This window comes from Kitasatospora sp. NPDC097643, assembly GCF_040302625.1.
Taxonomy (GTDB): domain Bacteria; phylum Actinomycetota; class Actinomycetes; order Streptomycetales; family Streptomycetaceae; genus Kitasatospora.
In genome coordinates this window covers 1-55,358 of record NZ_JBEOSA010000048.1, presented here as the reverse complement: position 1 = coordinate 55,358, position 55,358 = coordinate 1, and the positions used below count along the sequence as shown (strand labels likewise).

Here is a 55,358-nt window from a genome sequence, read left to right as displayed (position 1 = left end):
CACCCCGATGGCGATGCAGATGCTGATCGACCTGTGCGGCGACGACCAGGCCAAGTGGGACTCCTGCGCCGAGACCGTCCGCACCGCGCTGCGGGCCCGGGTGCAGCTCTGGACCGCCATCGAGCAGGCCTTCTGACGGTTCGTCAGACCGTCATCAGAGGATCTTCGCCAGGGTGGCGGCCGGCGCGGGCAGCTCGTCGGCCGCCACCCGGAAGCGGTGCAGCGCGGCCCGGCCCGCCGCCCCCCGCACCCGGGCGGCGAGCCGGGCCGGCAGCACCACGGTGCTCAGCAGACCGGCACCGTGGAACCCCTCGACGGTCCAGCAGACCCACGGCAGCGGGTAGTTGGCCGCCGGGCCGAACAGCACCGGCGACTGCCCCTGGAACCGGAGCCGGTAGACGCCGAACCGGCTCCAGTTGGAGAAGCTGAACCGGCGGGCCGCCGGGTCGAAGCCCAGCGGCACGCAGTCGCGCAGCCGGGCCGGGCCCAGCGCGGCCAGGAAGTCCAGGTTGGTCCGCAGGTTGAGGTGGGCGGTCGGGAACTCCTCGACCGCCTTCCGCAGCGCGCCCGCGAGCGCCGCCGGCCCGTCCGCCGGCCGGTACGGCAGGTGCACCTCGCTCAGCAGATTGCCCACCAGGTCGGGTGAGAGGCCCAGCCAGCGGCGGGCGTTGACCGGGACGGTCAGCCAACGCTCGGCCCCGTCGCCGTCCAACTCCCGCAGGGTGGCGAGCAGATGGGCGCAGAGCACGTCCCCGGCGGAGAGCCGGCGGCCCGCCGCCGCGCTGAACTCCGTGCGCATCCGCTCGACTTCGGCGTCGGCGAAGTAGATCTGCACGATCCGGTTGGCGCGCGGACCGGCCGCCACCTCCCGGGCCAGCAGCTCGGCCTCCGCCGCCCCGGGCAGCCGGAAGCCGGGCCGGCCGCAGTCCTCGGCGGGCAGCACCCGGCGCAGCAACGTGTCCTGGTCCCGGACCAGTTCGGCGGGCGCCGGGTCCGCTCCCTCGACCGCCGCCGACCAGGCGCGCAGCAATAGCATGAAGCTGTGCAGGTCGCCGATCGCGTGGTGCCAGGAGCAGCCGAGCACGGTGCCGCCGTCGGCGGTGCGGGTGACCCGGACGGTGAGCAGCGGGCGGCCGCCGGTGCGCGCGGCCGGGGCGTCCACCGGGTCGACCAGCCCGGACCCGGCGGCGGTGGCCCGGCCCATCGCCTCGGCGAGCGTGCCGTCCACGGTGTACTCCTCCAACGGCACCCCGGCGTCGTCGCAGACGACCTCGAGGACGTCCCCCTCGGTGCGCAGCCGCCCGGCGAAGACCGGCACCCGGTCGAGCGCGCGGGCGAGTCCGGCGGCGAGGCGGTCCTCGTCCAGGGGCTGCTCGAAGCAGAGGACCACCGAGACGGCGAGGTCGGCGAGCATGGTGTCCATCAGGCCGCAGCGCAGCACGGTGCCGGGCGCACGACCGGCTCTGACGACTCGGGAGCGGCGCAACTGCGGCCAGGTGCTCATGCGTTCCGTCCCCGGGTGGTCGGCGGGTGGCGTGCGGGCACGCCGAACGATAGTGCCGCGCGGATCCAGTGGTCCAGTCCAATCGCGGGATTCGGGAGGCCGCCGGTCCCTGGTCCGGGAGGCCCCGGCGCACCCGTCCGGACGGGCCGCCGCCCGGCACCGGCGATAGACTGCGCAGCATGGGAGAGCGCCCAGGCGCACCCGCGGCGCCGCCCCTCGTCCTGGTCACCGACACCGACTCGCAACTGATCGACCCGAGCCGGTCGTACCACGTCGGCCGCGACCCGACCAGCGAGATCGTCCTGGACGATCCCCGGGTCTCCTGGCACCACGCCGTGCTGCACGCCGTCGAGGGCCACTGGGAGCTGGAGGACGTCGGCAGCACCAACGGCACCTACGACGACGGCCACCGGGTGAGCAGCGAGGACGTCGGGCCCGGCACCCGGCTGCGGTTCGGCGACCCCGCCGACGGCCCGTCCGCGACCTTCGCCGGCCTGCCGCGGCCCGCGCCCGGCGAGCGCCCGTCCCTGGTCGCCCCGCAGAGCTCCGGCACCTTCCGCGCCCCCAGCTCGGTGCTCCAGCTGCCCGGCCACACCGTACGGATCGGCCGCTCGCACGACAACGACCTCGTGCTGGACGACCTGGTGGTCTCCCGGCACCACGCCGAGCTGCGCGAACTGCCCGACGGCGGCCACGAGATCGTCGACCTGGACAGCCACAACGGCACCTACCTCAACGGCCGCCGGATCCGCCAGGCGCCGGTCGGCCCGGCCGACATCGTCGGCATCGGGCACTCCGCGCTCTGCCTCGCCGACGGCCGCCTCGTCGAGTACACCGACACCGGCGAGGTCTCCCTGGACGTCCAGCACCTGGTGGTCCGGGTCGGCCCGGACCACCGGGTCCTGCTGGACGACGTCAGCTTCCCGCTGGCCGAGAAGGCGCTGCTGGCGGTGGCCGGGCCCAGCGGCGCCGGCAAGTCCACCCTGCTCAACGCGCTCACCGGGCTGCGCCCCGCCGACGAGGGCACCGTGCTGTACGACGGCCGCGACCTCTACCGGGACTACGCCGAGCTGCGCCGCCGGATCGGCCTGGTGCCGCAGGACGACATCCTGCACACCCAGCTGAGCGTCCGCCGCGCCCTCTCCTACGCGGCCGAACTGCGCTTCCCCGGCGACACCGCGAAGCACGAGCGGGAGGCCAGGGTCGCCGAGGTGATCCACGAGCTGGGCCTGGACAGCCGGGCCGACCAGGTGATCGCCAGTCTCTCCGGCGGCCAGCGCAAGCGGGTGAGCGTCGCGCTGGAGCTGCTCACCAAGCCCTCGCTGCTCTTCCTCGACGAGCCGACCTCCGGCCTGGACCCGGGCATGGAGCGGTCGGTGATGCAGATGCTGCGCGGGTTGGCGGACGACGGCCGCACGGTGGTCGTGGTGACGCACAGCGTGCTGAGCCTGAACGTCTGCGACCGGCTGCTGGTGCTCGCCCCCGGCGGCCGCACCGCCTACTACGGGCCGCCCGGCGAGGCGCTGGCCTACTTCGGCTTCGAGGAGTGGCCGGAGGCCTTCGAGGCGTTCGAGAACGAGGACCACGAGGCCTGGCAGAGCCGTTTCCGCACCTCCCCGCAGTACCAGCGCTACGTGACGGCCGGGACGGCGGCCCAGGTGCCCGCGCCGGTGCCGGCCGCCGCCCCCGAGCTCGGTCCGTCGATCGGGCGGGAGAAGCCGCAGGGCTGGTTCTCCCAGCTCGGCACCCTGGTGCGCCGGTACGCGGCGGTGCTGGCCGCGGACCGGCTGTTCCTCACCATCATGGTGGTGCTGCCGTTCGTGATCGGCCTGATGTGCCGGGTGATGGCGGGCACGCACCTCACCCAGGAGAACGCCATCAACTGCCTGCTCACGCTCTGCATCGGCGGCCTGCTCACCGGCTCGGCCAACTCGGTGCGCGAGCTGGTCAAGGAGCGGGCGATCTACCGGCGCGAACGGGTGGTCGGGCTGTCCAGATCGGCGTACCTGGTGTCCAAGGTGGTGGTGCTCGGCACGGTCACGGTGGGTCAGGCGGCGGTGCTGACCGTGGTCGGCCTGGCCGGGGTGAAGCTCTCGCCACCGGCGCCGCCCGCGCCCGGGACCGTCCCGCCCGGTGCCGCCGGGACGCCGCCGGCCACCGGAGCCGCGGCCTCGACGACCGGCGTCGTGATGCCGGTGCTGCCCGAACTGATCATCGCGGTCGCGTTGCTGGCCTTCTCGGCGATGATGCTCGGGCTGGTGGTCTCGGCGCTGGTGGACCGCGAGGAGGCCACCATGCCGCTGCTGGTGCTGCTCTCGGTGGCGCAGATCGTCTTCAGCGGCCTGATGCTCAAGCTGCACGGCGTGCCCGGGCTGGAGCAGTTGGCCTGGCTGATCCCCTCGCGCTGGGGCCTGGCGGCGATGGCCCGCACGGTCGACCTGCACAGCCTCAACCCGGTCCTCAAGATCACCTCCGACCCGATGTTCCGGCCCCAGCGGACCGGCTGGCTGATCAGCGTGGTGATGCTGCCCGCGCTCTCCGCGGCGTACGGGCTGATGGTGCTGGCCCTGCTGCGGCGGCACGAGCCCGCGATCATGCGCAGGTAGCGCGGCGCGATCATGCGCGATCATGCGCGAGCAGCGCGGCGGGTCGGCGCGACCCGCCGCCGGTAGAGTGGAAACCGACCTGTGGCGCGAGTGCCGCGCCGATCACCGCGCGCAGCCGCGGCTGGCGCGGCGGAGGAAATGTAGCCGCCCATGGAAGAGTTCGCGTTCCGCCCCACCCACGTCGCCCCACCGGCCGGGATGGCCACCTGGGCGGCGCCGGACCCGGCCCGGCCCTCGGCCCGGCTGGACGCGCTGCTCCCGGTGCGGCTGCTCGCGCAGCAGGGCGACTGGGCACAGGTGCTCTGCTCCAACGGCTGGACCACCTGGGTGGACGGCCGCCTGCTGATCACCCTCCCGGACACCCCGCCGGCCGCCGGCGGCCCGCCCGCCCGCACCGCCGACCCGCGCCCCGCCCTCGCCGAGGCCGAGGCCGCGCTGGCCCGCTACCGCGCCCTGCTGGAGGACCTCGCGGCGGGCACCCTGGACCTGGAGTCCTTCCGCGAGGTGGCCCGGGGTCTGCGGGTCGGCCTGGTCGTGGACGGCGAGGCGCTCTGGGTGTTCGACCCGGTGCACGACCGCTGGTGCTACTGCGACGGCCTCCAGCTCCAGACGTACGCGGCCACCGACCGGCCCTCCCCGGCGCCGGTGCGCCCGGCCGCTCCCCGGCCCTCGACGCCGCCCGGGCCCTCGCCCCGCCCGACCGCCGGTCCCGGTCCTGGTCCTGGTCCCGGCCCGAATGCGCCCACCTGGGTGGTCGGCTCGTGATCCCGCGGGAGCCGGGGGCGTCGAAGCCCCCCGAACCGAAGCCCGGACCCCCCTCCGGGCCGGGGCCCGGGCACCCCTCGGGGCCGCTGCCGGAGGGGCCCCCGGGACCGGCGCCGGAGGGTCCGGCGCCCGAGCAGGCCGCGCGACCGGCGTCCGGGCAGGTGCCCGGAACCCTGTCCTCGCCCAGCCTGCCGTCCGGCATGGTCGGCCGGAAGGTGGCCGGCTACCGGCTGGAGGGCGAGATCGGGCGCGGCGGCATGGCCGTCGTCTACCGCGCCAAGGACCTGCGCCTCGGCCGGACCGTCGCCGTCAAGCTGCTGGCCCCCGAGCTCGCCCGCAACGAGGTGTTCCGGCAGCGGTTCATGCACGAGTCCGAGGCCGCCGCCGCGATCGACCACCCGCACATCATCCCGGTGTTCGAGGCCGGTGAGCACGAGGGCATCCTGTTCATCGCGATGCGCTACGTCGAGGGCGGCGACCTGCGCTCCCTGATCAACCGGGACGGCCCGTTCCCGGCCGAGCGGGCCGCCCGGCTCGCCCTGCAGATCGGCTCCGCGCTGGACGCCGCGCACGACCACGACCTCGTCCACCGGGACGTCAAGCCGGGCAACGTGCTGGTCGCCGCCGGGACGGACAGCGAGCACCCCGAACACCTGTACCTGGCGGACTTCGGGCTCACCAAGAAGTCGCTGTCGCTCAGCGGGCTGACCAGCGTCGGCCAGATCGTCGGCACGCTCGACTACGCCGCGCCCGAGCAGATCTCCGGCCGCCCGCTGGACGGGCGCTCCGACCAGTACAGCCTCGGCTGCGTCGTCTTCGAGATGCTGGCGGGCACCCCGCCGTTCCGCCGGGAGAGCAACCTCGCACTGCTCTGGGCCCAGCTCAACGACCCGCCGCCGACCGTGCGCGAGCACCGCCCCGACCTGCCCGCCACCCTCGACGCCGTGGTCGCCCGGGCGCTCGCCAAGGCCCCCGAGGACCGGTACGGCAGCTGCCTGCAGTTCGTCGCCGAGCTGCGCGCGGCCGTCGCCCTGCTGCCGGGCCGCGGCGACCCGGCCGGGCCGTGGCGCAGCGCCGGGCCGCCCACCCAGGTGGTCCCCTCGGTCGCCGCCCGCAGCACCGTGCCCGAGCCGCCCGCCTGGGCCGGCCCGGTCGTGCACCCGCCGCGGTGGTGAGGCCCGCCGCGCCGCGCGGGCCCGCCACCGCGGGATCCACCGCCGTCCGAGGGACCGTCCGAGGGGCCGTCCGAGGGAGCCGCCGCCCATGAACGCCGTCAGCCAGGTCTTCGCGATGCTCGCCGCCGCGATCCACCTCGTCGTGTGGCCGCTGGAGAGCTTCCTGTACGGGCATCCCCGGGTGCGCTACCTGCTCACCGGCAGCACGGCGGACGCGCCGGAGGTGCGGCTGTGGCGGTTCAACGTCGGTTTCTACAACCTGTTCCTGGCGCTCGGCCTGGTCGCGGGGCTGGTCCTGCTGCACACCGGGCACGCGGGCGACGGGCGGGCGGTGATCACGTACGTCGCGGCGTTCATGCTGGCCGGCGGGGTCACGCTGTTCGCCTCCGAGCCGAAGCTGTGGCGCGGCGCGCTGGGCCAGGCGGTGCCGGCGGCGGTGGTCCTGTTGGCCGAGGTGTTCTGAGCGGTCCGTCGGCCGGCGCTCTCACCCGTTCGGCGGAGGGGACGGCGGCGGAGGCGGGGACGGCGGCGGAACGGGCGGCGGCGGATAAGGCGGCGACGGCGGGGCGGCCGGCCCCCGCGGGGCGGCGGGCGTGACCTCGCCCCGGCGCCCGGCGCGGGTGGCGAGCAGCGCGCCCAGCCACCCGGTCACCAGGCCCCAGCCCGCCGCCAGCGGCACCGCCTTCCACAGCACCGGGCTCAGCGTCAGGCTGCCGTTGCCCAGCCCGGCCAGCGGGTTGGCGCCGCCGAGCACACTGCCGAGCAGGTCGCCCAGGCCGCCCTGGCCGATTCCGACCCCGAGCACCGACAGGCCGTAGTTCGCGTCCACCCGGGTCCAGAGGCCGATCAGCAGCACGGTCACAGCGGTGGCCAGCGCGAACCGGAGGGCGTGCTGCCAGAGCCGGACCGTCCGGGGTGAGCGGTACGCCGCCAGGAACCCGGCCGCGAGCAGCAGCACGGCGGCGATCGGCAGCAGCCACCAGCTGCGCGCGTCCTGCTCGGCGAGGGTGCCGAGGCTGATCGTGGCCTCCTTGCCGTCCGGGGCGCGCAGCACCTCGGCCAGCGGCTTGGGCACCGGCAGGCCGATCGCGCCGGTGAGGTGGCCCTGCCACTCGGCGCCCAGCCCCACCCCGAAGGCCAGCCACACCAGGTTCGGCAGAACGAGCAGCAGCACGGCCATGGTCTGCCGGGCGTTGCCGTGCACCAGCGCGGTCACCACCCCCGCCACCACGCCGATCGCCACGTACGCCAGCAGCACCAGCCAGAGCGCGAACGCGGCCGGGCGGACGGCCGGTTGGTACGGCAGCAGGGCGCGCGGCAGCGGCGCCCGCCGGGACACCGCGAAGGTGCCGGCCAGCACCATCAGCAGCCAGGCCAGCCCGATCCCGATCGTGCTCGGCCCGTCCGCGTGGAAGCCGACCTCCGGCGTCAGGCCGAGCGCGCCGCCGAGCGACTGCACCAGGTCGTTGCCGAGCGGCACGACGAAGGTGTGCCGGGCGCCGAGCACGAGCAGGGCGAGGGCGGCCAGCCAGAGCACCGCCGTCCGGGCGATCCGGCCGAGCAGTTCACCGCCGCCCGTCACGGCGCGGAAGCGCAGCTGACGCAGGAACACCTCGGCCATCGCCACCGCGCCGACCAGCCCGACGGACAGCGGCATCGCGCTGATCCCGGCGTCCACCTCGGCGAAGTGCCCGGCGCCGCCGTCGAGTTGGACGGAGCCGCCGACGGCCAGGGCCACCGTCGCGGCCACCACGGACGGGAAGCCGCCGCCCGGGAGGTCGTCGGCCCCGGCCAGCCAGAGGCCCAGCGCGGCGACCGCCGCCATCGCGGCGAACCCGGCCAGCACCACGGCGAGCGCGTCCAGCCAGCCGCGCACGGCGCCGGGCGGGCCGGTGGCCCCGGTCGTGGCCTGCTGCATGCCGCCTCCTCGGTGGGTCGGGGCCCGGGCGCGACGGGGTCCTCGGGGTTTCGGGGACGGTCCCGGGGGGCCGGGACGGATCCGGGGGATCCGGATCGGCCCGGGAGTCCGGATCGGCCCGGGGGTCCAGGGCGGTCCCGGGGTTCCAGAGTGGCCGACGCCCGGCGGGCACGCTCGGCGACGCCGCCTCCACCTGCTGTTGCGGCACGTGGGCGGCCGGGGGAGAAATGGAACCCAGTGGCAGGAGCTTCCCGTGCCGGCCGTTCCACGCCGGCCGCCTGCGAAACGGAGCCTCGATGAGTTCCCAACCGCCCCCGTCCGGCCCGCCGAGCGAGCCGCCCTACGGCCCCCCGTCCGGCCCGCCGTCCGGCCCGCTGGCCGGCCGCCCCTCCGGCGGCGGCGCGGCCGGACCGCCGTCCGTCCCGCCGCCGCCCTCCGGGCCGCCCGGACCGGGCGGCCCCCCTTCGGGAGGCTCCGGCCGCGAACCGCGCACCCCTTGGTGGCGCTCCGGACGGGGCATCGCGCTGGCCGCCGGCACGCTGGCGGTGGCCGTGGCCGCCACCGTGCTGATCGTCAACAACCAGAGCAGCCACAACAACCAGGCGACGCCCGGCCCCAACGAGGTCGCGCTGGCCGCGGCCTCCGACCCCGGACCGGACGCGTTCACCCCTTCGGTGGAAACCCAGGGCGTCAGCGCGCCGGCCCCCGCGACCACCCAGGCGCAGCAGCCCGCACAGACCAGCAAGGGCGGGGCCACGAGCGCCAGCGCGACCGCCATCCACAGCGTGCAGGGCACCTCCGCCGGGGTGTACGCCGGGACGATGTCCAAGCCCAGCTGTGACACCGAACGGCTGATCACGATGGTCTCCGCCGGGGACAAGGGCCGCGCCTGGGCGTCCGCCGCGGGCATCAGCCAGGGCGACATCCCGTCCTACCTGCGCTCGCTGACCTCGGCCTACCTGCGGGTGGACACCCGGGTGACCAACCACAACTACAAGAGCGGCGCGGTCGTCGAGTACCAGTCCGCACTCCAGGCCGGCACCGCCGTGCTGGTGGACGCCCAGGGCGTGCCCCGGGTGCGCTGCGCCTGCGGCAACCCGCTGAACGCGCCGAAGCTGGAGACCAACGCCAAGTACGTCGGGAAGCCCTGGCCCGGCTTCCACCCGACCACGGTGATCATCGTGGTGGCGGCGCCGCAGCCGGTCTCCGAGCTCATCCTGGTCAACGTCGAGACGGCCGGCTGGTTCGCCCGGCTCACCGGGCAGATCAAGGTGGTCGACAAGGCGACCGAACCGCCCAAGGGGCCGCTGGCGCCCGGCGTTCCGCCGCCGTCGAAGATGCCGCCGTCCACGTCGTCGCCGACGACCACGACCTCGGGCACCACGTCCGGGGCCACCACCTCCGGTGCGACCACGTCCGGTGCGACCACGTCCGGTGCGACGACTTCGGGTTCGACGACCTCCGGGTCCACCACGTCCGGGTCCACGACCTCGGGCTCGACGACGACCTCCGGCTCGCCGTCCGAGACCACGACGAGCTCGGCCCCGTCGTCGACGTCCGCGAGCGCCAGCAAGACGACCATCACCAAGTCGCCGGCCGCCACGACCACCATCCCGAAGACACCCACCGCGACGCCGACCTGCGCCACCGGCTCGCCGCCCAGCCCGACGACCCTGACGCCGTGCCCCACGGCGACCACCTCGGCGACCTGACGGACCCCCGTTCCCGCCGCTCACCCCCGCTGCCACCGGCCCCGACGGCCGGTGGCAGCGGCACGTCCCGTGGGGTCCGTCAGGTCGCTCCCGTGGGCGTCGGCTTGGCGACCTCCAGCCGGTAGTCCACGGCCGTGGCGAAGTCGCCGGACTCGCCGTGGAAGCTCAGCACGTGGCTGCCGGGCGTGAGCGGGTCCAGCCGCACCCAGAGCCCGCAGGACCAGGTGTTGATGCTGTCCTGGCGTCCGGTGAACGGGTTGCCCTCACCCGTGTACATCCGGATCGGGGTCGAGGGCAGCGGCTCGGGGGTCAGCTGCTTGCCGTCCAGCACCGCGCCGCCCTTGGCCGTGTCCATGAAGTCCAGGCACTGGGACGACGTGCCGAACACGTTCACCAGCGGGAACACCACCGGGACCCCGATCGGCACGGTGCAGGAACGCTTGGCCGGACCGCCGGTCGTCCCCGCGAGGAACCAGATCCCGTCCTTCTGCCCCTCCCCGCACAGGTGGCCGTCCTGGTCCAGCACCGGACTGCGGTTCTCCGCGGCCGCCGCGGCCCAGCTCCACCACTGCGACTGGAGCTCCGCCGAGGTCAGGGCGTGCACCGCGACCGTCGGGCTCGGCTCGGGCGACTCGTCGTCCGCCGAGGGCGAGGCGGCCACCGCACCGCGCGCCGCACCGGGGGTGCGCGACGGAGCCGGCCCGGGAGAGCTCGTACAGGCCACCGTCAGGGCGAGGGCGCCGACGCACAGCACGGCCAGTCGTCTCAGCTTCATGATCGGGAGTGTACGGGGAGACGGAACGGGGCCCGACGGAATTTCCGGGCGGCCGAAACCACCCGCGGGCGGGGCGATGAGCAGGCGGTTCACCCCCACCGAAGCCACCCCGCCCGCTGCCGTCCGCGCAGGCGCCAGCGGACCCAACTCCGTTCCCCCTCCGCTCAGTCGACGCAGGGGATGCCGCCCGCCTTCACCGCCGGGCCCTGCATGGGGAGGTCGGGGGTCGGGTCGGCGGTGGGGGGTGGGGCGCCGGGCGTGGGGCTGGGGCCGGGGGTGCGGGTGGGGGCGAGGGTGACGAGGATGTGGCCGGGGGCGACGCCGGCGCCGGGGGTGGCGGTGACGCCGTAGCGGGTGGCGAGTTGTTGGGCGTCGGCCTTGGCGCCGGTGCCGTAGCCGACGGTGGTGGTACGGGGTTTGCCGGGGGCGTCGCCGATCTTGCCGGGTTGGTACCCGAGGTCGGTGAGGGCCTTGGACTCGGCGGCGGCCGCGCCCGCGCCGGCCGTGGCGTTGACGTCCACGACGGCCTTGGCCGCGGTGGGCGAGGCGGTGGGGCCGGGGGTCGGGGTCGCAGCAGGGGCGGCGGAGTCGCCCGGGTCGCCGGTCGCGCCGGGCACCGCGGCCGGGGCCGGGGCCGGTTCGTGGTTGAAGAGCTGCCGGACGATCTTCTTGATCAGCTCCGGGTTGACGGTGTTGACCTCCTGCCCCCCGACGTTCTTGAACCCGCTGATCGGCAGCGTGTTGAACTCCACGTTCCCGCCGGTGAGGTTGGGCGCCTGCTGGGCGAAGTCGAGGATGTTCCACTGGTTGTCGATGACGACGTCCTTCTTCACCACCCCGAAGAGCTTCTGCATCTGGCCGAAGTCGTTGAGGATGCCCTGCTGTTTGAGCTTGTACTCGACGGAGGAGATGAACGCCTGCTGCCGGTGGGTGCGGTCGAGGTCCCCGTTGGTGAGGTGGTGGCGCTGGCGGACGAAGGAGAGCGCCTGGGCGGCGTCGAGGGAGCTGATGCCGGCGGGGAGTTTGAGGCCGGTGCCGCCGCCCTCGTGGGTCGCGGTGCGGGCGGTGATCGGATCGTCGACCGGGTGGTTGAGGCAGACCTGGATCGGCTCGACGGCCTTGGCGATGTCGTAGAAGCCGATCAGGTTGACCTCGGCGAAGTGGTCGATCGGAACGTTCAGCAGGCTCTGCACGGTCTGGATGGTGGCCGAGCGCCCGGCCTCGCGGCTCTGCCGTTCCAGGTCCGCCTTGGAGAGCCCCTTGCCGGCGAGCTTCTGTTCGGCGGCCTCCTTGGCGATCCCGTAGGCCTCCTTGATCTTGTGCATCTTGCCGTCGGCGCCGACGGTCTGCACGTAGTCGTCACGCGGGACGGACAGCGCGCTGACCTTGCCGCCGTTGGCCGGGATGTGCAGGACGATCAGGGCGTTGGTGTTGTACCCGCCGATCTCGCTGGAGCCGGCGTGCAGTTCGTCCTCGACGAACTGCTTGGGCAGGTCGTTGCCGTCCATGTCCTTGCGGCTGTCGAGGCCGATGAGCAGCAGGTTGACCGACTTGTCGAGGTGCGGCGGGGCGTTCCGCCGGGCCTCGTCGAGCGCGTCGGACTTGGTGATGCCGTCGTCGAGGCTGCGGTACTCGTACCAGGTGAAGCCACTGGCCCCGAGGACGGCGACCGACACGACGCAGGCCAGGCCGCGCCCGGCGACGGCGAGCGGGGCGGTGCCGCGCGGGGCCGCGTTCCGGCGCGGGGTGCGGGCCCGGGGGCGGCGGGTGCGTTCAGCCACGACGACTCCTTCGCTCGGGCCGGTCGGCACGGCCGTCCGGCGGCCGGCGCCGGTCGAGCGCGGCCCGGACGCCGACGACCAGCAGTGCGGCCGTCACCGCCGTCGCCATCACCGGGAACGCTCCGACCACCCACCGGATGGCGCCGGTGCCGAGCTGTTTGCCCTGGTACGCGTCGTGGTGCCAGAGGTATTCGATGCCGGAGGCCGCTCCCAGCACCACGACCGGCGCGGCGGTGACGACCCACCAGCGGCCGCGCCGGCTGCACAGCCATGCCGCGAGGCCCGTCCCGAGGACCGCACCGATCGCGAACAGGCCGCCGACGCCGGGGCCGCCGAGTTCGTCCGCGACGCCGCCGAGGACGGGCAGGCCGAGTGCGGCGAGCAGGACGGGCGGGCTGCCACCGTGCCGCCGGGCCTGCGGCCGCCGCCGGGCGGTCCCGGCCCGCTGGGCGGCGCGCGCGGCGGGGCGTCCGACAGCGGCCGTCGTGTCCGCCGCCTCCGCCACCCCGTCCGCCGCCGCCTCCGCCACTCGCGAGCGCTGCGCGGGGACGGCGGCGTCGTCGGTGCGCGGTCCCGCCTCCTGGTACGGCGTTCTCGCCCGCTGCCCGGCCATGCGCACTTCCCTCGGTCGATTCGGCTGCCGCGACGTGATCCCGTCCTGGCGACAGTGCCCAATTTCTACACTTCTGTAGAGAATAGGAAGCATCACCCCATTCCAGCAAAGTCATCGGCTCACCATCAGGAACGCGCCAGAGGAGCGGAGCGTCACCATGTTGGAGAGGCCGAAGAGCCTCACGGACAGGGTCACCGGAAGCCGGCCGAGTAGCCTGCACCGGAGCACGATCATCAGTACGAGGATCGAACGCCGTCACGGGCGGACGGGGAGGGGTCGCAGCGGTGAGCGAGGAGCAGAAGGGGCCGCGTTGGGGGCGCTGGCTGGCGGCCCTGGTCGTGGTCGCGGTCGTCGGGGGTCTGGCGCGCGGCGGCGGTGATTCGGGCGCGGCGCCCTCCGCCGCCTCCCCCACCGCGGCGGCCTCCCCGTCCGCCCCCTCCCCCGCCGGCACCGCCGCGCCGTCGACGGGGTCACCGTCGAGCGCCGCGCCGTCGAACCCGTCCGGGCGGTACGACCCGGCCGACTACGCCGCGCCGGTCCGCCGGTACGCCGCCGAGGCGGGGGTCAACCCGCAGCTGCTGATGGCGATCCTCTACAACGAGTCGTACAAGCCGCACGACCCCGAGCTCGAACGGGCCTGGCAGCGCAGCAAGCCCGACGCCTCCTTCGGCATCGCCAACATGCACCGTGCCGCCTTCGACGACACCAAGCCGGGCCGCCCGTTCGCCGCCCGCCAGTGGGAGGAGCTGCCGGACGACCGCAACCTGGCCGTCCAGGCCGCCGCCTGGCACCTGCACGACCTCGCCGCACAGCTCCCGGCGCACCCCTCGGCGCCGCTGAACCAGGACGAGCTGCTGGCCCTCGGCTACAACGCCGGGGCGGGCAACATGCTGGCGTTCGCCCGCGGGGTCAGGATCGGCCCGCAGGCGCAGTCCTACCTCGACCGGCTGCACGACAACTGGGCCAAGTCCGGCACCGCGGTGCAGTAGTCGCGCGTTCGCCGGTCAGTCGTCAACTGTCGGACGACGCGAGCACGCCGGCCCCGCAGCCGGGTCGGTCACCACCCGAGGAAGTCGGTCACCGCCCCAGGAGTCGGCGGAGCCAGCGGGTGCGGGCGTCCCGGGCGTCCTGGCTGAGGACCGCGCCCGGGGCGAGGGTGTCGAAGCCGTGGCAGGCGCCCGGCCAGACGTGCAGTTCGGCCGCGCCGCCGGCCCGCCAGAGCGCGTCGGCGTAGGCCACCACCTCGTCGCGGAAGGTCTCGGCCGAGCCGACCTCGAGGTAGGCCGGGGGCAGCCTGGCGAGGTCCGTCGCCCGGGCGGGGGCCGCGTAGGGCGGCAGGTCGGCGGCGCCGTACCGGTCGCCCAGCAGGGCCTGCCAGGCGGTGGCGTTGGAGGTCCGGTCCCAGGTGTCGCGGCCGGCCATCTGGTGGCCGGAGAAGGTGTCGTTGCGGTCGTCGAGCATCGGGCTGAGCAGCAGCTGGCCGATCGGCGCCGGCCCGCCGCGGTCGCGGGTCAGCAGGGCGAGGGCCGCGGCGAGGCCGCCCCCGGCGCTCTTCCCGCCGAGCACGATGCGGTCCGCGTCGACGTCCAACTCGGCGGCGTGCCCGGCCGCCCAGGCCAGCCCGGCGTAGCAGTCCTCCAGCGGACCCGGGTACCGGGTGCCCGGCGCCAGCCGGTACTCGACGGAGACCACGGCGAGCTTCAGCGGCAGGGCCCACTCGCGCAGCACCCGGGGCAGGACGGACCAGGCGTTGCCCATGATCATCCCGCCGCCGTGCAGGTAGTACAGCAGCGGCAGCGGCCCGGCGACCCCGGCCGGCCGCGCGCTCACCAGCCGGACGTCCCGCCCGTCGGGGCCCGTCGCCCACAGCTCCGTCACGTCGAACCGGCCGTCGGCCCGCAGCTCGTCGAGCGTGGGCCTCGGCCGGGCCTCGGCGTCCCGCCGTTGCAGGGCCGCCAGGCCCTCCGGCGTGACCGGCTCCCGCGCCGCCGGCCCGAGGGCCGCGAGGGCGGCCCGCAGCTCCGGGTCCAACGCCGGCGCGGGCCGGGCCGCCGCCTCGCGGCCCTCCCCCACCGGCATTCCCTCGGCACTCATCAGCGCCCCCCTCTCGAACGGACGGTCCGCACCGACGCGGCACGGCCGGGGCCCGCGCGCCCCGGACACGCGGGCCCCGGCCGGGACGGTCAGGCGGAGGCGAGGCGGGCGGCCCACTTCTCACGCCAGGCGAGGGCGTCGGCGACGCCCTCGGCGATGCTGCGCTGCGCCTTCCAGTCGAGCAGCTCGCGGGCGGTGTCGCAGACCGCGTAGCAGCCGATCACGTCGCCGGGTCGGGGGCCGGCCTCGCGGACGTCGAGCTTGGCGCCGACGGCCTGCTCGAAGGCGGTGACCAGCTCGCGGACGGTGGTGCCGTCGCCGGTGCCGACGTTGACGACCCGGTAGCGGTCGGCGGCGTCCGGGGCGACCACCTGGTCGAAGCGGACGAGCGCGGCGGCGTGCGCCTCCGCGAGGTCCTGGACGTGGATGTAGTCGCGGATGCCGGAGCCGTCCCGGGTGTCCCAGTCGACGCCGGTGATGGTGAACGGGGTGCCGTCGGTGTAGGCCTCGATCAGCTTGCCCAGGGCGTGCGTGGGGTTGAGGTCCTGAAGGCCCGTGCGCAGCTGCGGGTCGGCGCCGATCGGGTTGAAGTACCGCAGCGAGACGACGCGCAGCCCCTCGGAGCCCTCGCCCCGGGTCCAGTCCTGGAGCACCTGCTCCATCATCTGCTTGGTCCGCGCGTACGGGCTGCCGGCGTCGACCTGGCAGGTCTCGTCGACCCGGGCGTCGGGGGTGGCGGCGTAGATGGAGGCGGAGCTGCTGAACACGACGCGGGTGCAGCCGTTGCGCTGGAGGCTCTCCAGCAGCTCGACGGTCTTGCCGACGTTCTCCCGGTAGTAGTACAGCGGCTTGGCCACCGACTCGGGGACGACGATCTTCGCGGCGCAGTGCAGGGTGGCGTCGATGTCGGGGTGCTCGGCGAAGATCCGGTCGATCAGGGCGCCGTCGACGATGTCGCCCTGGTAGAAGACGCGGCCCTCGACGAACTCGGCCCGGCCCTTCGACAGGTCGTCGAGGATGACCGGGGTGATGCCCTGGTCGAGCAGCGTGGAGGCCACCGTGCTGCCGATGAATCCCGCGCCGCCGGTGATCAGGACCTTCTTCATGCGCGGACACTCCCTCGCGGTCGTCCGGGCGTCCCGTGATGCCCGGTGATCCCTTGGACGGCGGTTCGGGCCCGATGGTTCCCGCCCGGGTGCGACCGGGTGGCCCGGGCCCGGTTCCGTACGGCCGGGCCCGGCGGGTCAGGGGCGGGAGCGGCGGCGGAGCCAGAAGCCGGTGGCCACCAGCAGGACGGCCGCGACGGCGGTGCCGATGGCGGCCCAGGTGGCGGCGTCGGAGGTGGTCTCGTGGGCGACCGGGGCCCCGGTGGCAGCGGCCACCGCCGCGGTCGAAGCCTTCGCGGTCGGCGCGGCGGTCGCGGTGGTGGTGGCAGTCGCCGTGCCCGGAGCGGACGTGGTGGACGTGGTCGGCGCGGTGGGCAGCGCCGGGCCGATCGGCGCCGGGGTGGGGGTGGCGACCGGCAGCGTGGGGTCGTTGATCACCGCCGCGTCCACGTCGAATTCGCCCTCCCCGTGCCCGAGCGAGGGGAACGCGCAGTCGACGACGATCTTCCAGTGCCCGGCCGGCAGGATCTCGACGGTGGTGTACGTCCCCGGCTTGCCCGGGACGGCGACCAGCCGCCAGGGGCCGACCGCCCGCCCGTCCGCCGAGGTCGCGGAGAGCGTGCCGGCGAACCCCTCGGTGACCGGGTCGTGGTCGTTCTCCCAGGTGGCGACGGTGCTGACGTGGCCGTTCTGCTGGCCGGCGAGGTCCAGGTGGACGGTGTCGCCGTGCGCGGCGGCCGGTATGGCGGTCGACAGGACGGCCGCCGTGGCGAGGGCGACGGCGGCGGCGAGGGGACGGGTTCGCATGGCGGGCATACCTCGTGGGGGTGGGGAGCGGGAGCCGGTGGCACCGGGTGCGACCGCCACCGGGTGGTGGCGGCCGCACCCCGGTGCCCCGGGGGTGTCAGGAGGTCTTCAGCAGCGACCAGTTCTGGTACGACTGGCCGTTCGGCTGCTGGAGCTCCAACAGCCAACCACCGTAGTACCAGCGGTTGGAGACCCCGAGCACCAGCGCGCTCCCGTTCGCGGTGAGGGTGTACCCGCCACCGGAGGCGTTGAGCTGCCACTTCTGCGCGGCCGCGTCGGAGCAGGGCTGCTGCGCGACGTACTGACCGGCCACCGGGGTGCCGCCCAGTTGCAGGCACTTGTCGGAGCGCACGGACTTGATCCGCACGGCGCCGTTGCCGGCGTCCTCGAAGACCCACTTCTGGTTGGCGTAACCGGTGCGCTGGTAGGCGATGGCGACGGTGCCGTCGTTCATCGAGCTGCCCCACAGGTCGGCGGCCTGGCCGGTCAGGCCGTTGACCATGGTGTAGTGGGTGCCGGGCTGCGGGCGGCCCGCGTCGGCGACGGTGTGGAAGGTGACGGCGCGGCCGGGCTTGGAGACCGCGCCGGCGGCGTCACGGACGGCGACGGCCACGGTGTACGAGGTGCCCGGCGCCAGCCGGACCAGGCCGACCACGGTCGCCCGGACGGTGCCGATGGCCTGGCCGTTCAGCAGGACGTCGTAACCGGCCGCGGACGGGACGGCGGTCCAGCTCAGCATGGCCGAGTTCTGGGTGATCTGACTGACCGTCATGTCAGGCCCGGTGGTGCCGGACGTCGAGGTCGGCGTCGGGGTCGGGGTCGGCGAGGTGGAGCCGGTCGGCGTGGGGGTGGAGCTGCCGGTCGGCGTCGGGGTCGGCGACGGGGTGTGGGTGGGCGAGGCGGAGCCGGTCGGCGTCGGCGAGGAGGTGGACGTCGGCGTGGACGTCGGGGTCGGCGTGCCGGTGGGGGTGCGCGTCGCGGTCGGCGTGGGGGTCGGGTTCGGGCCGGTGCCGTTGCCCGCGATCAGGAACCGGTTGTTGGCGACGTTCCAGTGCGTGGCGAGGTAACTCCCGGCGGCCGGCGAGGTGTTGTAGTAGTCGTCGTGGTTGCAGTCGAGCCGGTCGTCGTGCGCGCGGTCCGGGCAGACGGTGCGCATCTGCGGGTAGTTCGGGGCGTCCGAGTAGCACATGATGTCCCACTCGTCGACGCAGTGGCCGGCCTTGCTGGAGTTGGGCGCGCTGTTGTTCACCGCGCCGAGGTTGTGGCCCAGTTCGTGCGCGGCGGTGGAGCCGCTCCAGCAGCCGGAGTCGGTACGGCCGTACGAGGGGCCGAAGTTGCTGAGGTTGTCCTGGCTGGGCCGCTCGTCACCGGCGAAGGTGCCGATGCCGCAGTACACCTTGGCGTCGGTGAACATCATGTACTTGCGGTCCTTGCGGTTGAACCCCTGCGCGGCGAGCGCGCGGTTGCTCGCGTTGAAGTCGCCGATCTCGGAGTCGGAGATCTGCACGTTCAGGACCGAGGCGGAGCAGTCGGGTTCGGTGACGAAGCGGACGTGCCGGACGCCGCCGGTCTCCTGGGCGCTGGCGTTGTAGATGACGTCGACGTCCGCCGCCCACTTCTTGAAGGAGGCGAGGTACTGGGCGTACCGGTCGTTGCCCGGGCTGTGCACGTACACCACCTGGACGCGGTTGCCGCTGCTGCCGTCACCCTCGCAGACCAGCGCGGACCCGGCGGGCGCGGCCGCGTTCTGCTGCGGTGCGTCGCCCTGCGGGGCGGCGGCGGTGCCGGAGTCGCTGAGCAGCGCCTTCTGGGTGGCGTCGAGGACGGGCGCGCCGTTCTTCACCAGATCGGCGGCGGCGGGCGGTTGGGCGTTTCCAGTGGGGGTGAGCGGCGGCGCCTGGGCGGCCGGAGCGGCTACCGGTGCGACGTCCTTCTTGATGTCCACGCCCTTCGGCGGCGCGTCCGGACCGTGGCTGCACTGGGTGGCGTCCCCGGCGACCTCCAGGGTGCCGGCGCAGCGGTCGTTGTTGGGCAGGCTCAGTCCTGCGTAGACCAGACCCTTGTCGGGCTGGTCCTTGGGTATCTCCTTCAGCGGGGTGGCCTTCTGATCCCGCTTCGGGGCGGGTGCCTTGGTGGCGCCCTCGGCCGTGCCGGTCTCGCCCGGCCCGCCGCCGTCGTCGTCGGTGATCACACCGGCCGTCACCGCCGCCGCGCGGTCGGCCGATCCACCGGCGACCGTGACGCTGCTGCGGCCGGCCGGCTCCAGCGCGGTCTGGATACCGAGCGTGCCGGCGACCAGTCCGGCCGCCACCGCCACGGCGACCAGGGCGCCCTTGCGGGTGAACCGCCGGCGCCTGCGCCGCCGCAGCTCCGTGCTTCGGTGTCCCATCGCGTTCCTTTCCTCGTGCGACGGCCCGGGCGCCCTGTGGTGAGGGGGGCTCAGGCCTTCCGACACTCCGGAGAGCGGATGGGATGGCTGGGAATAACAGAAACCTCTTGCGAAAATGTTTGAACTCTCGCGGGAGGGTGCGCGGAGGCGCCGCGCGCGCGGACGGGTAGCGGCCGAACGAAATCGACGTCGGGAGCCGGGCGAACGGGACGGCGGCGGACCGGGGGTCGCGGCGGACGGACACACGCCGGACGGAACCCGGGCAGCACGGCGCCGGGGAGCGCATTCGGGGGGTGTGCGCTCCCCGGCAGGGGGTGGTGTCGGCCCACCCGGCCGGAGCGTCCGGGGGCGTGGGCTCCGGCTACCGTGACGGGAATGCTAGACCTGCCGGGCGGCCGTGACCAGAGCTCTGACCAGCCGATTTCCCGCCCCGGACATGCCAGCGGACCAGCACGCCGACCGTCCGTCAGACCGCCGTGTCGCTCCGCCGGGCCACCGTCGCCCGGTCAGGTCGCCGCCGCCCCGTCAGGCGGCGGCCAGCGCCCCCGTCGGCTCCGGCCGGACGCGGCAGTCGCCGTGCAGCCGGGCCAGTGAGGCGGCCAGCCCGGCCGGGTCCCCGGCCAGCCAGAGCCGCAGCGCGGCCGAGAGCGCGACGCTGGCCGGCCCGGTCGACGGCCCGCCGGTGCGCGCGATCCGCTCACCGAGCAGCGGCAGCAGGTCCGCGACGGGCGCGGGCAGCCACACCGTCAGGGCACAGGGCGCGGGCCTGGCCAGGACGCGTTGCAGCCGCAGGGCGGTGGCGGCGTCGTGCAGTGCGGGGATGACGTCCAGCAGCCCGTCGACCGCCACGTCCGAGACGTCGCCGCCGTGCCCGCGCGCCAGCTCACGCAGCAGTGCGCGCTCGGCGGCGGTGATCCGGACGGTCAGCATGACCTCGTCACAGTCCATGGTGCCGGTCCCCCTGTCGTGAGGTGGTGGTCGAAAGTCATCGAGCTCGTCGAAGCTGTCGAACTCGTCGAACTCGTCGAACTCGTCGAACTCGTGGAAGTCGTGGAGCTTTTGGGTCAGCCGTGTGCCGGTGGGATTCCTGCCCCGAATGCGCCCTCCGCCACCGGCGTTATCAAGCCGTAGTGGCCGTCGTAGCGGCGGTACAGCACCCGGCCGCGTCCGTCGACCGGATCGGCGTGGAAGACGAACGGGGCGCCGGTGAGCCAGAGTCGACGGGCCGCCTCGTCGAGGCCGAGACGGCCCACGGCCTGCGGCTCCGTACGGATCGGCAGGTGGGCATCCGGCCCGGGGTCGGACTCCCCCACCCCCGTGCCCGCCCGGAGCAGGACCGGCGCGCCGTCCGGCAGGCTGCGGTGGACCAGGGAGTCCCGGCCGGTCCGGGTGTCCGAGAACAGCTGGAACCGCCGGTCGAGGGCGAGCATCTCGCGCGCCGCCTCCGCGGGGGTGCGACGGGCCAGGACCACCGCCTTGCGACGGGCGATCCGTCGTTCGGCGAGCGGGCGGGCGGCGAACTGCGGCCGCCAGGCGCTCTCGTGCACGGCGGCGAAGCCGATGTCCCCCTGCTCGGACAGTCGGACCGCCCGCCCGACCAGGGTGCCGAGAGCGAGGTCGACGGACTCCTGGGCGGTGCCGGTGGCGAGCTGCACCCGGACCGGGCCGAGGTCGGCGAGGGCGAGATCGGCCTGCGCGAGCACGGGCCGGGTCACCGACCGGTCGCGCACCCGGGTCAGCCGGATCCGCAGCACCCCGGCCCCGAGCTCGCCGACCCCGAGCTCGCCCGCCCCGGCCACCGCCGGGTCCCCCGCCACCGAGCCCGCCAGCGCGGCCGCCGTGTCCAGCGCGCGGGCCCGGGCGTACTCGGTGTCCTCGCGCGGCAGCTGACCACGGATCTCCACCCGGACGTCGAGGGCGGGCCGGGGGCGCAGACGGGTCATCAGGATCCTCCTTCTCCTGCACCATGCTGGACCTCGCACGTCTGCTCGGCGAGGGTCCAAAGACCCTGCTCGCCGGGCCCGTCGGCCGCCCCCGGCGAGCGGCGTCCGCGCAGGTCAGCGCAGGGTTGCGGGCCCGGCGACCGGACCCGCGCGGTGGTCCCGGGCCGCTGGCCCGTTGGAGTGATCCACCCGCGTTCGGCGCAACGCCCGTCGAACCGGCGCGTTTCCTATGGCGTGCGCCCTCCACCCCGGGCGTGCGCGGAAGTCCGCGCGGGTCGAGCCCCGCCGCCCGGCCGGCCGTCGGCGTCCCCCGGCACCGCCGCGACCGGCCCTCCGACCCCAGGAACTGTCGATGAGAGGTACTGTCATGCCCCTGACGATCGAGACGCGGAAACGGGCCGTCCCCCCGAGAACCGCACCACCGACCGCACCGGGAACCACACCACCAACCGCGCCGCGGGCCGCTCGACCGGCCGTCCCCCCGCTCGCCCCCGGCGCGCTCCCCGGCCTCGGGCACGCCGCGGCCCTGCTGCGCGACCCACTCGGCTTCCTCGGCTCCCTCCCCCGCCACGGCGGGGTCGTCCGCATCCGTCTCGGCCCGCGCACGGTCTGCGTGGTCACCGACGCCGCGCTGGTCCACACCCTGCTCGTCGCGCTCGCCCACGACTGCCCGCGCGGCGCCGTCCAGGACACCCTCAAGACCGCCTTCGGGGACGGCCTGCTGATGTCCGAGGGCCAGGCCCACCGGGACCGCCGGCGGATCCTCCAGCCCGCGTTCGGGCCGGAGCGGATGGCCGAGTACCTGGCCGTCATGCACCGGGTCGTCGAGGAGCGCGCCGGGCGCTGGCAGTCCGGACAGGTCCTCGACGTGGCGAAGGAGATGAACCACCTCGCGCTGGAGATCGTCACCCGGTCGCTGTTCGACGCCCGGCTCGGCGAAGGCGCCACCCTCGCCTTCCACCGGGCGCTGCCCGACCTGGTGAAGGGCCAGATCGTCCAGTCGCTCTACCCGCACCCGGCGCTGGCCCGGCTGCCGCTGCCCGTCAACCGGCGCTTCGACGCCGCCGTGCGGGTGCTCAACCAGGTCGTCGACCAGGCCGTCAACGGGCGGGCCCCGCTCCACCGGAGCGCGTCCCGGCGCGGTGACACCCTGCCGGCTCTGCTGCGCGCCGCCGTCGACCCGGCCACCGGCCGTCCGCTCACCGAGGCCGACGTCCGCTCCGAGGCGATCACCATGTTCGGCGCCGGCACCGAGACCGTCTCCACCACCCTCACCTGGCTGCTCGACGAACTCCTGCGCCACCCGGAGGTCGAGGCCCGGATGCTCGCCGAACTCGACGAGCACCTGCCGGCCGGCACCGTCCCCACCCCCGAGGCGCTGGCGAAGCTCGGCTACACCCGCAGCGTCACCCAGGAGGTGGTGCGCCTGCACGCGCCCAACGCCTTCCTGATGCGCACCGCCCAGGTGCCGGTCGAGCTCGGCCCGTACCGGATCCCGGCCGGCACCGAGCTGCTGTACAGCCTCACCGCCCTGCACCGCGACCCGGCCCGCTACCCGGACCCGCTGCGGTTCCGGCCCGAGCGCTGGCAGGGCGGCGCGGGGAGCGGGCGGCCGGGCTTCCTGCCGTTCGGGGCGGGCAAGCACAAGTGCATCGGGGAGGCCTTCGCCTGGGCCGAGCTCACCGTCGCGGCCGCCGCGATCCTGCGGCGCTGGCAGCCGACGGCCGTCCCAGGCGCGCGGGCCCGCGAGGTGGTGTGGACCACGGTGCAGGCACAGGGGCTGCGCGTACGGCTGGCCCCGCGGGCACCCCGGGAGCAGCGGCACCCGCAACGCCCACCGCGGTCGGCCGGCGACCCGACCGGGCCCGGGCGGTGTCCGATCACTCCCCCTGCCCCTGCCCCTGCCCCCGCCGTCACCGGCACCGACACCGACACCGACAGGAGCAGCAGCACCGGCCGGAGCACCGGCGCCGTGCTGCCCAAGCAGCCCCAACCACCCCAACCGCCGCGCCGGCCCGCCGAACTGCGCGCCGCCACCACCCGGCACGCCGCGTGGGCGGTCGGCCGCGGCCTGCTCACCCCGGCCGAACTGCCCCGCTACCAGGCGTACGGGCTGCCCGAGTTGATCGGCCTCGCCTACCCCCGGACCGGGGGCGCCGACCTCGACCTGCTGGTGGACATGCTGGGCTGGTTCACCATCCTCGACGACCGCTTCGACGGCCCGCCCGGGCGCCGTCCCGCCGAGGCCCGTGCCATCGTCGACCCGCTGATCGACGTCCTCCACGGCCGGGCCACCACCCCGGCCCCCGACCACGAGGACGCCTCCGAGTGCGCCTCCGGGGACGACCGGCTGCTCGACGCCTGGCGGGAGCTCTGGCAGCGGCAGAGCGCCGCGATGTCCCCGGCCTGGCGCGCCCGCGCCGCCCGCGAATGGCAGGCCTGCCTGGCGACCTTCCCCGCCGAGGCCGGCCACCGGGCCCGCGGCACCGTCCCCCGGCTCGGCCTCGCCGAGACCTTGCGGCTGCGCCGGGACGGCAGCTGCCTCTACCCCTTCATGAACATACTGGAACGGGTCCACGGCGCCGACGCCTCCGCCGCCCTGCACGCCGAGCCCGCACTGCGCCGGCTGCGCGCCCACACCGCCGACGCCGCCACGCTGATCAACGACCTCTACTCGCTGGACCGCGAGGAGCGGCAGAGCGCGGCCGCCTTCAACACCGTGCTCACCCTGCAAAGGGTCCGCGGCTGCTCCCGCGGCCGCGCGGTCGGCGCGGTCCGCGCCCGGATCGACCGGCTGCGACAGGAGAGCGAGCGCCTGCGCGGCGAGCTGCTGCGCCGCCACCCGGCCGGGCGCTGGTACCTCGACGGCACCCGCGAGCTGGTGGAGGGCGCCCAGGCCTGGACCAGCACCAGCGACCGCTACCTGGTGGTGGAAGGGGGTGTCCCACTCCCCTGACCCGCTCCTCGTGACCGACCCGCTACTTGCGGCCGCCCTGCTACTTGCGGCCCCCGAGCGCGAACAGCAGCAGCACGAAACCGGCGAACAGGTGCGTGGCGAAGATGTAGACGCCCGCGCGGATCAGCATGGCCTTGCGCCTGCGCTTCTCCTCGCTCGTGCCGTCGCCGGTGCTGTCGCTCATGGCAGGGGTTCTCCTCGGGTAGGGCGGCCCGGCGGGCCGGGGCTCAGCGGGACGCCTGGCCGCCGGGCGCGCGCAGCTCGGTGAGCAGCGCGCCCTGGTCGGTGATCAGCTCGGTGAGGATCCGCCGCGCGGCGCGCAGCAGATCGGCCACGTCCGGGGTGCTGAGCGCGTACACCACGGTGTTGCCCTCGCGGGTGGCCGTGACCAGCTGGGTGCGGCGCAGCACCGCGAGCTGCTGGGAGAGGTTGGACGGCTCGACCTCGATCTCCGCCAGCAGCTCGCGCACCGGCCGGGGGCCGTCCTGGAGCAGCTCCAGCACCCGGATCCGGACCGGGTGGCCGAGGGTGCGGAAGAACTCCGCCTTCGCCTGGTACAGCGGGACCGGCATCGTCCGCTCTCTCTCCCTCGGGTACGGCTTCGGTGGGCGCCGGCCGTCCGTACACGGTACGGCCGGCCAGCATCATCGCGACAGATGAAGATTTCTTCAAGTTGTCACAGTGTACGGGACCCACCGCAGCCGCCCTCACCGCGTCGGGAGCGAACGCGCAGGGCCGAGCCCGGGAGGCTGCCAACTCCCGGGCTCAGCAGTCGCGGTGACGACTCGTCAGCAGACTACAGGGACGTCGACGGTCACCGGGGCCGGAAGCCGCCAAATCGCCTCGACACCGAAGCTGGCGTGCACGGTCGAACCGCACGGCACCGTGCCGGCGACACCGTCGATCCGCAGGGTGCTCCCGGTGAACACGGCCCGCCCCTGCGAGGTGCCGAGCGAGGCGCCACCGACGACGTCACCGGAGAGCGTGGTCAGCACCTCCACGTGCGGCGGCCACGGGGTGCCCGGGGACGGCGGACCGGCCAGGCCGATCTGCCCGTACAGCACGACGCTGTCACCGGTGACATCGGCACAGACCTTGGTCGACAGGCCGGCCTGGAGGCCGCTGGAGCCGCAGGTCGTGGTGGTGGCGGCAGTAGTGGTCGTGGCGGCAGCGGCAGCGGTGGGCGCCGCGAACAGGGCGACGGCGCCGGCCGCGCCCGCCGCGAACTGGGCGAGACGGTTCATGGTCTCCTCCTCGGAGGGTGGGAAACGATCTGGACAGGTGAGATGCGGTGCCACATGTGACATTTCACATGTGGCACGACGAGACTTTGCCATGCGATTCCCAAGCCATGACCGGAGATCGACCTTCGAAGCTTCGACCAGACCGAAATCCAACCGCCAATGGCGCAATCCCACCGCGTCGTAAACCACTGGCTGATCGCGGCATCCCGGGGGGAGGCTGGGTCCCATGACGACAATCCTGATCACCGGGGCCAACAAGGGCCTCGGCCATGAGACCGCCCGCCGGCTGATCGCCGCGGGCCACACCGTCTACCTGGGAGCGCGCAGCATCGAGCGGGGCACGGCGGCCGCGGCCGGGCTCGGCGCCCGGTTCGTGCAACTCGACGTCACCGACGACGGGTCGGTCGCCGCCGCGGTGGCCGCCGTCGAGGCCGACGGCGGTCTGGACGTCCTGGTCAACAACGCCGGGATCGAGGTGCGGTCACCGGAGGGCGGGATCATCGGCGCCGCGGAGCTGACCGCCGACGTGCTGCGGGAGGTGTTCGAGACCAACGTCTTCGGCCTGGTCCGGGTGACCCACGCCTTCCTGCCGCTGCTGGAACGCTCCGCCGCTCCGGCCGTGGTCAACGTCAGCAGCGGCCTGGCCTCGCTCGCCCGGGCCGGCGAGGGGTACCCGGGGGTCGCCTACCCGGCCTCCAAGACCGCGGTCAACATGCTCACCGTGCAGTTCGCCAAGGCGTTCCCGCGGATGCGGATCAACGCTGTGGAGCCCGGCTACACCGCGACGGACCTCAACCGGCACCAGGGCGCACAGACCGTCGAGCAGGGCGCCGAGATCATCGTCCGGATGGCTCAGCTGGGGCCGGACGGCCCGACCGGAGGCTACTTCGACGCGGCGGGGCCGCTGCCCTGGTAGCCCCGCAGCCGGGACGCGTCCGCTCGGCTCCGCCGGAGCTCAACTCCCCAGGGAGGCGCGCAGGGCGGTGATCCGGGCGAGGACGGCGGCGAAGGCGGTACGGTCGAGGCGGCCGGAGTCCAGGGCGGTGGCGAGGGCGGTGGTGGCGGCTTCGGCCTGCTGCGGGTCGCGGGCGGAGCAGAGCAGGAGGTCCATGCCGGCCTCGGCGGCGGCGAGGGCGCGGGCGCCGGTGTCGCCGTAGGGGGTGAGGGCGCCGGCTTCGAGGGCGTCGGTGACGGTGACGCCGCGGAAGCCGAGGCGCTCGCGGAGTTCGCCCTGGACGACGGTGGGCGAGAGGCCGGCCGGCCGGTCCGGGTCGAGGGCCGGGTAGACCGCCCAGGAGGTCATGACCAGGCGCACGCCCGCCGCGATGGCGGCGCGGTACGGCTCCTCGCCGCGGTCGCGCAGCCGGTCGAGCGGGACGGGCAGGACGACCGGCCGCTCGTCGGTGTTCTCCTCGCGGGCCGCGGAGCCGAGCCCGGGGAAGTGCTTCGCCGTGGCGGCGACCCCCAGGCCCTGCTGCGCGGCGAGGAAGGCGCTGCCCAACTCGCCGACGCGCGAAGGGTCCTGGCCGTAGGAGCGTTCGGCGTGGTCGATGAAGTCGTCCGGGCTGTCGTAGACGTCCAGCACCGGGGCGAGGTTCACGTTGAGGCCGGCGGCCCGGAGGGTGCCGGCCGCGCCGGTGCCGGAGCGGGCGGCGGCGCCGAGCGGGTCGGGTGCGGCGCCGGTGCGGCGGGCGGAGAGTTCGGGCGCCCCGGGGAGCCGGCGGACCTTGCCGCCCTCCTGGTCGGTCATCAGCAGCAGCGGCTCCGGTACCGGGGACTCCGCCGCCGCCTGCCGCAAGGCTCCGACCGCCTGGGCGAGTTGGGCGGGCCCGGTGACGTTCTCGCCGAACAGGATGACCCCGGCCGCCCGCCCCTCCCGGATCGTCCGCAGCACCTCCGGCGGCGGGGTCGGTCCGGCGTAGGAGAGCACGATCCGGCGTCCGGCGAGTCGGCGTGACTCCGGGCTGGGCATGGCGGCGGTCCTCTCTTCTGCGGTCCGGTCGGCAGCGGTCCGGGCAGCGGCGGTCCGGTCGGCGGGGGCGCTGCGCCGCGCGTGGGCCGTCCCGGCCGGGACGGGTCCGAGGACGGCCGCCAGGACCGTCAGCACCGCGCCGAACTGGGCGGCGCGCCGGAGCGGGGGCATGGCGTCTCCTGGTGCGGCGGCGGAAGCGGGGGTCGAAGCGGAAGCAGAGGTGCGGTCCCGTACGGTCCGTCAGCGTACCGAAGCCGCCCCGCCGGAGGACGTCCCACGCACCGGCGGGTCAGCCGGATTCCCGCACCAGCCGCCCGAGGACGGCGATGCCCTCGGCGATCTCGCCGGGCGCGCCCGCCGCGTAGCCGAGCACCAGCCCGGGCGGGTAGGGCAGCCGGGCGTGCCAGGACAGCGGGTGCACCTTGACGCCCCGGGCGAGGGCGGCGGTGGCGAGTTCGGTGTCGGCGCACGGCAGGTCGGGCGGCAGGGTGAGCATCAGGTGGAGGCCGGCGGCGGCGCCGTGCACGGTGGCGCCGGGCAGGTGGGTGCGGATGGCCTCGATCATCGCGTCCCGGCGGCGGCGGTGCCGACGGCGCAACAGCCGTAGGTGGCGCTCCAGTTCGCCGGATTCCATCAGCCGGGCCAGCACCAGCTGCGGCAGCGCCGGGTTGCCGAGGTCGGCGAAGCGTTTCGCATCGAGCACGGCCGCGTGCAGGCGCGGCGGCACGAGCAGCCAGCCGGTGCGCAGGGCGGGGGCGAGCAGTTTGGAGACGCTGCCCGCGTAGCAGACCTGCTCCGGCAGGACGGCGCGCAGGGCGGGCACCGGCGGTCGGTCGTAGCGGTGCTCGGCGTCGTAGTCGTCCTCGATGACCAGCCCGCCGTCCGCCGCCCAGCGCAGCAGTTCGCGCCGTCGTTCGCCGCCGAGGACCACGCCGGTCGGGAACTGGTGGGCGGGGGTGAGCAGGACGGCCGGGGCCCCGGTGGCGCGCAGCGCGTCGACCCGGATGCCGTCGGCGTCGACCGGGACGGGCGGGGTGGCGGCGAGCCAGTGGGCGAGGTGCTGGCGGGCGCCGAGCGAGCCCGGGTCCTCGACGGCGACCTCGGTGATGCCCGCGCGTTCGAACGCCCGGCCGAGCAGGGTGAGGGCCTGGGCGGTGCCGGCGACGATCAGCACCTCGTCGGGGTCGGCGCGGATGCCCCGGTTCCGGGCCAGCCAGTGCACGACGGCCCGGCGCAGGGCGGGGGTGCCGCGGAGGTCGCCGTAGCCGAGGTCCTGGGCGGAGAGGCCGTCGAGGACGGCGCGTTCGGCGCGCAGCCAGGCGGCGCGGGGGAAGGCGGCGAGGTCGGGCACACCGGGAGTGAGGTCGATCCGGGCGGGGGCGGCGCGCAGCGCCTCGAACACCTCGGGGTCCGGGTCGTCCCGGAACAACGCGGGGCCGGAACTCACGGGTCCGGAATGCGTGGGCCCGGAACGCCTGGGCGGCACCGTCACCGGCGGTTCCGGTACCGGCCGAAGTGCGGCGGCGACCACGACGGTGCCGCCCCTGCCTCGGCCGGCGACCTGGCCCTCCTCGGCGAGCCGGCGGTAGGCGTCCGTCACCACCCCTCGGGAGACGCCGAGGTCGGCGGCCAGCACCCGGGTGGCGGGCAGTCGGCTGCCCGCCGGGAGGCGGCCGTCGGCGACGGCCTCGCGCAGCCGCCGGGCGAGCCAGTCGGTGAGACCACCGGGCGGGGCGTCGGCGGTGTCGAGCTGGAGGAAGTCGGTCGAGCGGTCGGAGGTTTTGGACCTGTCGAAGGCGGCACCTTTGGACCTGTTCACCGGGCCATTGTGACGCGAGGGTGGGGCCATGACCACGGAGATCACACCCCTTGACGACAACGGTTACGTGCACGGCTACTCGGAGACCGAGGCGCAGCGGCTCGGCGACCAGGCGGACACCCTCGCGCAGTTGCTGCACGCGGGGACGGCGTACCCGGCGGGCAGCCGGGTACTGGAGGCGGGCTGCGGGGTGGGCGCGCAGACCGTGCACCTGCTGGCCGCCAGTCCGGGCGTGCTGCTGACGGCGGCGGACATCTCGGCGGAGTCACTGGCCCAGGCCCGGGCCCGGGTGGCGGCGCAGACGCCCACCGCCCGGGTGGCCTGGCACCACGGCGACCTGCACCAACTGCCGTTCCCGGAGGGCTCGTTCGACCACATCTTCCTCTGCTTCGTGCTGGAGCACCTGGCCGATCCGGCGGCCGGACTGGCCGCGCTGCGGCGGGTGCTGCGGCCGGGCGGCACGATCACGGTGATCGAGGGCGACCACGGTTCGGCCCTCTTCCACCCGGAGAGCCCGGCGGCCCGCGCCACCATCGACCACCTGGTCCGGCTCCAGTCCGCGGCGGGCGGCGACGGCCTGCTGGGGCGCCGGCTGTACCCGCTGCTGTCCGGGGCCGGGTTCCGGGAGGTGACGGTCCGTCCGCGCACGATGTACGCGGACGGCGGCCGCCCGGCCCTGGTGGAGGGCTTCACGCTGCGGACCTTCGTCGCCATGGTCGAGGCGGTCCGCGCGGACGCGCTGGCGGCCGGGCTGAGCACGCCGGCGGAGTTCGACCGCGGCATCGCCGAGCTGCGGCGCGCGGCCGAACCGGGCGGAACCTTCCACTACACCTTCTTCAAGGCGGTGGCGGTCAACCCCTAGCGCCGGCGGCCACTGGGCGGCGCTACCCGAAGCGCCGCCGGCCACCGGGCGGCCCGCGACCCCCGCGCCTACTGGGGGCTGTCGTCGAGGGCGGCGAGCAGGGCGCGCAGGGCGGCGACGAAGTCCTCGGTCTGCTGCTCGTCGAGGCCGGCGAGCACGCGGCGTTCGGCGGCGAGGTGGCCGGGGAGGGCGCGGTCGACGAGTTCGTAGCCCTCCTGGGTGAGGGCGACCTCGCGGCTGCGGCCGTCCACGTCGCTGGCGGTGCGGGTGACCAGGCCGCGGGCCTCCAGGCGGTCGAGGCGCTGGGTGATGGCGCCGGAGGTGACCATCGCGGACTGCATCAGGCCGGTAGGAGTGAGCCGGTACGGCGGGCCGCTGCGGCGCAGGGTGGCGAGGACGTCGAAGGAGGCGGCGTCGAGGCCGTGCGCGGTGTAGTTGCGCTTCAGCTCCGCGTCCACGAGGCGGTTGAGGCGCTTGAGCCGGCCGATCACCCCCATCGGGGAGACGTCCAGGTCGGGGCGTTCGGCCGCCCACTGTTCCACTACGCGGTCCACGTGATCTGCCACGGGTCCAGGGTAGGCGATGGCGGCGATTTCCCTTAGCGCTGAGGTAACCGTGAGCCACGTCACGCCACCGGACGCCATCGGACCACTGGCAGATACTTTAGCGCTGAGATACATTGGCTTAGTGCTAAGGAATCGACTCGGAATCGTGCTGGTGACCGCCCTCGCCCCCGCCATCTGGGGGTCGACCTACCTCGTCACCACGGAACTGCTCCCGCCCGGCCGCCCGCTCCTCGCGGGCGTCCTCCGGGCCCTGCCCGCAGGACTGCTGCTGATCGCCCTCACCCGCCGACTGCCGAAGGGCAGTTGGTGGTGGCGCTCGTTCGTCCTCGGCGCGCTGAACATCGGCGCGTTCTTCGCCCTCCTCTTCATCGCCGCCTACCGCCTCCCCGGCGGCGTCGCCGCCACCGTCGGCGCCGTCCAGCCGCTCATCGCGGCCGGCCTCTCCGCCGGACTGCTCGGCGACCGGCTCTCGCTGCGGACCGTCCTGTCCGGCATCGCCGGCGTCGCGGGCGTCAGCCTGCTCGTCCTGCGGGCCAACGCCCAGCTCGACGCGCTCGGCGTGGCCGCCGCGCTCGGCGGAGCCGTGGTGATGGCCACCGGCGTCGTCCTCGCCAAGCGCTGGACCTCCCCCGCCCCGCTGCTCGCCACCACCGGGTGGCAGCTCACCGCCGGCGGACTGCTCCTGGTGCCGGTCACGCTGTTCGTCGAGGGCGCCCCGCCGTCCCACCTCACCGCCGCCAACCTGCTCGGCTACGGCTACCTCAGCCTGATCGGCGCGGCCGTGGCGTACGCGCTCTGGTTCCGGGGGCTGCGCGCGCTGCCGCCGACCTCCGTCACCTTCCTCGGGCTGCTCAGCCCGGTGGTCGCCACCGCGCTCGGCTGGCTCGCCCTCGGGCAGGACCTCAGCCCGGTGCAGGCGCTCGGCGCGGTCATCGTGCTCGGGTCGCTGGTCGCGGCGCAGACCCAACGGCCGCGGGCGGGAGCGGCGACCGTCGTCGCGTCCTCGGCGCCCGCCGAGCGGGCCGCGGCCGAGCCCGCCGCCCGCAACCGCGCCTGACTGCCGCCGGCACCCGTTACCCCAACCAAACCCGACCCACTCCACTCCGAAGGAGCACCTCCATGCGCATCACCGTGTTCGGCGCCACCGGCAACGTCGGCAGCCGGGTCGTGACCGAGGCCCTCGCCCGCGGCCACCAGGTCACCGCCGTCCTGCGTGATCCCTCCCGCCCGCACCGGCTGCCCGCGGCCGCCGCCCTCGCCGTCGGCGACGCCCGCAACCCGGAGGACGTGGCCCGCCTCGCCGCCGGCCAGGACCTGGTGGTCGCCGCGACCCGCCCGGCCCCCGGCCAGGAGGCCGAACTCGCCGCCGCCACCCGGGGCCTGCTCGCCGGTCTCGCCGGGACGGACGTGCGCCTGCTCGCCGTCGGCGGCGCGGGCAGCCTCGCCCTCCCCGGCACGGACGGCGCCACCGTCATCGACGGCCCCGACTTCCCCGCCGACTGGCTGCCGATCGCCCTGGCCTGCAACGAGCAGCTCGACCTCTACCGCGCCGACGGCGGCGTCGACTGGACGTACCTCAGCCCCGCCGCCGTCCTCGAACCCGGCGAGCGCACCGGCCGGTACCGGCTCGGCCGCGACGAACTGCTCGTCGACGCCGACGGGGCCTCCGCCATCTCCATGGAGGACCTCGCCGTCGCCCTGCTGGACGAGGCCGAGCAGCCCGCCCACCGACGCGTCCGCTTCACCGCCGCGTACTGAACCGGGCAGGCCGGGGGCACCCAGTGCCAGGTTCGGGGTGTAGCCAGCACCACCCCCGAAACGGGCCCGTGCATGATCGCTCGTCAGGCCGCGCTCGGACAGGATCGTTCCCGTGAACACCACCGCATCCCGTACCCGCACCTCCACCCGGGTCCGCCCGGCCGCCCTGGCCGTCGCCGCCGCCGTGCTGGCCGGCCTCGCCCTGCCCGCCACGGCCTCCGCCGCCCCGGCCCGGGCCGACGACCCGAAGGGCACCAGCTCCGCCATCAGCACCGCCGCGAGCGCCGCCGCCGACCTGGCGGCCGCCCCCGCCCGCTACACCCGACAGACCCTCACCTGGCAGACCTGCCAGGCGGTGCCCTCCCTGGAGTGCGCCACCATGGTCGTCCCCCGCGACTGGCACCACCCCGCCGCCGGGCCGGATCTCACCATCGCCGTCTCCCGGCACCGCGCCGGCGATGCCGCCCAGCGCAAGGGCGTCCTGATGGAGGCGGCCGGCGGCCCGGGCGGGACGGGCCTGCCGCGCCCCGCCGGGCTCGCCCAGCACGCCCCCGCCCTCGGTGCCGCGTACGACATCGTCAGCTTCGACCAGCGCGGGGTGGGGCAGAGCACCCACGCCGTCTGTCAGACCCAGGAGGAGTTCCAGGAGTTCCTGGCCGGCGACTACCGCGACCAGTCCCCCGCCGCGATCGACCGGATGATCGCCAACGCACAGAAGCTGGCGGCGAGTTGCCAGGAGCGCAGCGGCGACCTGCTGCCCTACCTGACCACCGAGCAGACCGTCCACGACATGGACCTGTTCCGCGCGCTGCTCGGCGAGGAGAAGATCGCGTACTACGGCGGGTCCTACGCCACCATGGTCGGCGCCTACTACGGGACGCTCTTCCCGCAGCGGGTGGAACGGATGGTGCTGGACAGCAACATCGGTTTCGAGGGCACCTGGGAGCGGTTCCAGCTCGGCCAGCCGATGAGCTTCCAGCGCCGCTTCGACGAGGACTTCCTGCCCTGGCTGGCGGCCCGGGACAGCACCTACCACTGGGGCACCACCCCCGAGCAGGTCCAGGCGCACTGGGAGCAGCGCCGCGCCGCGCTGCACGAACAGCCCATCGTCGACGGCTCGTTGACGATCGGGCCGAACCAGCTGGACAACGGCGCGATCACCGCCGTCTACCAGGAGGCCGGCTTCCCCTACCTCGCCCAGGCGCTGACCGCCGTCGACGACTGGCAGGCCGCCGACCCGGCGGCCAAGGCCGTCGGCCGGAAGCTGTTCGGGGAGTACCTCAGCCCGGAGTTCCTCGCCGAGTACTTCTCGGTGACCTGCGCCGACACTCCGTGGACCCGCGACCTCGACACCTGGGTGCGGCGCGGCGCCGAGAACACCGCGCGCTACCCGCTGGTCGGCGCCCGTTCGCTCGCCTTCGGTGCGGTCTGCGCCTCCTGGCCGACCAAGCCCGCGCCGAAGGTCAAGGTCACCGGCGCCCACCTGCCGCCGGTGCTGATGCTCAACTCGGTGCACGACCCGGCGACGTACTACGAGGCCGCGCTCGGCGCCCACCGCGCGCTGCGCGGATCGCGACTGGTGACCGTCACCGGGAACGGCGACCACGGCCAGTACCCCGGGCCCAACACCTGCGTCACCGGGATCGTCGAGGGCTACCTGCTGGACGGCCGTACCCCCGAGCACGACCTCGTCTGCCCGACCCCGCAGGCGGGTTGACGCCGGTCGCCGCGCTCAGGACCGCAGCCACGCCCGAGACCGCAGCCGCGCTCAGGACCGCAGCCGCGAGCGCACCCAGGCGAACGCGGCCGCCAGTCCGGCGAAGCCCCCGACGGCCAGCTTGATCCCGCCCTTGGCGACCAGCCAGCCGACCCCGGGGATGCTCCACCCCAGCCAGTGGAGCATCGCCAGCAGGACGGCCGCGCCGCACAGCGCGGCCAGGACGGTCGCGGCGATCGCGCCGGCCCGCGAGAGCTCCCGCGGGCCGGCCATCGCGCCGTTGGCGTCACCGTTGTCGCCGCTGTTGCCACCGGTGTCGCCGTCGCCAGCAGAAACGTTTCGCATGTGGTTCGTACCCCCCTCGTCCATGGGGGCGATCCTACGGCCTGTCACGCGCCCCGGGTTCAGCGCCAGCCGTGATGGGTGTCGCCGGGGTACTCGCCGGTCTCCTCGTCCGGGAAACCGACGGCCAGGGTGACGCGGTACTCGAAGACGTCCTCCCGGTGCCCGGGCACCCGGGCCCAGGCCAGCGAGTGCACCTCGGCCTCGGGGGCCTGCCGACACCACGCGGCGGCCTCCTCCAGCGCGTGGGCGGCCGACCGGCCGGTACACACCACGGCGGTGTACGCGGCGACGGTGACGTCCCCGCCGGTGCGCCTGCCCCGCGACACCGCCCGCACGGCGGCCGCCGCCTGGGTCAGGTCCCGGGCCAGGTCGTCGACCACCCGAGGGGGTGCCGGCAGGACGGCCGGTGCCCCGGTGACGGTCTCCGGCAGGTTCGCGCTCACGGTCTGGGCCTCCATCCGCAGTCTCACGGGGGTCAGCATGCCGGGCGGCCTGTGGTGGCATGCCCACTTTCACCAGAACGTCACCCGTCCAGGGCCGAGTTGGGGCCGAAGGCTGGTATCCGGGGGCCGGTCCTGGTAGGGAGGGCCCGCCCCCGCGCCGGACATCAGGGCAGGTCAGGACGGTCGACGCAGGGCGCCGCCGGGGAGCCCGGAACGACGCGCACGTACCACCCCCGCGACCCGAACCGCCCGTCCCGCGCCCGGCGGGCCCGTCCCACCGCCGTTACACTCTCGGTCAACTCCCGTTACTGGAACGGGAGATACCGCCGCCTCCGGAGCCGTAGCATCCTTCCACGCCGCACGCCGCCGGCGCCGTCAGGCCCGTGGACCAACCGCGGACCGGACCTCTGGGGGGATCCACATGAAGGCCAACTCACCACTCCGGTACGGGCGCCGGCTCGTCTGGCTGCCCGCCGCCGCACTCGTCGCCGCCGTCCTCACGGGATGCTCCTCCTCGAAGAGCGACTCCACCGCGGCCCCCGCCGCGACCGGGCCCGCCGCCACCGCGGCCACCACCGCACCCGCCACCGGCCCCGCCACCGGCACGCCCTCGGCCGCCGCCAGCACGCCCGCCACCCCCTCGGCCACCGCCGCCACGCCCGCTCCCGTGAACACCTCCGCGATCGCCGCGCCCGCGCCCGCACCGACCGGGAAGCGGCCCGCCGACGCCTGCACCCTGCTGAACTCCCCGCAGATCGTCCAGGCCCTCGGCACCTCGGGCCCGTTCACCGGCACCCACCCCGACAAGGCCGCCGACGGCAGCCAGCCCTGGGGCTGCACCTGGGGCTCCCACGAGTCCTACGCGTCGGTCCACGACGTCCCGCCCACCACCCTCGCCAGGATCAAGGCCGATCCCGGGCTCTCCGTCACCCCCCTGCCGGGGATGGGCCAGGAGGCCGTGATGGTCACCAAGAAACCCGCCGGCGGCCAGCCGGTCGTCTACGTCCTGGTGAACGGCTACCTCTACGCGGTCGAGGCGGTCAAGAGCCGCGGCCCCGGCGACGAGGCGAACGCCTCCGCCGAGCTCGTCGCCGAAACCCTGCTGGCCGGGGTGCTCGCGACCCGTCTCGGCGCCTGAGCACCCACGGGTTCCCCCGGTCGCCCCGGACCTGTCAGATCGTCGTGATACTAATCATTCCGGCGGTCGGAGCCGCCATCCACCGGCAGGCACGATGATGACGGCTCGTCCGTTCAGCAGCAGTCCGGACGGCGACGGGGAGGGGCACAGCATGGTGGCACGGTTCGGGAACGCCCAGAACGGGCGGCGGATTCGGCTCGGCAAGCGGGTCACCGGGGCGGCGGCGGCGTTCACCGCCCTCGCCGCGCTCACCGGTTCCCAGGTCACCGGCCTCGGGCTGGCCTCGGTGGCGGCCGCCGACGCCGCCACGACCCCGGGCACCAACCCCACCACCCAGGGCGACGACCGGTCCGGGGCCGCCGCCACCCCGGCCAACGGTCCCTCCACCGGCTCCGCCACCGGCCCCGGCACCGGAGTCCCCGCCGACGGCGGCGGCACCGTCCAACTGCCGCAGCCGCCCACCACGCTGCCCGGCGCCCCCACCGCCGGCCCCTTCGCCGCGACCGGCCCCGCCCTGCCCGCCACGGTCTTCGCCGCCTACCGCCAGGCCGAGACCGCGGCGGCCCAGCGTTCACCGGGCTGCCACCTGCCGTGGCAACTGCTCGCCGGGATCGGCCAGGTCGAGTCCGGCCACGCCAACGGCGGCCAGGTCGACGCCGCCGGAACCACCTTCACCCCGATCCTCGGCCCGGTGCTCGACGGCAACGGCTTCGCCGCGATACCCGACACCGACAACGGGCGCTACGACGGCGACCCGCGCTGGGACCGGGCCGTCGGCCCCATGCAGTTCATCCCCTCCACCTGGGCCACCTGGGGCGCCGACGCCAACGGGGACGGCAAGGCAGACCCGAACAACGTCTTCGACGCCGCCGACGCCGCCGCCCGCTACCTGTGCGCAGGCGGGCGCGACCTCGCCGATCCGGCCCAACTCGACCGAGCCGTTCTCAGCTACAACAACTCGGGCGAATACCTGCGGACCGTCCGCAACTGGATGGCCCACTACGGCAGCGGCACCACGACCTCCGTCCCGGACCGCCCGGCCCCGTCCGCCCCGCTGTGGCCGACCCCGGCCCTGCCGCTGCCCGTGCCGTCCACCGCCACCACCACGCCGGGCGGCACGCCCGCGCCCACGACGGCCCCGGTCTCGCAGCCCTCGCCGAGCGCCCAGCCGACCACCCCGGCACCGTCGCCCACGGCCACCCCGACCGCCCAGCCGACCACGGCGCAGCCGACCACCAGCACGCCCACGACCAGCACACCCACGACCAGCACACCCACCCCCACCGGCTCGCCCTCGCCGTCCGCGACCGCGACCACCACCCCGACCGGCACCCCGTCCCCGACGGCCACGCCGACCACGACCCCGACGCCCACCGGCACGCCCACCGCCTGCCCGAGCCCGACGGCCACCACCACGGCCGCGCCCACCGGCACCGCCACCCCGACCGGCACCCCGTCCCCGACGGCCACGCCCACCGCGACGGCCACGCCCACCGGCACCCCGACCGCGACCCCCACCACCCCGGGCTGCCCGACCCCCACCCCGACGGCCACCACGACCACCACGCCCAGCGGGTCGGCCACCGCCATCGCGCCCAGTGCGTCGCCCTCCCCCTCGGCCCACTGACAACCCCCGACTGCACCAGCGGCCCCCGGAACCAAGAGGTGGTTCCGGGGGCCGCCGGCACGCCGTCACCGAGCAGGCCGGCGACCGCGGTGCCGCGGAGCACGCCCCGGCGGGATATCGCAGGGTTCAGGACAGTGGGTTCGACCTTCCGATGAGGAGGGGACGACGTCCGGGAGCGTCGGTCAGGGCAGCCAGGTCAGGACGGTCCAGGGGCCGTTGGACAGCGGTGACATCACGAGCGAGGGCAGCAGGGGCAGCCCGGCGACCACCCACCAGTAGCGGCGGCCGCGCAGCCCGGTGAGCCGGCCGACGCCGAGGTTGACCAGCCACCAGAGCAGGCCGAAGAAGGTCCAGACGAGCGCGAGGGCGAACACCCACACCCCGGGCCCGTCGTTCTCGGTGGGCTCGCGCTGGGTGAGCCCGAGCCAGGCCAGCGGGTAGTTGACCAGGAACAGCAGCGTCAGCAGCAGCGGTACGACGAAGACGAACCCGAGCGCGAGGTTGGCCGCGACCGGGGCGGCCCAGCGCACCCGCCCCGGCGCGGCCTCAGGCGCCGCGGAGGGGCGCATCGTGCTTCTCCAGCGTCCGGTACCGGCCGATCGGCTCGGCGCCGTACGGCTGCGCGTCCGGTCCGGTGCCGTGGTGGCGGGCCAGGACGGCCGCCTGGCCGCCGGCACCGGGGCTCCTTCGCAGCTCACGCTGTAGCACCGTCTCGTCCGCCACGAGGCTCCTCCGGATCGGGCCGTGGCTCTCCCCGGCCACGGCACGAGCAGGAACTTTACCAGGGCTTTGCCTTGGCGTTGCCGTGGATTGCCCGGGCTCGGACGAGCGGCCGCACCGGGGAGCGGTCCGGTCTCACAGGTGCTTGACCAGCTCCGGCATCAGGTCCTGGAAGGTCCGCCCGTTGGCGGGCTGGCCGATCGCGGCCATCTGCCAACCGGTGGGCGTGCGCTGCACCTTGGCCATGATCTGCGCGGTGTACGGGCCGCCGCCGGTGAGCGTGTAGCGGGCGAGCTCGGCGCCGGTCTGCTGGTCGACGAGCCGGCAGAAGGCCGCCTCGACCTCCTGGAAGGTCTGGCCGGTGAAGGAGTTGACGGTGAAGAGGATCTGGTCGACCTCGGCGGGCATCCGGGTCAGGTCGACGGTGATCGACTCGTCGTCGGTGGCGTCGCCCGCGCCGCCGACCAGGTTGTCGCCGCTGTGCCGGACCGAGCCGTCGTTGCTGGTGAGGTGCTGGAAGAAGACCACGTCCACCGGGCGCCCCTGGGAGAACAGCACCGCGGAGGCGTCCAGGTCGATCTCCCGGCCGGCCGCGAGCAGCTTGGCGAAGAAGCCCTTGGGCTGCGCGGCCTTCCAGCCGAGGCCCATCCGGACCACGTTCAGCTGACCGCCACCCGGCTTCTCCAGGCTGATCTTCTGCCCCTTGGCCAGCGAAACACTCATCGCGCCCTCCTCGTCCCTGCCGCCGTGCGCCGTGAAGTGCGCCGTGAAGACCGTGAATCTACAACACCGTAGAGCAGTGGTGATCATCCGACGGCCGCTCCCCGGACCCCTACCCCGCGCGCCGTCACCCACACTGGTCCGCACACTGTCAACCGCCGTGGGGAGGAACCCGCCCGGCAGCACCGCGCGACCGGGCTCGGTCATCCGGAGCCGGTACGGTCGGACGTCTGGCGTAGCCGCGGACCGGGAGCGGACGGCCGGGCAGCGCGCCCGTCTAGGGTCGGCTCGGACACGCCGACACGACGCCGTGACTCACGCTGGGGGACCCACCATGTCCGCGCACGAAGGCACACCGCCCGCACCGGCCACCACCCCGTCGACCACCCCGTCCACCACTCCGTCACCCGCCGCCTCCCGGCTGGGCCGCCGCCGACTGCTGCGGGCCGGCCTGGGCACCGGCGGCGCGCTGGCCGCCGCCCGGCTGCTGCCCGGCCAGGCCTGGGCCGCCGCACCCACGCCCGCGTCCACGCCCACGCCCGCGCCCGCCGCGGCACCCGCCCTCGGGACCGACGCAGCCGCCGCCCAGCCCTGGCCGGACTGGGCCCGCTTCGCCCGCATCGCCGACGGCACCTTCAACGAGCCCGCCGACATGCAGGGCGCGGTCGACACCCTCAAGGCCCAGAACGTCGGCGTCATCGAGCTCGACACCCTGCTCTCCAACTGGCTCACCGACGCCGAGTTCACCGCCCACATGGCGGAAGTGAAGACCTTCACCGGCCTGGCCCACGCCGCCGGTCTGAAGGTCGTCATGTACTACCCGTCCCTGGAGCTGATCTCCCCCGGCGGGGAGAAGGGCCGCTCGTTCTACAAGAACGCCGAGGGCGGCTCCTGGGTCCAGCGCGACCTCGACGGCAAGCCCAACGTGTTCTACGGCAGCGTGGTGGTCTGGGTCGACCCCGGCGACGAGAGCGTCTGGCTCAGCCCCAACTCGCCCTGGCGGGACTACTACCTCAAGCGGATCAAGGCACTCGCCGCGACCGGCGTGGACGGCATCTGGCCGGACGTCCCGATCTACTTCGACGGCGTGCTCTCCTGGTGCGACGCCTCCACCTGGGGCGCCGCCGCCTTCAAGGCCGACACCGGACTGGCCCTGCCCAGGGCGGCCGACTTCGCCGACCCGGTCTTCCGCCGCTACGTCGAGTGGCGCCACCGCAACCTGCTCCAGTTCCAGCTGGACATCGCCGCGGCCGGCCGCTCGGTCAACCCCGACCTGGTGACCTTCGTCGAAACCGTCTCGATGGACTACCGCTACGCCACCTCCATCGGCCTGGACGGCGCCTACCTGCGCCAGGCGCCCGGCGCGGTCGGCCAGGTCTGGGAGGTGGACATCCTCGGCAACTACGACGGGATGCGGCACGCCACCGCCTCCGACTGGGTCTGCCTGATCTCGATGTACAAGTACGCCCGCGCGGCCAGCGGCACCAAGCCCGCCTGGGCGTTCTCCTACGGCTGGCAGCCGGACGACGCCTCGCTGGTGATGTCCCAGCTGATCGCCGCCGGCTGCAACCCCTACGAGGTGAAGACGCCGTTCAAGAACGACGGCGTCGACGCGGCGATGCGCACCCGGATGTACCGCTTCGTCAGGACCAACCAGGAGCGGCTCTACAACGCCGAACCGGCCGCCCGGGTGGGCGTCTACCACTCCAGCCCGTCCCGGGACTACGTGAGCCCGGGCACCGGCAACGGGATGTACGTCAACGCCACCGCCCCGGCCGGGATCACCGACTGGTGGGGCGGCGACGACCCGGAGATGAGCTGCGCCTCGATCCCCTGGCTCGGCGAGTTCCGCGGCACCGTGAAGGCCCTGGTGTACGCGCACATCCCCTTCGACACCGTGACCAGCCCCGGACTGACCGCCGCCGACCTGGCCCGGTTCAGCGTGCTGCTGCTGCCCAACCTCCAGGCCGTCTCGGACGCCGAGGCGGCAGTGCTGCGCGGCTTCGTCGCGGGCGGCGGGACGCTCGTGATCACCGGCCCGGCCCCCACCGCCCTCGACGAACTGGGCGGCGCCCGCAGCGAGTTCGCGCTCTCCGACGTGCTCGGCCTGCGCCGGGCCGACCCGCTGCCGGCCACCCGGCAGAACACCTACGGCGCCGGCAGCTGCTGGTACGTCAAGGCCCTGCCCGGACTGAGCTACCTGACCAGAACCGACCAGGCCTCGGCCGACCAGCTGCTCACGCCCGTCCGGCAGGCCGCGCCGCTCGCCGTCACCCTGGCCGGCGACAAGCGGATCTTCCTGGACGCCCGGCGGCTCGGCAACGACACCGTCGTCCACCTGGTGAACTTCAGCAACTTCGGCGACACCCCGGCGGCCTTCCGCACCACCCCCGCCAACTGCACCCTCTCCTACGCCCTCCCGGCCGGCGCCACCGTCACCGCGGTCACCCTCGCCTCCCCGGACGGCACCGACCCGGCGCCCAAGCCCGTGCCGTACACCGTCACCGGCAGCACGGTCAGCGTGCCGCTGACGCTCGTGCAGTACTCGGTGGTGAGCATCACCACGGCTTAGGGCGTCGGCGCGGGGATCCGCCAGAGGGCGGCGGGGTGGCTCTCGCCGCCCGGGGCGGACTCGAAGGCGATCCACCTCCCGTCCGGGGACCAGCTCGGCGCACCGTCGTACGAGGCGTCGTCGCGGGTCACCCGGACGGGACGGCCGCCGTCCGCCGCGACGACGAACACCTGGGCGCGCGGCAGGTCGCCGAGGTCGGAGGAGAAGACCAGGTACCGGCCGTCCGGGGACCAGCTCGGGTCGGTGTGCTCACCGGGCGCGTCGACCACCCGGCGCAGCCCGGTGCCGTCCGCCTCGACCGTCCACAGCGACCAGCTCTCGGTGCCCGCGTCGCGCCGCTGGAACACGATCCGGTCGCCCGTGGGGGACCAGTTCGGCTGCCGGTTGTCGGTGCCGGTGCCCCTGCCGTCGACCAGCCGGACGGGCGCGCCACCGCCCCGGCGGACCTTCCAGAGCGAGTCCTGCTCGGCGGAGTCCCCGTGGACGGCGGCGTGCTCCGGCTCCCAGCTCTGCTGGAACACGATCCACTCGCCGTCCGGGGAGAAGCTCGGCTCGTTGTAGCCGCTGCCGTCGGTGTGGCTGGTCACCCGCTCGGGGGCGCCGCCCGGCGTCATCAGCCAGACCTCGTCGTGCCCGGACTCGCGGTCCGTGGCGAAGGTGAACGCCCCGGCGGCGGCGCTCCAGCTGGTGCCGGGGAGGTTGACCGCCGCCCTGTCCGGCTCGTCCAGGACCTTGTGCGGCTTGCGCTCGCCCTCCAGCGGGAGCACTTCGAGGGCGGCGGCGCCCCTGTTGTAGCCGTCGGCGAACTCGGTCAGCAGCACCGAGCGGCCGTCCGGGGCGAAGGCCGGGTTCTGGGCGCTGCGCCCGCCCTCGGCACGGTAGAGCAGTTCCGCACCGTCCGCCCGGCGTTCGGCTCCGGGCCGGGGCGCGCCGGTGCCGGGCGGCGCGCCGGTGGCCCGGGTCCGGTCCGGCGCCGGCCCGTCGCCGGAACCGGAGCTGCTGCATCCCGCGAGCAGCAGCCCGGTGGTGGCAGCGACGGCCAACACGGCTCCGACGGGCGCGCGATTCCTCATACAGAGCAAGCTAGTTGATGGAACATCAGGCGATCGTCCGCCCACAGGCGGATCAGCCGTCGCCGTTCAGCAGGTGCTCGCGGACCTCCTGGAAGGCCCACGGCCCGCCGGCCGTCCGGCTGAGCACCCAGACCAGGTCGAAGCGGTCCGGCCAGGTGGCGGGCGCCCCGCTGCCGGTGGCGCCGAGCGCCTCGACGATCCGCGGGATCCGGGAGTGCTCCCAGCAGATCAGCACCGGCTGCGCGCCGGCCAGTACGGCGGTGGCCAGCGCGGTCTCCTGGGACTCCGGGTGGGTGGTGTCCACGGTCAGCCCGAGCTCGGCGGCCAGCGGGGCGACCGTCTGGCGCATCCGGTGCGCCCCGGCGAGCGGGCCCTGGTCGGCGGCGGCGAAGATCCGCGCCGGGGTCCGCAGGCCGGGGGCGGGCGGGGAGAACAGCGAGGGCAGCGCCCGGGCCCGGGACCAGCCGCGCGCGGTGAGGGACTTGCCGTCGTGGCCGCCGTTCTCGTCCAGGCCCTGCTGGTCGCCGCTCGGCTTCTCGCCGTGCCGGATGATCATCACAAAGGCGTCGCCCCCGGCGTCACTGGCCGGCGCCGCACTGGCGTTCTTGTCTACCTTGCCGCCCTTGCCGCCCTGGTCGGAGGAGCAGCCCGCCAACAGCCCCGGCACGGCCGCCGCCAGACCGGTCAGCAGGGTGCGTCGGGCGAAGCGGGCGGTCACGCGGTGCCCCGCTCCAGCCGGACCAGCGCGTCCACCGCGACGGCGCCGCCCTCGCCCTGGTGGCCGGGCTCCCCGCCGACCTGCCGATGCACCCGCTCGGCCCGGACGGTGCGCAGGCCCCGGTCGGCGAGGTCGGCGAGCACGTCGTCCGGGGTGAAGAGCACCGCCGGGTCCTGCGGGCCGCCGACGCCCTCGGTGAGGTTGGTCAGGTCGTGGCCGATCACCAGCAGGGTGCCGCCGGGCGCGAGCGCCTCGGCGGCGTGGCGCAGCGCGGCCCGGCGCTCGGCGGCGGGCAGTTGGAGGTAGGCGACCAGGACCAGGTCGTACCCGGCGACGGGGGCGTCGAAGGCGCGGGCGTCGCCGTGGCGCCAGGTGAGCCGTTCGGCGACCTCGTCGGGCAGGTCGGCGGTGAGCCGTTCGGCGCGCTCCAGGGCGACGGCGGAGAAGTCCAGTCCGGTGACCTCCCAGCCCCGGGCGGCCAGCCAGATGGCGTTGCGGCCCTCCCCGGCGGCCAGGTCGAGGGCGTGGCCGGGGGTGTGGCCGGTCAGTTCGCGGACCACCCACCGGTTGGGTTCGACGCCCCACAGCAGCTCGCTGGCGGCGTAGCGGTCGTCCCAGTCCTGGCTCTCCATGGCGAGTCCTCCGTTCGGCGGGGCTGCTCGGTCGCGGTCAACCTACCGGGCCGGGCCTCCGGCGGCCGGTAACGGTCCAGCGGGCGGACACCCTTGACGGCGCGGAACGGACACCCTTGACGGCGAATATTGGTCCAGTCCAATCTGTGATGTCGTGACGCGCGCGGGTCAGCCGGCCCGCCGCGCCCGCGTACCGTCCGTCAGCACGCGTTCACCCGCCCGCGCGCCCCCACCGCGCCCGGGCCGGCTCCCCAGGCCCAGCCGGGCCACGCACCGCCGGAACCCCCACACATCCGGAGGACAGACCGCCATGCACGACCGCGTCATGCCCGCACGTCCCGCCGGGGCGCGGGCCGCCCACCGGGCCGCACCCCGGAGACGGGCCCTCGCCCTGGCCCTCGCCACCACGCTCGGCACCGGCGGCGTCGCCGTCGCCCTGACCTTCAGCCCCGCCTCGGCCGCCGCCGCCAACCTGCTGACCAACGGTGACCTCGAAACCGGCACCCTGGCTGGCTGGAGCTGCGCCAACGGATCCGTCGTCACCAACCCGGTGCACGGCGGCCGGTACGCGCTGAACGGGGCTGCTTCGGCCTCCGACACCGCGCAGTGCCAGCAGACCGTCACCGTCCAGCCGAACACCACCTACACGCTGTCCGGCTGGGTGCAGGGCAGCTACGTCTACCTCGGCGCCACCGGGGCCGGCGTCAACTCCTCCACCTGGACGCCCGGCGCGACCGGCTGGAGCCAACTGAGCACCACCTTCACCACCGGTGCCGCCACCACCTCGGTCACGGTCTTCACGCACGGCTGGTACGGCACCGGCGGCTACTACGCCGACGACCTCAGCCTCACCGGCCCGGCCGGGCCGACCTCCTCCAGCAGCCCGACGGCGTCCACCAGCCCCACGGCGAGCGGCAGCCCGACGGCCTCGTCGAGCCCGACCGCGTCCGGCAGCCCCACCCCGACCGGCAGCCCCACCCCGACCGGCAGCCCCACCCCGACCGGCAGCCCCACCGCCACCGGCAGCCCGACCGCCACCGCGAGCGGCCCGGCCGGGGACGGCAAGGTCACCACCCCCACCGGCGTCGCCGTCACCCAGGTCACCGCCAACGCCGTCGTCCTCAGCTGGCAGCCCTCCACCGTCACCACCGGCGACGGCCCGGTCGCCTACAAGGTGTGGTCCAACGGGCAGCTGGTCGCCACCTCGATGGGCACCTCGGTGGCCGTCAGCTCGCTGCTGCCCGGCAAGGGCTACACCTTCAGCGTGCAGGGCTACTCCGGCAGCCACGCGTCCGCCCAGTCCGCCCCGGTGAGCACCACCACGGCCGCCGCCCCGGCCCGGAAGCCCGTCCGCTCCGCCTACTTCGACCAGTGGGGCATCTACGAGAACGCGTACCACGCGAAGAACGTGGACACCAGCGGCGCCGCCGCCCAGCTGGACGTCATCCACTACGCGTTCGCCAACATCGACCCGACCAGGTTCACCTGCTTCCAGGCCGTGAAGGCCTCCGACTCCGCCAACGAGAGCAACCCCAACGCGGGTGACGGCGCGGGCGACGCCTACGCCGACTACCAGAACGGCTACGGCGCCGGAAACAGCGTGGACGGCAGCACCGACGGCTGGGACCAGCCGCTCAAGGGCAACTTCAACCAGCTGCGCCAGCTCAAGGCCAAGTACCCGAACCTGCGGTTCACCATCTCGATCGGCGGCTGGACGTACTCCAAGTACTTCTCCGACGCCGCCGCGACCGACGCCTCCCGCAAGGCCTTCGTCTCCTCCTGCGTCGACATGTTCGTCAAGGGCAACCTGCCGACCGGCATCGCCGGTGACGCCTCCGGCGGCCCGGCCTCGGCGGCCGGCCTCTTCGACGGCGTCGACCTCGACTGGGAGTACCCGGCCTCGGCCGGCGGCCACACCGGCAACCACTACTCCCCCGCCGACAAGCAGAACTTCACCCTGCTGCTCAAGGAGTTCCGCAGCCAGCTGGACGCCCTCGGCGCCGCCCAGGGCAAGCGGTACCTGCTGACCGCCGCCCTCCCCAGCGGCCAGGACAAGATCGCCCAGCTGGAGACCGACAGGATCGGCGCCTACCTGGACTACGCCGACGTCATGTCCTACGACATGCACGGCGCCTGGGACGCCAAGGGCCCGACCAACCACCAGGACCCGCTGCACGACAGCCCGGCCGACCCGACCACGCCGATCCCCCCGGGCACCCGCAAGTACAACGTGGACACCATGCTCACCGCGTACACCGCCGGCCTGCCCGAGTACGGCATCCCCGGCGGCTTCCCCGCCGACAAGCTGGTGCTCGGCATCCCGTTCTACTGGCGCGGCTGGACCGGCGTCCCGGCCGGCGCCGACTACGGCCTGTACCAGAGCGCGACCGGCCCCACCGCCGCCAAGCCGCTGAGCCAGGAGGCCGGTCTGGCCGCCTGGAAGGAGCTCAACCCGACCGCCGCGAACACCCACTGGGACGCGGTCACCGAGAGCAGCTGGGTGTACGACGGCACCAACTTCTGGACCGGCGACACCCCGCAGGCCGTCCAGGCCCGCGGGGCCTACGCCAGGAGCAAGGGCCTGGGCGGACTCTTCGCCTTCTCCCTGGAGAACGACGACGCCTCCGGCGCCATGCTCAACTCGATGAACAACAGCCTGAACTGACGTCTCGTCAATGAACAGCGAGCCCGGTGCCGCGCCCTGACCGGCGCGACACCGGGCCCGCTCGCACGGTTCAGTCGTTGCCGCCGAGACCGAGCGAGGGGAAGAGGTCGGTGAACGGCTGGGTGGTCACCGAGACGCTCCGGCCGAAGGGGTCGTCGAAGTCCCAGATCATGAACAGCAGGAAGGCGATCAGCGCACTGAAGCAGCCCGCGAGGACCAACTCCCGTGGTGTGCGCCGGATCTGGAGCGCGAAGAGCATCCCGACGGTCACCACCCCGCCCACGATCAGACCGAACCAGACCACCCCGGGCATGGTCGGACCGGCGTTCTGGCCGCGCGCGTTGCGGGCGTCGTCGGCCTGGCTGATCCGGTCCATGATCGGCTGGTAGTTCTGCGCCTCCAGCTCGGACGCGGGCGCCCGGGTGGCGACGTCCGCCCGCAGCTTGTCCAGCAGCTCGGTGCCCTTGTCGGAGATCTCGCCGTGCTCGCGCATGTACGTCCACTCGACGTCCACCACGTACGAGACGTAGGCGTCCACGTCGGCCCGGACCTTGTCGCGGAACTCGGCCGGGTAGACCACCGCGCGGTCGCTCACCTCGTGCAAGGACTGCGCCTCGCGCAGCACGTCGTCCTGGGCGGCGCCACGCGCCTCCCAGACACCGGCGATGGCGAGACCGAGGACGATCGCGTAGACCACGCCGATCATCATCGTCATGTACTCGATGACGTCCGGAGTCTCGTCGCTGTTCTTCTCGGCGCCCACCCGGCGGTGCCGGAGCAGCACGATCACCACGACGACGGCACACACCGCCGCCATGGCGATGCCCAACGCCACCCATTCGGACATGGGGGAACTCCCTTCTCTGGCTTGGCTTCCGACGCAGCGTCGGATCGAATCGGAACGAATCGGATCGGTCGGATCGGATCGGTCGGATCGGATCGAAGGCCGGGGCGCGGACCGGCCCCGGGTGGACGCGCGCGGCGGTCAGGACCGGCCGGAGCCGCCGGAACGGCCTCGACCCGGGCGCAGGGCGGCCGCCGCCAGCACGGCGGGCACGGTGACCAGCAGCATGGTGGTGGTGGGCGCGGGCCCGTGATGGCGCTGCGGCGGTGGCGCCGGCTGTGCCACCGGCACCTTGTAGACGGCCTTCGGGACCGGAACCGGGGTCGGCCGGACCGGGCTCGGCGCGGCCGGGCTGGGGGCGGGCGGCTCGGGCACCACGGGGTCGGGCGCGGGCGAGGTCGGCCGGGGGGCCGGCGGCGCGGGGGGCTTCGCCGGTACCACCGGAGCGTACGTGGGTGACGGGGGCGCCGGGGTGGGCGTCGGTGTCGGGGCTGGCGGCGGCAGGGTCCGGGTCGGGGTCGGCACCGGTGTCGGCGTGGGCTTCGGGGGCGCCGAGGGCGTGGGGGTGGCGCTCGGCGACGGGGTCGGGGTCGGGGTCGGAGTACGCGTCGGGGTGGGCGTGGGCGTGGGGGTCGGGGTGGGCGTCGGGCAGGGGTGGTGATGATGCCCCCAGTGGTGCCCGTGGTCGCCGTGCCCGCTGTACCCGCCGTGGCCGTCCTCGTCCCCCTCGTCGTCCCCGGGGTCGTCGTCCTCGTGGTGCCGGCACGGGTGGTGCCCGTGCGGGGGCCGTGGGTCCGGGTGCTTGCCGTCGGACTTCGGGGCGACGGTGACGCCGACCTGGACGTCCACCCCGACGCCGATGCCCACCTGGCCGCCGGGCCCCACCGACACCGACACGTCCGTCTCGCTGCAGACGCAGATGTCGACGACCGGGCCGTGCCCGTGCCCCCCGCCGTGCCGCTCGGCCCCGGCCGCGGAGGCGCCGCTGACCAGCAGGCACATCGCGACCGCGCCGAGCACGGCGCCGACCGTCCGCAACCGCCGCCGGGTCGCCGCACCCCCGTTGCCGTGCACCGATATCCCTTGCGACTGCCGGCGCTGCGGCATGGCTTCCACACACCTCTCGGGTCGACTGGGCAGTGCTACGGATCCGGGGAGTACGGATCGGAACGGGTCACCCGTCGGTCGGCGCCGGTCACGAACCGGTCGGACACGATCGGGTGCTCTCAGACGAACGGCCCGCCTCCGGGGGCGGGCCGTCCGTCATCAGGTCAAACGATCTTCGAGCCGACCGGTTACGGTCCGCGCCCGGGAGTCACCCGCCTCAGTGGCGGCGGTGCGCGATCTCGACGTTCTCCAGCACGCCGACCGCGTCGGGCACCAGGATCGCCGCCGAGTAGTAGGCGCTGACCAGGTAGGAGATGATCGCCTTCTCGTCGATCCCCATGAAGCGGACCGACAGCGAGGGCTGGTACTCGTCCGGGATGCCGGTGTGGTGCAGGCCGATGACGCCCTGGTTCTCCTCACCGGTCCGGATCACCAGGATGGAGCTGGTGTTCTCCTTGGTGATCGGGATCTTGTTGCACGGCAGGATCGGGACCCCGCGCCAAGCCGGCACCTGCTGCCCGCCGAGGTCGACGTGGTGGGGGTAGATCCCGCGGGCGTTGAGCTCGCGGCCGATCGCGGCGATGGTCCGCGGGTGGGCGAGCAGGTAGTCGGGGTCACGGCGGCGGTTGAGCAGCTCGTCCAGGTCGTCCGGGGTGGGCGGGCCGGAGTGGGTCTGGATCCGCTGGTCGAAGTCGGCGTTGTTGAGCAGGCCGAACTCCGGGTTGTTGACCAGCTCGTGCTCCTGGCGCTCGCGCAGCGCCTCGATGGTCAGCCGCAGCTGGTGCTCGGTCTGGTTCATCGGCTCGTTGTACAGGTCCGCGACGCGGCTGTGGATCTTCAGGATGGTCTGCGCGACGCTCAGCTCGTACTCGCGCGGCTTCAGCTCGTAGTCCACGAAGGCGCCGGGGAGCTGGTACTCGCCGTGGTGGCCGGCCGACATGGCGATCTCGGCCTCGCCGCGCTCGTTCTGGGCCTGCTGCGGCAGGGCCAGGAAGGACTGCAGGTGCTCCTGGAGGCTCGGCGCGTTGTCCCGGATGGCGGCGAAGTCCGCGCGGGACAGGGTGAGGACCACACCGGCGGTGGCGCTCTTGGCCGTGTAGTCCCAGACCGCGTCCGGGTTGAGCAGGGCGTCGTCGCCGAAGCGGTCGCCGTCGCCGGCCACGCCGACCACGGTCTCGTCGCCGTACTTGCCGGTGCCGATCTTGTTGATCTTGCCGTGCGCGATCAGGAAGATCCGGTCGGCCGCCTCGCCCTGGGTGACGAGCACCTCGCCCGGGCCGAAGTCGCGCTGCTGGCAGCGGTCGGCGAGGGCGGACAGCACCTCCTCGTCCTCGAAGCCGCGCAGCAGGGCGAGTTCACCCAGCTCGGCGGGGATGACGCGGACCTCGGAGCCGGTCTTGATGAACTCGACCACGCCGTTGCCGACGGTGTAGGTCAGGCGACGGTTGACCCGGTAGGCGCCACCGGCGGCCTGCACCCAGGGGAGCACCTTGAGCAGCCAGCGGGAGGTGATCTCCTGCATCTGCGGGGCGGACTTGGTCGTCGTCGCGAGGTTACGGGCAGCAGCTGTGGCGAGGGACTGCTGCTGGGCCTGCTGTGTCTCCGGGCTGGTGTCCACGGGCATCGGCAGGGTTCTCCATTCATCTGGTCGGATCAACGCGGTGAGGTCATGCCGAACCGCCCTGGCGACAGCCATGACGGATCATCAGATACGCGTAAGAGTGGGGGCGTTGGCGAATGTGTCGCGGTCACAGCCACCGTCTCCCGGCGGCCCATCCGGAACCCTAGATCACCAGAACCCGGCCTGGCCCGTACGGGGGCCGACTACCCCCCGATAGGGTGAATCTTGGCCCGTCCACTTCCCACCGGCCCGCCGCTCGTGTGAACGCCCGTTCGGCGCTGCCATTCCCGTACTGCCAGCGGATTCCCCGCCGTATCAGCGCCGACCCCGGTCGGCGCGGGCGCCGCCCACCGCGTCAACCCGCTGCACCAGAGCCTCGGTTGTGGCGGGCCCCGGCCGCCCGGTGACCACGCCGGCGGCGGTACCAGATCGCGCCGACCGCCGTGGACAGACCGACCAGCACCAGCACCAGGACCGGCCACAGACTGTCGCCGAGCCGGAGGTCGGCCACCAGGACGGTGACCACCGCGCCCACCGTCAGCAGCAGCGAGACCCCCGCCCGGACGGACGCCCCGAGCACCCCCGGGTCCAGCCCGCGGCGGGCCGGCCGGGCCGGCCGGGGCCCCTCGAAGTGGAAGGCGACCGCGCGGTCGGCGATCCGGTCGGTGGCGTGGCCGTAGGAGATCGCCATGAACGGCAGCCACACCAGCGGGATGACCATCCCGACCAGGATGGTGAGCCCGAGGCCGATCCAGCCCATGGTGACCCGCAGCCGGCTCGGCGGCGGGACGGCGTCCTCACCGGTGATGCCGAGCAGCCGGGCCATCCGCCAGATCACCTGCCAGAAACCCCGGGCCCGGCCGGCCGACGGCTCGGCCCCGGGGCCGCGGGCCAGGGCCTTCTCGGCCGCCGCCACGTCCGGGTGGACCCCCTGGAGCACCAGGAGCTCGGCGGTCCGGGCCGGCGCGGTCGGGTCCTTCCCGGCCAGGGCGGCCAGCTCCAGCATCATCTGGCCCTGCTCCAGCAGCGCCGTGCAGAACGCGAACGGCACCAGCCAGGTGAACGGGCCGCCGACGAACGAGCCCTCGCTGACGCTGACCCGCTTGGCCCGCTTGACGGACTGGTCCACCAGCTCCCCGGGCGGCGTCTCCGGGTGTCCGGCCCGCAGCCCGGCCACCCGTCGGGCCGCCCGCGGCCCCCGGTGCCGGACGGCGAACACGGCGAGCACCTCGGGCATCCGGGACGGGTGCGCGCGGATCGACCGGAGCAGCTCCGCGACCGGGGGCTCCGCAGTCGGGGGTTCCGCGTCCGGGGGCTCCGCATCGCGTGTCGTCTCTGCCGCCATGACCGTCCGTACTGCCGTCGGCTGTCCCCCTGCTCCCAGACTAGGGCCTGCCCGGCGAGATCCGCCGGACAGGCCCTCGGGCCGACGGGCGGCCCGGGCGTGTCAGGCCACCTCGAACCCGTGCCGGACGCGGTCGAAGCGGGCGGCGGCCAGGTCCTCGTCGGTGATCCAGAACGAGACGTTCACCACCTCGCCCCAGTCCGCGTCCGAGGCCGTGTTCTCGACCTGGAGCAGCGGCCGGTGGCCCTCGTGCCGCCCGGTGTCGGTGTCGCACCAGCCGAGGACGCGCACGTCGGGCCGGGGCAGGTGGTCGCGGAAGTCCATCGAGAGGTCGAGGGCGACCGGGAAGTCGTCCGGGAGCAGGTCCTCCAGCTCGCGGTCCTGGTAGGAGGGCGCGGAGAGCCTCCAGTGCGCCCGCACCGGGACCCCCGGCACCGGGCCCGGGCCGTCCTCGTCCGGCGGCGCGGGGCGCTCCGGCGACCCGGCGGGGACGTGCAGGACGCGGCAGCCCTGACCGCCGTAGTCGGTGAAGAAGTCGTCGTGGAAGAAGAGCAGCAGCCCACTGGAGGGCAGCGGCCAGCGGCCGCCCGCCCCGGCGCGGAAGGCCTCGGCCAGCCCGGCGCAGTCCAGCTGGGCGATCAGCTGCATCGGGCGCCCGGCGAACTCCGGCCACGGGACGCCCTCGGGCAGTGCGGGGAGCCCGCCGAGCCGCCCCGCCGGCGGGCCCTCGGGTGCCTCGGCGGGGGCGCCGTCGCCGGTCTCCGGGGTCAGGCCCAGGGAGGGGCGGAGCAGCCGCTCCACCAGCGGGGCGGTCCGCGGCTCCACCCGGGCCCGGATGGCGGCGGACACGGCCTCGGGCACCGGTGGCATCCGGTCGTCGGCGGGATCGGCGGCGGGGGCGGCGGCATCGGCGGCGAGGTCGTCAGTGAGCAGCGGTTCGGCCATGGGCCCTAGCCTGCCAGCCGGGTCCGACAAACGCCCGCCTGTTTCAGCTGACGGGCCGCCGCCGTGCGGGTGGATGGCCCGTCAGGTGCCGGTACGGGGGTGGCCGGCACCTGACGGGGGTACGGGATGCGCAGTGGGGGGTGCGACGGGGAAGGCGCGCTGCGTCGGGCCGCGTACGGCGTCGGGCCTCGTGCGGCGTCAGGCGCAGGCGACCTGGGTGCCGGGGATGTTGACGATGCCGGAGTAGTTGGCCAAGCCGTTGTCGTACTCGTAGTACAGGTACGAGTAGAAGTCGATCCGGGTCTGCGCGCCGCACTCGGAGTCCGGTGCGACGGCGTACGTCACCGTGAAGGTGCTGCTGGCGCCGGGGGCGAGCGGCACGTTGTACCGGGCGATGCCCCCGTGGACGTTGTCGCTGCAACCGTTGGTCTGGGTGCCGCAGGCCGTCATGGAGAACTTGAGGCCGGTCTCCAGACTGGTGGCGTACGTCTGCTGGATGCTCTGGTAGACGAACTGGATCGGTGTGTCGTAGGGGTTGTTGAGGGTCAGCGTGAGCGTGAACTCGCCGCCCCGGACGGTCGTCGCCTGGCTGGAGACGGCCGTGAACGGCAAGGGTCCGGTGGCGGCCTGGGCGGGTGCGGCGGAGAGGAGCAGACCGACGACGAGGGCCGGACACGCGGCGAGAGCGGCGGCACGGCTCAGATGTGTTCTGCGCATGCCCATGGAGCGTAGGGGGCGGTACCGCTTCCGTTGCTCCGCTCCGCCCAGGCCCGTACCGACGCAGGAGCGGTGGGCGGACGCGGCGGACCGGTCCGGTCGCGTTCCGCACTCCGTGCCCCTTCCGGGGCCCTATGCTTCGCCCGCCATCGGGCAGGCGTTCGGGCGGTCGCTCGGGTGGCCCGGTCAGCCGGGCGGCGGCAGGGCCGCGCAGAGTGCGGCGAGTGCCGCCGGGTAGGCGTGCTCGGGCGGCGTGGCGTAGCCGACGACCAGACCGTCGGTGATCGGCATGGCGTCCGCGCCGATCCCCGGGTGCCGGTAGTCGGCGAGCCCGTCGAGGGCCAGGCCCCGCTGGGCGGCGGCCGCCAGCACCGGGCGCTCGGTGCCGGGTTCGAGGCGCAGCACGGCGTGCAGCCCGGCCGCGATGCCGGAGACCTCGATGTGCGGGGCGGCCGCCGCCAGCGCGCCGACCAGCTGGTCGCGGCGGTCGCGGTAGCGGCGGCGCATCCGCCGCACGTGCCGGTCGTAGCCGCCGGAGTCGATGAACTCGGCGAGGGTCAGCTGGTCCAGGGCGCTGGCCCAGCCCTCGCGTTGGCCCTTGGCGGCGAGCACCCGGTCGACCAGGTGGTCGGGCAGGACCATCCAGCCGAGCCGCAGCGCGGGCGACAGGCTCTTGCTGACGGTGCCGAGGTAGACCACCCGCTCGGGATCGAGGCCCTGGACGGCGCCGACCGGCTGGCGGTCGTAGCGGAACTCCCCGTCGTAGTCGTCCTCCAGGACCAGACCGCCCCGTCCTCGCGCCCAGTCCACGACGGCGGCTCGGCGGCCGGCGTGCAGCGGCCCGCCGGTCGGGAACTGGTGGGCCGGGGTGAGCAGGACCGTCCGGACGTCCCGGTGCTGCGGCAACTCGCCGACCTGCGCGCCGTTCTCGTCCAGCGGCAGCGGCACGGTGGCGACCCCGGCGGCGGCCAGCAGCCCGCGGTGGAACGCCAGCCCGTACGACTCCACGGCCAGCGGCCCGGTCTCCGCGGGGGGCAGCACGGCGGTGGTGCCGCCGAACAGCAGCCGCAGGCCGTGCGCGAAGCCGGAGCAGATCACGATCCGGTCGGGATCGGTGCGCACGCCACGGGCCCGGGCCAGGTAGTCGGCGAGCACGGTGCGCAGTTCGCGCCGCCCCTGCGGATCGCCCGGCCCGAAGGCCTCGTTGGGCGCGGCGGTGAGGGCCCGGCGGGCGGCGGCGAGCCAGGCGCCGCGGGGGAAGGAGGCCGCGTCCGGCTGTCCCTGCCGCAGGTCGTGCACCGGACCGGGCCGCGCGGAGGGGCGGCGCGAACGGGCGGGCGGGGCGGACTCGGCGCGCTCGGCGACGGTGGTGCCGGAGCCCTGACGGGCGGTCAGCCAGCCCTCGGCGACGAGTTCGGCGTAGGCCTCGGCGGCGGTGTTGCGGGCCAGGCCGAGGTCGGCGGCGAGTGAGCGGTACGGCGGCAGCCGGGTGCCGGGGGCCAGCCGTCCGCTGCGGATCGCCTCGCGCAGGGCCGCCATCAGCGCGGCGCGGCGGCCACCGGTGGCGGGGAGGTCGAGGTGCAGGTCGTTGCCGGTCGGGTGAGCGGGCTCGGTACGGTGCGTGCCCGGCGTGTCCGTCATGGTCACGCACCCTACCCGCCACCGCCCCGCCGCCCGCCGGGGCGGTGGGCGACCCGTACAGGTGGGCGCTCCTTATACGTGGGCGCCGACCACGAGGGCGTCCGCATCGCGCTCGTTGCTCATGGCCCGAGGCCATGTTCGGCACGGGGAGTGCGGGGTGCGGGCACTCCGGGTGAGGGTTGTGGTGCGGACCACCCGGCGGGCGGGACGGGGCAGCGGTTTCGGCACCGGGGGCGGGCGGGTGGTCACGCGCTGTCGACGATGTGCGGGGGCTCACACGCCGTTTCGGGTGACCGGGGCCACTTCGGGGGCTGCTTTGATCTTGGAAATAGGGGCAAATCGGACCAAAATGCCCCATTTCCTTGATCCTTACTTCCGGTAACAGCCCGCTGAGCTGGCTAAA

The 55,358-nt window shown here is 74.5% G+C and carries 49 protein-coding genes (1 of these 49 running past the window's edge); 17 read left to right on the top strand and 32 right to left on the bottom strand.

All coding sequences use genetic code 11. The features are described from left to right. Positions 1–136, top strand: partial view of a DUF3050 domain-containing protein gene (locus ABTY15_RS26820; protein WP_350600559.1) — the end only. Its footprint begins 650 nt before the window's first position; 136 of the gene's 786 nt are visible here — the last part of the coding sequence; the start codon falls outside the window, past its left edge; the stop codon is at positions 134–136. An 18-nt stretch (positions 137–154) separates the two neighbouring features. Here the strand turns inward: ABTY15_RS26820 and ABTY15_RS26815 are convergent, their stop codons facing one another. Then, on the bottom strand, positions 155–1,504 hold the full coding sequence (locus tag ABTY15_RS26815) for an acyltransferase (protein ID WP_350600555.1): 1,350 nt from the start codon (positions 1,502–1,504) through the stop codon (positions 155–157). A gap of 179 nt (positions 1,505–1,683) precedes the next feature. Between ABTY15_RS26815 and ABTY15_RS26810 the strand changes: the two genes are divergently transcribed. The 4 genes from ABTY15_RS26810 (at position 1,684) to ABTY15_RS26795 (ending at position 6,513) form a co-directional block, all read left to right on the top strand. Further along, on the top strand, positions 1,684–4,110 hold the full coding sequence (locus tag ABTY15_RS26810) for an FHA domain-containing protein (protein ID WP_350600553.1): 2,427 nt from the start codon (positions 1,684–1,686) through the stop codon (positions 4,108–4,110). Positions 4,111–4,260: 150 nt separating this feature from the next. Then, positions 4,261–4,875 (top strand): hypothetical protein, encoded by a 615-nt coding sequence (locus ABTY15_RS26805; RefSeq protein WP_350600550.1) that lies wholly within the window; start codon positions 4,261–4,263, stop codon positions 4,873–4,875. A 200-nt stretch (positions 4,876–5,075) separates the two neighbouring features. After that, positions 5,076–6,050, top strand: coding sequence for a serine/threonine-protein kinase (locus ABTY15_RS26800; RefSeq protein WP_350600608.1), 975 nt, complete (start codon positions 5,076–5,078; stop codon positions 6,048–6,050). 88 nt (positions 6,051–6,138) lie between these two features. Further along, positions 6,139–6,513 (top strand): DUF1304 domain-containing protein, encoded by a 375-nt coding sequence (locus ABTY15_RS26795; protein ID WP_350600549.1) that lies wholly within the window; start codon positions 6,139–6,141, stop codon positions 6,511–6,513. Positions 6,514–6,534: 21 nt separating this feature from the next. Here ABTY15_RS26795 and ABTY15_RS26790 read toward each other — a convergent pair whose 3' ends face one another. Beyond that, on the bottom strand, positions 6,535–7,968 hold the full coding sequence (locus ABTY15_RS26790; RefSeq protein ID WP_350600546.1) for a streptophobe family protein: 1,434 nt from the start codon (positions 7,966–7,968) through the stop codon (positions 6,535–6,537). A gap of 296 nt (positions 7,969–8,264) precedes the next feature. Between ABTY15_RS26790 and ABTY15_RS26785 the strand changes: the two genes are divergently transcribed. Beyond that, a complete protein-coding gene (locus ABTY15_RS26785) occupies positions 8,265–9,680 on the top strand; it encodes a DUF6777 domain-containing protein (protein ID WP_350600543.1) in 1,416 nt (471 codons plus the stop codon). 79 nt (positions 9,681–9,759) lie between these two features. Here the strand turns inward: ABTY15_RS26785 and ABTY15_RS26780 are convergent, their stop codons facing one another. From ABTY15_RS26780 to ABTY15_RS26770, 3 genes are all read right to left on the bottom strand, one after another. Next, positions 9,760–10,455 (bottom strand): signal protein, encoded by a 696-nt coding sequence (locus tag ABTY15_RS26780; protein ID WP_350600540.1) that lies wholly within the window; start codon positions 10,453–10,455, stop codon positions 9,760–9,762. A 164-nt stretch (positions 10,456–10,619) separates the two neighbouring features. After that, positions 10,620–12,236, bottom strand: a complete 1,617-nt coding sequence (locus ABTY15_RS26775; RefSeq protein ID WP_350600537.1) for an LCP family protein — start codon at positions 12,234–12,236, stop codon at positions 10,620–10,622. Then, the gene (locus ABTY15_RS26770) at positions 12,229–12,849 is read right to left on the bottom strand and encodes a DUF6542 domain-containing protein (protein WP_350600535.1); all 621 of its coding nucleotides are present in this window, start codon (positions 12,847–12,849) and stop codon (positions 12,229–12,231) included. Before ABTY15_RS26770 ends, ABTY15_RS26775 begins: the two co-directional genes overlap by 8 nt. Before the next feature lie 284 nt (positions 12,850–13,133). On the opposite strand from ABTY15_RS26770, the gene ABTY15_RS26765 reads away from it, so the two are divergent. Further along, positions 13,134–13,838, top strand: coding sequence for a lytic transglycosylase domain-containing protein (locus tag ABTY15_RS26765; RefSeq protein WP_502893595.1), 705 nt, complete (start codon positions 13,134–13,136; stop codon positions 13,836–13,838). 88 nt (positions 13,839–13,926) lie between these two features. On the opposite strand, the gene ABTY15_RS26760 is transcribed toward ABTY15_RS26765, so the two are convergent. The 6 genes from ABTY15_RS26760 to ABTY15_RS26735 form a co-directional block, all read right to left on the bottom strand. Continuing rightward, positions 13,927–14,943, bottom strand: a complete 1,017-nt coding sequence (locus tag ABTY15_RS26760) for an alpha/beta hydrolase (RefSeq protein WP_350600533.1) — start codon at positions 14,941–14,943, stop codon at positions 13,927–13,929. Positions 14,944–15,032: 89 nt separating this feature from the next. Further along, positions 15,033–16,049: a UDP-glucose 4-epimerase GalE gene (gene galE / locus ABTY15_RS26755; RefSeq protein WP_350600530.1), complete on the bottom strand. Its 1,017-nt coding sequence runs from the start codon at positions 16,047–16,049 to the stop codon at positions 15,033–15,035. A 138-nt stretch (positions 16,050–16,187) separates the two neighbouring features. After that, positions 16,188–16,856, bottom strand: a complete 669-nt coding sequence (locus ABTY15_RS26750; protein WP_350600527.1) for a hypothetical protein — start codon at positions 16,854–16,856, stop codon at positions 16,188–16,190. A gap of 97 nt (positions 16,857–16,953) precedes the next feature. Continuing rightward, complete coding sequence (locus ABTY15_RS26745) at positions 16,954–19,245, bottom strand: RICIN domain-containing protein (RefSeq protein ID WP_350600526.1); 2,292 nt, start codon at positions 19,243–19,245, stop codon at positions 16,954–16,956. 525 nt (positions 19,246–19,770) lie between these two features. Next, a complete protein-coding gene (locus tag ABTY15_RS26740) occupies positions 19,771–20,193 on the bottom strand; it encodes a hypothetical protein (protein WP_350600523.1) in 423 nt (140 codons plus the stop codon). A 116-nt stretch (positions 20,194–20,309) separates the two neighbouring features. After that, positions 20,310–21,188, bottom strand: a complete 879-nt coding sequence (locus tag ABTY15_RS26735; protein ID WP_350600520.1) for a sigma 54 modulation/S30EA ribosomal C-terminal domain-containing protein — start codon at positions 21,186–21,188, stop codon at positions 20,310–20,312. 367 nt (positions 21,189–21,555) lie between these two features. On the opposite strand from ABTY15_RS26735, the gene ABTY15_RS26730 reads away from it, so the two are divergent. Continuing rightward, positions 21,556–24,144 carry a cytochrome P450 gene (locus tag ABTY15_RS26730; protein WP_350600517.1) on the top strand — a complete coding sequence of 863 codons (2,589 nt, stop codon included), beginning with the start codon at positions 21,556–21,558 and terminating at the stop codon, positions 24,142–24,144. A gap of 40 nt (positions 24,145–24,184) precedes the next feature. Here ABTY15_RS26730 and ABTY15_RS26725 read toward each other — a convergent pair whose 3' ends face one another. The 3 genes from ABTY15_RS26725 to ABTY15_RS26715 form a co-directional block, all read right to left on the bottom strand. Then, a complete protein-coding gene (locus tag ABTY15_RS26725) occupies positions 24,185–24,328 on the bottom strand; it encodes a DUF6126 family protein (RefSeq protein WP_350600514.1) in 144 nt (47 codons plus the stop codon). Between the two features lie 43 nt (positions 24,329–24,371). After that, entirely contained in the window at positions 24,372–24,716 is a 345-nt protein-coding gene (locus tag ABTY15_RS26720; protein ID WP_350600511.1) for an ArsR/SmtB family transcription factor, read from the bottom strand. 216 nt (positions 24,717–24,932) lie between these two features. Next, entirely contained in the window at positions 24,933–25,388 is a 456-nt protein-coding gene (locus ABTY15_RS26715; protein ID WP_350600508.1) for a hypothetical protein, read from the bottom strand. Positions 25,389–25,614: 226 nt separating this feature from the next. On the opposite strand from ABTY15_RS26715, the gene ABTY15_RS26710 reads away from it, so the two are divergent. Next, positions 25,615–26,304, top strand: coding sequence for an SDR family NAD(P)-dependent oxidoreductase (locus tag ABTY15_RS26710; protein WP_350600506.1), 690 nt, complete (start codon positions 25,615–25,617; stop codon positions 26,302–26,304). 39 nt (positions 26,305–26,343) lie between these two features. On the opposite strand, the gene ABTY15_RS26705 is transcribed toward ABTY15_RS26710, so the two are convergent. Both ABTY15_RS26705 and pdxR (ABTY15_RS26700) read right to left on the bottom strand, forming a co-directional pair. Then, positions 26,344–27,531 carry a glycoside hydrolase family 3 N-terminal domain-containing protein gene (locus ABTY15_RS26705; protein WP_350600501.1) on the bottom strand — a complete coding sequence of 396 codons (1,188 nt, stop codon included), beginning with the start codon at positions 27,529–27,531 and terminating at the stop codon, positions 26,344–26,346. A 118-nt stretch (positions 27,532–27,649) separates the two neighbouring features. Next, positions 27,650–29,179 carry a MocR-like pyridoxine biosynthesis transcription factor PdxR gene (gene pdxR, locus ABTY15_RS26700; protein WP_350600498.1) on the bottom strand — a complete coding sequence of 510 codons (1,530 nt, stop codon included), beginning with the start codon at positions 29,177–29,179 and terminating at the stop codon, positions 27,650–27,652. Between the two features lie 28 nt (positions 29,180–29,207). On the opposite strand from pdxR (ABTY15_RS26700), the gene ABTY15_RS26695 reads away from it, so the two are divergent. Next, positions 29,208–30,041, top strand: coding sequence for a methyltransferase domain-containing protein (locus ABTY15_RS26695; protein ID WP_350600495.1), 834 nt, complete (start codon positions 29,208–29,210; stop codon positions 30,039–30,041). Between the two features lie 68 nt (positions 30,042–30,109). Here the strand turns inward: ABTY15_RS26695 and ABTY15_RS26690 are convergent, their stop codons facing one another. Further along, the gene (locus ABTY15_RS26690) at positions 30,110–30,607 is read right to left on the bottom strand and encodes a MarR family winged helix-turn-helix transcriptional regulator (RefSeq protein ID WP_350600491.1); all 498 of its coding nucleotides are present in this window, start codon (positions 30,605–30,607) and stop codon (positions 30,110–30,112) included. A 121-nt stretch (positions 30,608–30,728) separates the two neighbouring features. Here ABTY15_RS26690 and ABTY15_RS26685 point away from each other — a divergent pair, with 121 nt between their 5' ends. From ABTY15_RS26685 to ABTY15_RS26675, 3 genes are all read left to right on the top strand, one after another. Further along, positions 30,729–31,664, top strand: a complete 936-nt coding sequence (locus ABTY15_RS26685) for an EamA family transporter (RefSeq protein ID WP_502893594.1) — start codon at positions 30,729–30,731, stop codon at positions 31,662–31,664. A gap of 62 nt (positions 31,665–31,726) precedes the next feature. Further along, positions 31,727–32,365 carry an NAD(P)-dependent oxidoreductase gene (locus tag ABTY15_RS26680; protein WP_350600482.1) on the top strand — a complete coding sequence of 213 codons (639 nt, stop codon included), beginning with the start codon at positions 31,727–31,729 and terminating at the stop codon, positions 32,363–32,365. 112 nt (positions 32,366–32,477) lie between these two features. Then, complete coding sequence (locus ABTY15_RS26675) at positions 32,478–34,082, top strand: alpha/beta hydrolase (RefSeq protein ID WP_350600480.1); 1,605 nt, start codon at positions 32,478–32,480, stop codon at positions 34,080–34,082. Between the two features lie 51 nt (positions 34,083–34,133). Here the strand turns inward: ABTY15_RS26675 and ABTY15_RS26670 are convergent, their stop codons facing one another. Both ABTY15_RS26670 and ABTY15_RS26665 read right to left on the bottom strand, forming a co-directional pair. Then, positions 34,134–34,427: a hypothetical protein gene (locus ABTY15_RS26670; protein ID WP_350600476.1), complete on the bottom strand. Its 294-nt coding sequence runs from the start codon at positions 34,425–34,427 to the stop codon at positions 34,134–34,136. A gap of 59 nt (positions 34,428–34,486) precedes the next feature. Further along, positions 34,487–34,870, bottom strand: coding sequence for a hypothetical protein (locus ABTY15_RS26665; protein WP_350600473.1), 384 nt, complete (start codon positions 34,868–34,870; stop codon positions 34,487–34,489). Positions 34,871–35,291: 421 nt separating this feature from the next. On the opposite strand from ABTY15_RS26665, the gene ABTY15_RS26660 reads away from it, so the two are divergent. Both ABTY15_RS26660 and ABTY15_RS26655 read left to right on the top strand, forming a co-directional pair. Then, on the top strand, positions 35,292–36,008 hold the full coding sequence (locus ABTY15_RS26660) for a hypothetical protein (protein ID WP_350600471.1): 717 nt from the start codon (positions 35,292–35,294) through the stop codon (positions 36,006–36,008). A gap of 151 nt (positions 36,009–36,159) precedes the next feature. Then, entirely contained in the window at positions 36,160–37,635 is a 1,476-nt protein-coding gene (locus ABTY15_RS26655; protein ID WP_350600467.1) for a lytic transglycosylase domain-containing protein, read from the top strand. A 182-nt stretch (positions 37,636–37,817) separates the two neighbouring features. Here ABTY15_RS26655 and ABTY15_RS26650 read toward each other — a convergent pair whose 3' ends face one another. The 3 genes from ABTY15_RS26650 to ABTY15_RS26640 all read right to left on the bottom strand — a co-directional run bounded on the left by ABTY15_RS26650 (position 37,818) and on the right by ABTY15_RS26640 (position 39,078). After that, positions 37,818–38,204, bottom strand: a complete 387-nt coding sequence (locus tag ABTY15_RS26650; protein ID WP_350600462.1) for a hypothetical protein — start codon at positions 38,202–38,204, stop codon at positions 37,818–37,820. Beyond that, on the bottom strand, positions 38,182–38,358 hold the full coding sequence (locus ABTY15_RS26645; protein WP_350600459.1) for a hypothetical protein: 177 nt from the start codon (positions 38,356–38,358) through the stop codon (positions 38,182–38,184). Before ABTY15_RS26645 ends, ABTY15_RS26650 begins: the two co-directional genes overlap by 23 nt. Positions 38,359–38,490: 132 nt before the next feature. Further along, the gene (locus ABTY15_RS26640; protein WP_350600454.1) at positions 38,491–39,078 is read right to left on the bottom strand and encodes a TerD family protein; all 588 of its coding nucleotides are present in this window, start codon (positions 39,076–39,078) and stop codon (positions 38,491–38,493) included. A 331-nt stretch (positions 39,079–39,409) separates the two neighbouring features. On the opposite strand from ABTY15_RS26640, the gene ABTY15_RS26635 reads away from it, so the two are divergent. Further along, the gene (locus ABTY15_RS26635; RefSeq protein ID WP_350600451.1) at positions 39,410–41,647 is read left to right on the top strand and encodes a hypothetical protein; all 2,238 of its coding nucleotides are present in this window, start codon (positions 39,410–39,412) and stop codon (positions 41,645–41,647) included. Here the strand turns inward: ABTY15_RS26635 and ABTY15_RS26630 are convergent. Genes ABTY15_RS26630 through ABTY15_RS26620 form a run of 3 tightly spaced genes read right to left on the bottom strand, consistent with a single transcriptional unit; the run spans position 41,644 to position 44,070 of the window. Then, complete coding sequence (locus ABTY15_RS26630) at positions 41,644–42,720, bottom strand: TolB family protein (protein ID WP_350600447.1); 1,077 nt, start codon at positions 42,718–42,720, stop codon at positions 41,644–41,646. The two genes, ABTY15_RS26635 and ABTY15_RS26630, sit on opposite strands and share 4 nt — an antisense overlap. Positions 42,721–42,772: 52 nt before the next feature. Then, positions 42,773–43,438 carry a histidine phosphatase family protein gene (locus ABTY15_RS26625; RefSeq protein WP_350600444.1) on the bottom strand — a complete coding sequence of 222 codons (666 nt, stop codon included), beginning with the start codon at positions 43,436–43,438 and terminating at the stop codon, positions 42,773–42,775. Then, on the bottom strand, positions 43,435–44,070 hold the full coding sequence (locus tag ABTY15_RS26620; protein WP_350600441.1) for a class I SAM-dependent methyltransferase: 636 nt from the start codon (positions 44,068–44,070) through the stop codon (positions 43,435–43,437). The genes ABTY15_RS26625 and ABTY15_RS26620 overlap by 4 nt, the downstream gene beginning before the upstream one ends. 310 nt (positions 44,071–44,380) lie before the next feature. On the opposite strand from ABTY15_RS26620, the gene ABTY15_RS26615 reads away from it, so the two are divergent. Beyond that, a complete protein-coding gene (locus tag ABTY15_RS26615; protein WP_350600436.1) occupies positions 44,381–46,735 on the top strand; it encodes a glycosyl hydrolase family 18 protein in 2,355 nt (784 codons plus the stop codon). A gap of 70 nt (positions 46,736–46,805) precedes the next feature. On the opposite strand, the gene ABTY15_RS26610 is transcribed toward ABTY15_RS26615, so the two are convergent. From ABTY15_RS26610 to pdxR (ABTY15_RS26580), 7 genes are all read right to left on the bottom strand, one after another. Continuing rightward, positions 46,806–47,582 carry a bestrophin-like domain gene (locus ABTY15_RS26610; protein WP_350600433.1) on the bottom strand — a complete coding sequence of 259 codons (777 nt, stop codon included), beginning with the start codon at positions 47,580–47,582 and terminating at the stop codon, positions 46,806–46,808. Between the two features lie 138 nt (positions 47,583–47,720). Then, positions 47,721–48,686, bottom strand: a complete 966-nt coding sequence (locus ABTY15_RS26605; protein ID WP_350600430.1) for a hypothetical protein — start codon at positions 48,684–48,686, stop codon at positions 47,721–47,723. A 217-nt stretch (positions 48,687–48,903) separates the two neighbouring features. Then, positions 48,904–50,310, bottom strand: coding sequence for a family 2B encapsulin nanocompartment shell protein (locus tag ABTY15_RS26600; protein ID WP_350600427.1), 1,407 nt, complete (start codon positions 50,308–50,310; stop codon positions 48,904–48,906). A gap of 352 nt (positions 50,311–50,662) precedes the next feature. Continuing rightward, positions 50,663–51,544, bottom strand: coding sequence for a hypothetical protein (locus ABTY15_RS26595; protein ID WP_350600424.1), 882 nt, complete (start codon positions 51,542–51,544; stop codon positions 50,663–50,665). Between the two features lie 210 nt (positions 51,545–51,754). After that, a complete protein-coding gene (locus tag ABTY15_RS26590; protein ID WP_350600421.1) occupies positions 51,755–52,597 on the bottom strand; it encodes a DUF1963 domain-containing protein in 843 nt (280 codons plus the stop codon). A 198-nt stretch (positions 52,598–52,795) separates the two neighbouring features. Beyond that, positions 52,796–53,314, bottom strand: coding sequence for a hypothetical protein (locus tag ABTY15_RS26585; RefSeq protein WP_350600418.1), 519 nt, complete (start codon positions 53,312–53,314; stop codon positions 52,796–52,798). Positions 53,315–53,500: 186 nt separating this feature from the next. Then, on the bottom strand, positions 53,501–54,955 hold the full coding sequence (pdxR, locus tag ABTY15_RS26580; RefSeq protein ID WP_350600416.1) for a MocR-like pyridoxine biosynthesis transcription factor PdxR: 1,455 nt from the start codon (positions 54,953–54,955) through the stop codon (positions 53,501–53,503). Positions 54,956–55,358: the final 403 nt, after the last annotated feature.

What these genes read in the sequence shown, in the direction of transcription:
- ABTY15_RS26655 (WP_350600467.1), top strand. Translation starts at nt 36,160, where the DNA reads ATGGTGGCACGGTTCGGGAACGCCCAGAACGGGCGGCGGATTCGGCTC.
- pdxR (WP_350600416.1), bottom strand. Translation starts at nt 54,955, where the DNA reads ATGACGGACACGCCGGGCACGCACCGTACCGAGCCCGCTCACCCGACC.
- ABTY15_RS26610 (WP_350600433.1), bottom strand. Translation starts at nt 47,582, where the DNA reads ATGTCCGAATGGGTGGCGTTGGGCATCGCCATGGCGGCGGTGTGTGCC.
- ABTY15_RS26770 (WP_350600535.1), bottom strand. Translation starts at nt 12,849, where the DNA reads ATGGCCGGGCAGCGGGCGAGAACGCCGTACCAGGAGGCGGGACCGCGC.
- ABTY15_RS26785 (WP_350600543.1), top strand. Translation starts at nt 8,265, where the DNA reads ATGAGTTCCCAACCGCCCCCGTCCGGCCCGCCGAGCGAGCCGCCCTAC.
- ABTY15_RS26615 (WP_350600436.1), top strand. Translation starts at nt 44,381, where the DNA reads ATGCACGACCGCGTCATGCCCGCACGTCCCGCCGGGGCGCGGGCCGCC.
- ABTY15_RS26815 (WP_350600555.1), bottom strand. Translation starts at nt 1,504, where the DNA reads ATGAGCACCTGGCCGCAGTTGCGCCGCTCCCGAGTCGTCAGAGCCGGT.
- ABTY15_RS26595 (WP_350600424.1), bottom strand. Translation starts at nt 51,544, where the DNA reads ATGCCCGAGGTGCTCGCCGTGTTCGCCGTCCGGCACCGGGGGCCGCGG.
- ABTY15_RS26620 (WP_350600441.1), bottom strand. Translation starts at nt 44,070, where the DNA reads ATGGAGAGCCAGGACTGGGACGACCGCTACGCCGCCAGCGAGCTGCTG.
- ABTY15_RS26585 (WP_350600418.1), bottom strand. Translation starts at nt 53,314, where the DNA reads ATGCGCAGAACACATCTGAGCCGTGCCGCCGCTCTCGCCGCGTGTCCG.
- ABTY15_RS26640 (WP_350600454.1), bottom strand. Translation starts at nt 39,078, where the DNA reads ATGAGTGTTTCGCTGGCCAAGGGGCAGAAGATCAGCCTGGAGAAGCCG.
- galE (WP_350600530.1), bottom strand. Translation starts at nt 16,049, where the DNA reads ATGAAGAAGGTCCTGATCACCGGCGGCGCGGGATTCATCGGCAGCACG.
- ABTY15_RS26630 (WP_350600447.1), bottom strand. Translation starts at nt 42,720, where the DNA reads ATGAGGAATCGCGCGCCCGTCGGAGCCGTGTTGGCCGTCGCTGCCACC.
- ABTY15_RS26760 (WP_350600533.1), bottom strand. Translation starts at nt 14,943, where the DNA reads ATGAGTGCCGAGGGAATGCCGGTGGGGGAGGGCCGCGAGGCGGCGGCC.
- ABTY15_RS26680 (WP_350600482.1), top strand. Translation starts at nt 31,727, where the DNA reads ATGCGCATCACCGTGTTCGGCGCCACCGGCAACGTCGGCAGCCGGGTC.
- ABTY15_RS26810 (WP_350600553.1), top strand. Translation starts at nt 1,684, where the DNA reads ATGGGAGAGCGCCCAGGCGCACCCGCGGCGCCGCCCCTCGTCCTGGTC.
- ABTY15_RS26740 (WP_350600523.1), bottom strand. Translation starts at nt 20,193, where the DNA reads ATGGACTGTGACGAGGTCATGCTGACCGTCCGGATCACCGCCGCCGAG.
- ABTY15_RS26735 (WP_350600520.1), bottom strand. Translation starts at nt 21,188, where the DNA reads ATGACCCGTCTGCGCCCCCGGCCCGCCCTCGACGTCCGGGTGGAGATC.
- ABTY15_RS26715 (WP_350600508.1), bottom strand. Translation starts at nt 25,388, where the DNA reads ATGAACCGTCTCGCCCAGTTCGCGGCGGGCGCGGCCGGCGCCGTCGCC.
- ABTY15_RS26780 (WP_350600540.1), bottom strand. Translation starts at nt 10,455, where the DNA reads ATGAAGCTGAGACGACTGGCCGTGCTGTGCGTCGGCGCCCTCGCCCTG.
- ABTY15_RS26800 (WP_350600608.1), top strand. Translation starts at nt 5,076, where the DNA reads ATGGTCGGCCGGAAGGTGGCCGGCTACCGGCTGGAGGGCGAGATCGGG.
- ABTY15_RS26730 (WP_350600517.1), top strand. Translation starts at nt 21,556, where the DNA reads ATGCCCCTGACGATCGAGACGCGGAAACGGGCCGTCCCCCCGAGAACC.
- ABTY15_RS26590 (WP_350600421.1), bottom strand. Translation starts at nt 52,597, where the DNA reads ATGGCCGAACCGCTGCTCACTGACGACCTCGCCGCCGATGCCGCCGCC.
- ABTY15_RS26745 (WP_350600526.1), bottom strand. Translation starts at nt 19,245, where the DNA reads ATGGGACACCGAAGCACGGAGCTGCGGCGGCGCAGGCGCCGGCGGTTC.
- ABTY15_RS26670 (WP_350600476.1), bottom strand. Translation starts at nt 34,427, where the DNA reads ATGCGAAACGTTTCTGCTGGCGACGGCGACACCGGTGGCAACAGCGGC.
- ABTY15_RS26695 (WP_350600495.1), top strand. Translation starts at nt 29,208, where the DNA reads ATGACCACGGAGATCACACCCCTTGACGACAACGGTTACGTGCACGGC.
- ABTY15_RS26600 (WP_350600427.1), bottom strand. Translation starts at nt 50,310, where the DNA reads ATGCCCGTGGACACCAGCCCGGAGACACAGCAGGCCCAGCAGCAGTCC.
- ABTY15_RS26605 (WP_350600430.1), bottom strand. Translation starts at nt 48,686, where the DNA reads ATGCCGCAGCGCCGGCAGTCGCAAGGGATATCGGTGCACGGCAACGGG.
- ABTY15_RS26710 (WP_350600506.1), top strand. Translation starts at nt 25,615, where the DNA reads ATGACGACAATCCTGATCACCGGGGCCAACAAGGGCCTCGGCCATGAG.
- ABTY15_RS26660 (WP_350600471.1), top strand. Translation starts at nt 35,292, where the DNA reads ATGAAGGCCAACTCACCACTCCGGTACGGGCGCCGGCTCGTCTGGCTG.
- ABTY15_RS26795 (WP_350600549.1), top strand. Translation starts at nt 6,139, where the DNA reads ATGAACGCCGTCAGCCAGGTCTTCGCGATGCTCGCCGCCGCGATCCAC.
- ABTY15_RS26635 (WP_350600451.1), top strand. Translation starts at nt 39,410, where the DNA reads ATGTCCGCGCACGAAGGCACACCGCCCGCACCGGCCACCACCCCGTCG.
- ABTY15_RS26725 (WP_350600514.1), bottom strand. Translation starts at nt 24,328, where the DNA reads ATGAGCGACAGCACCGGCGACGGCACGAGCGAGGAGAAGCGCAGGCGC.
- ABTY15_RS26650 (WP_350600462.1), bottom strand. Translation starts at nt 38,204, where the DNA reads ATGCGCCCCTCCGCGGCGCCTGAGGCCGCGCCGGGGCGGGTGCGCTGG.
- ABTY15_RS26720 (WP_350600511.1), bottom strand. Translation starts at nt 24,716, where the DNA reads ATGCCGGTCCCGCTGTACCAGGCGAAGGCGGAGTTCTTCCGCACCCTC.
- ABTY15_RS26750 (WP_350600527.1), bottom strand. Translation starts at nt 16,856, where the DNA reads ATGCGAACCCGTCCCCTCGCCGCCGCCGTCGCCCTCGCCACGGCGGCC.
- ABTY15_RS26705 (WP_350600501.1), bottom strand. Translation starts at nt 27,531, where the DNA reads ATGCCCCCGCTCCGGCGCGCCGCCCAGTTCGGCGCGGTGCTGACGGTC.
- ABTY15_RS26805 (WP_350600550.1), top strand. Translation starts at nt 4,261, where the DNA reads ATGGAAGAGTTCGCGTTCCGCCCCACCCACGTCGCCCCACCGGCCGGG.
- ABTY15_RS26790 (WP_350600546.1), bottom strand. Translation starts at nt 7,968, where the DNA reads ATGCAGCAGGCCACGACCGGGGCCACCGGCCCGCCCGGCGCCGTGCGC.